52 protein-coding genes and 1 tRNA gene (2 of these 53 cut by a window edge) are annotated in these 57,671 nt (G+C 55.5%); 26 read left to right on the plus strand and 27 right to left on the minus strand.

From position 1 onward, the window contains the following. The 4 genes from ribBA to Q672_RS17910 all read right to left on the minus strand — a co-directional run. Positions 1-197, minus strand: partial view of a bifunctional 3,4-dihydroxy-2-butanone-4-phosphate synthase/GTP cyclohydrolase II gene (gene ribBA / locus Q672_RS17895; RefSeq protein ID WP_022983771.1) — the 5' portion only. 913 nt of this gene lie to the left of the window's left edge; 197 of the gene's 1,110 nt are visible here — the first part of the coding sequence; it begins with the start codon at positions 195-197; its stop codon lies beyond the left edge, outside the window. Between the two features lie 168 nt (positions 198-365). Next, on the minus strand, positions 366-1,031 hold the full coding sequence (locus tag Q672_RS17900) for a riboflavin synthase (protein ID WP_022983772.1): 666 nt from the start codon (positions 1,029-1,031) through the stop codon (positions 366-368). 171 nt (positions 1,032-1,202) lie between these two features. Beyond that, positions 1,203-2,318, minus strand: a complete 1,116-nt coding sequence (gene ribD, locus Q672_RS17905; protein WP_022983773.1) for a bifunctional diaminohydroxyphosphoribosylaminopyrimidine deaminase/5-amino-6-(5-phosphoribosylamino)uracil reductase RibD — start codon at positions 2,316-2,318, stop codon at positions 1,203-1,205. A 9-nt stretch (positions 2,319-2,327) separates the two neighbouring features. After that, positions 2,328-3,296, minus strand: a complete 969-nt coding sequence (locus Q672_RS17910) for a LysR family transcriptional regulator (protein ID WP_022983774.1) — start codon at positions 3,294-3,296, stop codon at positions 2,328-2,330. Between the two features lie 94 nt (positions 3,297-3,390). Between Q672_RS17910 and Q672_RS17915 the strand changes: the two genes are divergently transcribed. Then, positions 3,391-3,597, plus strand: a complete 207-nt coding sequence (locus tag Q672_RS17915; protein ID WP_022983775.1) for a hypothetical protein — start codon at positions 3,391-3,393, stop codon at positions 3,595-3,597. Next, the gene (locus Q672_RS17920) at positions 3,587-4,534 is read left to right on the plus strand and encodes a sodium-dependent bicarbonate transport family permease (RefSeq protein ID WP_022983776.1); all 948 of its coding nucleotides are present in this window, start codon (positions 3,587-3,589) and stop codon (positions 4,532-4,534) included. Before Q672_RS17915 ends, Q672_RS17920 begins: the two co-directional genes overlap by 11 nt. Before the next feature lie 112 nt (positions 4,535-4,646). On the opposite strand, the gene nrdR is transcribed toward Q672_RS17920, so the two are convergent. The 3 genes from nrdR to glyA form a co-directional block, all read right to left on the minus strand. After that, positions 4,647-5,129, minus strand: coding sequence for a transcriptional regulator NrdR (gene nrdR, locus Q672_RS17925; RefSeq protein ID WP_022983777.1), 483 nt, complete (start codon positions 5,127-5,129; stop codon positions 4,647-4,649). Positions 5,130-5,179: 50 nt separating this feature from the next. Further along, positions 5,180-5,536, minus strand: a complete 357-nt coding sequence (locus tag Q672_RS17930; protein ID WP_022983778.1) for a four helix bundle protein — start codon at positions 5,534-5,536, stop codon at positions 5,180-5,182. Positions 5,537-5,598: 62 nt separating this feature from the next. Beyond that, positions 5,599-6,855, minus strand: a complete 1,257-nt coding sequence (gene glyA, locus Q672_RS17935) for a serine hydroxymethyltransferase (protein WP_022983779.1) — start codon at positions 6,853-6,855, stop codon at positions 5,599-5,601. Positions 6,856-7,107: 252 nt separating this feature from the next. Here glyA and ettA point away from each other — a divergent pair, with 252 nt between their 5' ends. From ettA to Q672_RS17975, 8 genes are all read left to right on the plus strand, one after another. Then, positions 7,108-8,775, plus strand: a complete 1,668-nt coding sequence (gene ettA / locus Q672_RS17940) for an energy-dependent translational throttle protein EttA (protein WP_022983780.1) — start codon at positions 7,108-7,110, stop codon at positions 8,773-8,775. Positions 8,776-8,983: 208 nt separating this feature from the next. Then, the gene (locus tag Q672_RS17945; RefSeq protein WP_022983781.1) at positions 8,984-9,340 is read left to right on the plus strand and encodes a PilZ domain-containing protein; all 357 of its coding nucleotides are present in this window, start codon (positions 8,984-8,986) and stop codon (positions 9,338-9,340) included. A 2-nt stretch (positions 9,341-9,342) separates the two neighbouring features. Next, the gene (locus Q672_RS17950) at positions 9,343-9,945 is read left to right on the plus strand and encodes an RNA polymerase sigma factor (protein ID WP_022983782.1); all 603 of its coding nucleotides are present in this window, start codon (positions 9,343-9,345) and stop codon (positions 9,943-9,945) included. Beyond that, positions 9,939-10,169: a zf-HC2 domain-containing protein gene (locus tag Q672_RS17955; RefSeq protein WP_022983783.1), complete on the plus strand. Its 231-nt coding sequence runs from the start codon at positions 9,939-9,941 to the stop codon at positions 10,167-10,169. Before Q672_RS17950 ends, Q672_RS17955 begins: the two co-directional genes overlap by 7 nt. Positions 10,170-10,229: 60 nt before the next feature. Then, positions 10,230-10,631: a hypothetical protein gene (locus Q672_RS17960; RefSeq protein WP_022983784.1), complete on the plus strand. Its 402-nt coding sequence runs from the start codon at positions 10,230-10,232 to the stop codon at positions 10,629-10,631. 166 nt (positions 10,632-10,797) lie between these two features. Further along, entirely contained in the window at positions 10,798-11,838 is a 1,041-nt protein-coding gene (locus Q672_RS17965) for a methyltransferase domain-containing protein (protein ID WP_022983785.1), read from the plus strand. Positions 11,839-11,879: 41 nt separating this feature from the next. Continuing rightward, a complete protein-coding gene (locus Q672_RS17970) occupies positions 11,880-14,024 on the plus strand; it encodes an FAD-dependent oxidoreductase (protein WP_022983786.1) in 2,145 nt (714 codons plus the stop codon). 67 nt (positions 14,025-14,091) lie between these two features. After that, positions 14,092-14,868, plus strand: coding sequence for a DUF547 domain-containing protein (locus Q672_RS17975; protein ID WP_022983787.1), 777 nt, complete (start codon positions 14,092-14,094; stop codon positions 14,866-14,868). A gap of 129 nt (positions 14,869-14,997) precedes the next feature. Here the strand turns inward: Q672_RS17975 and radA are convergent, their stop codons facing one another. The 7 genes from radA to rpsF form a co-directional block, all read right to left on the minus strand. Beyond that, positions 14,998-16,365 carry a DNA repair protein RadA gene (gene radA / locus Q672_RS17980; protein WP_031225735.1) on the minus strand — a complete coding sequence of 456 codons (1,368 nt, stop codon included), beginning with the start codon at positions 16,363-16,365 and terminating at the stop codon, positions 14,998-15,000. A 332-nt stretch (positions 16,366-16,697) separates the two neighbouring features. Next, entirely contained in the window at positions 16,698-17,759 is a 1,062-nt protein-coding gene (gene alr, locus Q672_RS17985; RefSeq protein ID WP_022983789.1) for an alanine racemase, read from the minus strand. Between the two features lie 82 nt (positions 17,760-17,841). Continuing rightward, positions 17,842-19,236 carry a replicative DNA helicase gene (gene dnaB, locus Q672_RS17990; RefSeq protein ID WP_022983790.1) on the minus strand — a complete coding sequence of 465 codons (1,395 nt, stop codon included), beginning with the start codon at positions 19,234-19,236 and terminating at the stop codon, positions 17,842-17,844. A gap of 253 nt (positions 19,237-19,489) precedes the next feature. After that, entirely contained in the window at positions 19,490-19,942 is a 453-nt protein-coding gene (gene rplI, locus Q672_RS17995; RefSeq protein WP_022983791.1) for a 50S ribosomal protein L9, read from the minus strand. A gap of 18 nt (positions 19,943-19,960) precedes the next feature. Beyond that, entirely contained in the window at positions 19,961-20,191 is a 231-nt protein-coding gene (rpsR, locus tag Q672_RS18000; protein WP_022983792.1) for a 30S ribosomal protein S18, read from the minus strand. A gap of 14 nt (positions 20,192-20,205) precedes the next feature. Beyond that, positions 20,206-20,520 (minus strand): primosomal replication protein N, encoded by a 315-nt coding sequence (priB, locus tag Q672_RS18005; RefSeq protein WP_022983793.1) that lies wholly within the window; start codon positions 20,518-20,520, stop codon positions 20,206-20,208. A gap of 2 nt (positions 20,521-20,522) precedes the next feature. Beyond that, positions 20,523-20,864, minus strand: coding sequence for a 30S ribosomal protein S6 (gene rpsF, locus Q672_RS18010; RefSeq protein ID WP_022983794.1), 342 nt, complete (start codon positions 20,862-20,864; stop codon positions 20,523-20,525). A 285-nt stretch (positions 20,865-21,149) separates the two neighbouring features. Between rpsF and Q672_RS18015 the strand changes: the two genes are divergently transcribed. Together Q672_RS18015 and Q672_RS18020 are read left to right on the plus strand one after the other, a co-directional pair. Then, complete coding sequence (locus tag Q672_RS18015) at positions 21,150-21,851, plus strand: hypothetical protein (RefSeq protein WP_022983795.1); 702 nt, start codon at positions 21,150-21,152, stop codon at positions 21,849-21,851. 2 nt (positions 21,852-21,853) lie between these two features. Then, positions 21,854-22,444: a hypothetical protein gene (locus Q672_RS18020; RefSeq protein WP_022983796.1), complete on the plus strand. Its 591-nt coding sequence runs from the start codon at positions 21,854-21,856 to the stop codon at positions 22,442-22,444. A 159-nt stretch (positions 22,445-22,603) separates the two neighbouring features. Here Q672_RS18020 and rlmB read toward each other — a convergent pair whose 3' ends face one another. Both rlmB and rnr read right to left on the minus strand, forming a co-directional pair. Beyond that, positions 22,604-23,374 carry a 23S rRNA (guanosine(2251)-2'-O)-methyltransferase RlmB gene (gene rlmB / locus Q672_RS18025; protein WP_022983797.1) on the minus strand — a complete coding sequence of 257 codons (771 nt, stop codon included), beginning with the start codon at positions 23,372-23,374 and terminating at the stop codon, positions 22,604-22,606. A gap of 133 nt (positions 23,375-23,507) precedes the next feature. After that, positions 23,508-25,940, minus strand: coding sequence for a ribonuclease R (gene rnr, locus Q672_RS18030; RefSeq protein WP_022983798.1), 2,433 nt, complete (start codon positions 25,938-25,940; stop codon positions 23,508-23,510). 126 nt (positions 25,941-26,066) lie between these two features. On the opposite strand from rnr, the gene Q672_RS18035 reads away from it, so the two are divergent. Both Q672_RS18035 and Q672_RS18040 read left to right on the plus strand, forming a co-directional pair. Next, positions 26,067-26,153, plus strand: a tRNA-Leu gene (locus Q672_RS18035). A gap of 182 nt (positions 26,154-26,335) precedes the next feature. Further along, a complete protein-coding gene (locus tag Q672_RS18040) occupies positions 26,336-27,691 on the plus strand; it encodes a tyrosine-type recombinase/integrase (protein ID WP_022983799.1) in 1,356 nt (451 codons plus the stop codon). A gap of 258 nt (positions 27,692-27,949) precedes the next feature. Here Q672_RS18040 and Q672_RS18045 read toward each other — a convergent pair whose 3' ends face one another. From Q672_RS18045 to Q672_RS18055, 3 genes are read right to left on the minus strand one after another with little or no spacing between them, the layout of a single operon-like run. After that, positions 27,950-29,131 carry a lipid-transfer protein gene (locus Q672_RS18045; RefSeq protein ID WP_031225738.1) on the minus strand — a complete coding sequence of 394 codons (1,182 nt, stop codon included), beginning with the start codon at positions 29,129-29,131 and terminating at the stop codon, positions 27,950-27,952. 23 nt (positions 29,132-29,154) lie between these two features. Next, positions 29,155-32,142 (minus strand): peroxisomal multifunctional enzyme type 2, encoded by a 2,988-nt coding sequence (locus Q672_RS33750; RefSeq protein WP_022983801.1) that lies wholly within the window; start codon positions 32,140-32,142, stop codon positions 29,155-29,157. A 54-nt stretch (positions 32,143-32,196) separates the two neighbouring features. Further along, entirely contained in the window at positions 32,197-33,372 is a 1,176-nt protein-coding gene (locus Q672_RS18055) for an acyl-CoA dehydrogenase family protein (RefSeq protein WP_022983802.1), read from the minus strand. A gap of 161 nt (positions 33,373-33,533) precedes the next feature. On the opposite strand from Q672_RS18055, the gene Q672_RS18060 reads away from it, so the two are divergent. Beyond that, on the plus strand, positions 33,534-34,199 hold the full coding sequence (locus Q672_RS18060; RefSeq protein WP_022983803.1) for a TetR/AcrR family transcriptional regulator: 666 nt from the start codon (positions 33,534-33,536) through the stop codon (positions 34,197-34,199). A gap of 186 nt (positions 34,200-34,385) precedes the next feature. Here the strand turns inward: Q672_RS18060 and Q672_RS18065 are convergent, their stop codons facing one another. From Q672_RS18065 to Q672_RS18080, 4 genes are all read right to left on the minus strand, one after another. Beyond that, on the minus strand, positions 34,386-35,618 hold the full coding sequence (locus Q672_RS18065; protein WP_022983804.1) for an NAD(P)/FAD-dependent oxidoreductase: 1,233 nt from the start codon (positions 35,616-35,618) through the stop codon (positions 34,386-34,388). Between the two features lie 97 nt (positions 35,619-35,715). Next, on the minus strand, positions 35,716-37,371 hold the full coding sequence (locus tag Q672_RS18070) for a GMC family oxidoreductase (RefSeq protein WP_022983805.1): 1,656 nt from the start codon (positions 37,369-37,371) through the stop codon (positions 35,716-35,718). Beyond that, positions 37,371-38,783 carry a cytochrome P450 gene (locus Q672_RS18075; RefSeq protein WP_022983806.1) on the minus strand — a complete coding sequence of 471 codons (1,413 nt, stop codon included), beginning with the start codon at positions 38,781-38,783 and terminating at the stop codon, positions 37,371-37,373. The genes Q672_RS18070 and Q672_RS18075 overlap by 1 nt, the downstream gene beginning before the upstream one ends. A gap of 14 nt (positions 38,784-38,797) precedes the next feature. Then, on the minus strand, positions 38,798-39,118 hold the full coding sequence (locus tag Q672_RS18080) for a 2Fe-2S iron-sulfur cluster-binding protein (RefSeq protein WP_022983807.1): 321 nt from the start codon (positions 39,116-39,118) through the stop codon (positions 38,798-38,800). Positions 39,119-39,275: 157 nt separating this feature from the next. On the opposite strand from Q672_RS18080, the gene Q672_RS18085 reads away from it, so the two are divergent. Next, complete coding sequence (locus Q672_RS18085; protein ID WP_022983808.1) at positions 39,276-40,280, plus strand: AraC family transcriptional regulator; 1,005 nt, start codon at positions 39,276-39,278, stop codon at positions 40,278-40,280. Between the two features lie 71 nt (positions 40,281-40,351). Here Q672_RS18085 and Q672_RS18090 read toward each other — a convergent pair whose 3' ends face one another. Continuing rightward, positions 40,352-40,957, minus strand: coding sequence for a TetR/AcrR family transcriptional regulator (locus tag Q672_RS18090; RefSeq protein ID WP_007151233.1), 606 nt, complete (start codon positions 40,955-40,957; stop codon positions 40,352-40,354). 181 nt (positions 40,958-41,138) lie between these two features. Between Q672_RS18090 and Q672_RS18095 the strand changes: the two genes are divergently transcribed. The 10 genes from Q672_RS18095 to Q672_RS18135 all read left to right on the plus strand — a co-directional run bounded on the left by Q672_RS18095 (position 41,139) and on the right by Q672_RS18135 (position 54,793). Continuing rightward, entirely contained in the window at positions 41,139-42,083 is a 945-nt protein-coding gene (locus Q672_RS18095) for a metal-dependent hydrolase (protein WP_008930237.1), read from the plus strand. After that, on the plus strand, positions 42,080-42,907 hold the full coding sequence (locus Q672_RS18100) for an SDR family NAD(P)-dependent oxidoreductase (RefSeq protein ID WP_008930238.1): 828 nt from the start codon (positions 42,080-42,082) through the stop codon (positions 42,905-42,907). Before Q672_RS18095 ends, Q672_RS18100 begins: the two co-directional genes overlap by 4 nt. A gap of 86 nt (positions 42,908-42,993) precedes the next feature. Beyond that, complete coding sequence (locus Q672_RS18105) at positions 42,994-43,905, plus strand: alpha/beta hydrolase (RefSeq protein ID WP_231880744.1); 912 nt, start codon at positions 42,994-42,996, stop codon at positions 43,903-43,905. Next, positions 43,902-45,545, plus strand: coding sequence for a flavin-containing monooxygenase (locus Q672_RS18110; protein WP_022983811.1), 1,644 nt, complete (start codon positions 43,902-43,904; stop codon positions 45,543-45,545). The genes Q672_RS18105 and Q672_RS18110 overlap by 4 nt, the downstream gene beginning before the upstream one ends. 330 nt (positions 45,546-45,875) lie before the next feature. After that, the gene (locus tag Q672_RS18115) at positions 45,876-47,237 is read left to right on the plus strand and encodes an OmpP1/FadL family transporter (protein ID WP_031225744.1); all 1,362 of its coding nucleotides are present in this window, start codon (positions 45,876-45,878) and stop codon (positions 47,235-47,237) included. Between the two features lie 34 nt (positions 47,238-47,271). Continuing rightward, positions 47,272-50,352, plus strand: coding sequence for an Ig-like domain-containing protein (locus tag Q672_RS18120; protein ID WP_022983813.1), 3,081 nt, complete (start codon positions 47,272-47,274; stop codon positions 50,350-50,352). A gap of 269 nt (positions 50,353-50,621) precedes the next feature. Then, complete coding sequence (locus tag Q672_RS0116965) at positions 50,622-51,482, plus strand: alpha/beta fold hydrolase (protein WP_231552686.1); 861 nt, start codon at positions 50,622-50,624, stop codon at positions 51,480-51,482. After that, positions 51,479-52,990, plus strand: coding sequence for a flavin-containing monooxygenase (locus Q672_RS18125; protein ID WP_008930244.1), 1,512 nt, complete (start codon positions 51,479-51,481; stop codon positions 52,988-52,990). The genes Q672_RS0116965 and Q672_RS18125 overlap by 4 nt, the downstream gene beginning before the upstream one ends. Positions 52,991-53,000: 10 nt before the next feature. After that, on the plus strand, positions 53,001-53,867 hold the full coding sequence (locus Q672_RS18130) for an SDR family NAD(P)-dependent oxidoreductase (protein WP_007150445.1): 867 nt from the start codon (positions 53,001-53,003) through the stop codon (positions 53,865-53,867). A gap of 41 nt (positions 53,868-53,908) precedes the next feature. Continuing rightward, on the plus strand, positions 53,909-54,793 hold the full coding sequence (locus Q672_RS18135) for a metal-dependent hydrolase (RefSeq protein ID WP_008930245.1): 885 nt from the start codon (positions 53,909-53,911) through the stop codon (positions 54,791-54,793). Positions 54,794-54,939: 146 nt separating this feature from the next. Here the strand turns inward: Q672_RS18135 and Q672_RS18140 are convergent, their stop codons facing one another. The 3 genes in view from Q672_RS18140 to Q672_RS18150 are tightly spaced (at most 8 nt apart) and all read right to left on the minus strand, a layout consistent with a single transcriptional unit that may run on beyond the window. Continuing rightward, complete coding sequence (locus tag Q672_RS18140) at positions 54,940-56,541, minus strand: GMC family oxidoreductase (protein WP_031225750.1); 1,602 nt, start codon at positions 56,539-56,541, stop codon at positions 54,940-54,942. Next, positions 56,528-57,643, minus strand: a complete 1,116-nt coding sequence (locus tag Q672_RS18145) for an acyl-CoA dehydrogenase family protein (protein ID WP_022983815.1) — start codon at positions 57,641-57,643, stop codon at positions 56,528-56,530. Before Q672_RS18145 ends, Q672_RS18140 begins: the two co-directional genes overlap by 14 nt. A gap of 8 nt (positions 57,644-57,651) precedes the next feature. Then, on the minus strand, positions 57,652-57,671 hold the 3' end of the coding sequence (locus tag Q672_RS18150) for an acyl-CoA dehydrogenase family protein (protein ID WP_022983816.1). It continues 1,141 nt past the right edge of the window; only the last 20 of its 1,161 coding nucleotides appear in the window; its start codon lies beyond the right edge, outside the window; it ends in the stop codon at positions 57,652-57,654.

Consider the following 57,671-nt stretch of genomic DNA (forward strand, 5'->3'; position numbering starts at 1 on the left):
TCACAGCGCTCACGGGACATGGGCATACAGATCAGGCCACGGCCGTACTTGGCCATGAAATTGATGGCCTGGGCATCCACATGCTCCGCCGCCATCACCAGGTCGCCTTCGTTTTCCCGGTCCTCGTCATCCATCAGAATAACCATCTTTCCCTGACGGATATCTTCGATCAGTTCTTCAATCGTGTTGAGCTGCATAACTTCACTCGCTGTTGGAGTTGAAAGTTTAAAGTTCAAAGTTGAAAAGCGAAGATCAGGCACACGCCTGTTGAGCCATGCAATGCCCGCGTCTTACCGGTAATTGCAGTGCTCACCTTTCAGCCTCGCACTGCTCTTAACCGCGGTTTAACTTTCAACTTTTAACTTTCAACTGCCTTTTAAAAACCCGTTTTCCGCCAAAAACGCCATGGAAATTCCTTGGGATGTGGGCTCGGCGGCCTTCTCTCCCAGCAACAGGCGCTCCAGGTAGCGGGCGATTATATCAACTTCCAGGTTCACTGGCGTCCCCACCTTCCACTGGCCGATGGTGGTCACATCCTGGGTGTGCGGGATGATATTCAGGGAAAAAACCGCCCCGGCAACACTGTTCACCGTGAGACTGATGCCATCCACCGTAATGGAGCCCTTGTGAGCGATGTACTTGGCCAGCTCGGCCGGGGCCTCAATATCGATGCGTACGGAGCGTGCATCCTGTTTCATTTCGACGATCTTGCCGAGCCCATCCACATGCCCGCTGACCAGGTGACCACCCAGACGGGTGGTGGGTGTGAGCGCCTTTTCCAGATTGACCTTGCTGCCCACGCTGATCTGCTTCAGGGATGTCAGTGACAGGGTTTCACCAGACACATCCGCCGCGAAGGCCCCACCGGGCAAGGCGGTCGCCGTCAGGCAGACCCCATTCACGGCAATGGAATCGCCCAGCTGTACATCGCTGAAATCCAGCTCGTCGCTTTGAATCAGCAGGGTCACATCGCCCCCCTTGGGGGTCATGGATGCCACCTTGCCCATGGCTTCAATAATGCCGGTAAACATGCAAAAACCTCTTCCTCTCTCCGTAGGAGCGTCGCTCGCGGCGCGATAATTAGGGTGAGAAGCGAAAACCTTCAGACCGTGCCATCTTTTGGTTTTGCCTTTCGAAACTCGTAGCTCGCAACTCGATACTGCTTGATCGCGCCGCCAGCGACGCTCCTACAGCAGGGTTTGTCAGGCCGGAACCAGCGTCAGACGCAGGTCATTCCCTACCATCCGCACATCCTGCCATCTCAGCGCCACCTTTTCGCTCATGCTGGCCAGCTGCGGCAAGCCCAACAACGGGCGGGCCGACGAGCCCAGCAAGGCGGGTGCCATATAGACAATCAGTTCATCAAACAGGCCTTCGCGCACGAACGCGCCTGCCAGCGTGGCGCCACATTCTACCAGCACTTCATTGCATTCGCGCCGGTGCAATTCCCTAAGCAGCTGTTGCAGATCAATTCCCGAGCCGGATGCGGGCAGATGCATCACTTCCGCCCCTGCCGACTCCAGCGCATTCTGGCGCCCTCGATGCTGTTCACCGGCAATCACCAGGCAATGCCCCGGGGCACTGACCACCGGCACATCCGGCGGCGTTTTCAGGGTCCGGTCCAGAATCACGCGCAGGGGCTGGCGCACCCAGTCACTGCCATAATCGGCGCAAGCCCATTGCTCCGCTCTCACCGTGTAGGAGGGACGGTCCGCCAGCACCGTGCCCACCCCAGTAATGACCGCAGAGCTGCGCGCCCGCAATCGCTGCACGTCTTCCCGGGCTGCCGGCCCGGTGATCCACTGCGACTCGCCACTGGCCATGGCCGTACGGCCATCTACGCTGGCGGCAATCTTGATACGATTGAAGGGGCGCTGACGGGTCATGCGCGAGATAAAACCGGGATTGAGCGCTTGTGCCTCGGCCTCCAGCAACCCGGACGCCGTCTCGATGCCGGCATCGGCCAACCGCTGCAGCCCCTGACCCGCCACCCGGGGATTGGGATCTTCCATGGCCGCCACCACCCGTGCCACACCGGCCTCGACCAGCGCATCGGCACAGGGGCCCGTTCGACCGGTGTGGGAGCATGGCTCCAGCGTCACGTAGGCCGTGGCACCGCGAGCCTGTTCACCCGCCGCGGCCAGCGCATGCCGCTCGGCATGAGGCTCACCGGCACGGTAATGACATCCCTCACCGACAACCACCCCATCACGCACCAATACACACCCGACCCGGGGGTTAGGGTCGGTGGTATAAAGAGCGCGGCGAGCCAACTGCAAAGCCCGCGCCATCATCTGACGGTCAAAGTCGGTGAACATGGGAGTATTCTACTGGATCACAGGGCGGGATGTCGCAACAAAGCGATCGCTATCATCAACAAAGTTCGCCAGCACCTCTCTACCCTCTTTTTCCATAAAGTGCTGGAAAGCCTGAGCTATCACAGACAGGCGCTTACCTGCAGGGCGCACAAGATGCCACTGGGTCATGATGGGGAGCCCCTGAACAGGCAAGGGAGCAAGCCCAACCCACCCCCCCAGATTGAGGGTATGCGCTGACAGGATGGAAATCCCCAACCCGGCCATCACCGAGTGCCGGATGGCTTCATTGCTCTCTACGGTCATCTTCACATTCAATGAATACCCATGCTGAATCAGGTATTGCTCAATGGCGTGGCGAGTACCGGAGCCGGACTCGCGCATCAGAAAAGGGACCGAGGCGACATCCTGAAAATGCAGGGACTCCGCCTGTGCTAACGGATGATTCTCAGCCGCAATAGCCACCAACGGATTATCCAGAAATGCAGCCGAATCCAGGGACAATCCCCCGGGGACATGGCTGAACACATAAAAATCGTCCAGCCCCTCTTCCAGTCGATCAATAATCTGCCCTCGATTGCCCACGTGAAAAGAGACGTCGACACCGGGATAACGTTGACAAAAAGGGCCCAGTAGATGGGGGACAAAATATTTGGCTGTGGTAACCACTGACAACCGCAGCGTCCCCGCTTTAAGGCCACGCAGGTCCGCCAAGGTCATATCCAGCAGCGCGAACTCCTCCATCACCCGCCTCGCGGAGGCCACAGCAGCCAGCCCGGCATCCGTAAAACGCAACTTGCGGCCGTGCTGCTCATACAAGGCAACCCCCATGGCATCGGCAAGCTTGTGCAGCTGGGCCGACACGGTCGGCTGGGTAAGATGCAAGGCAGACGCGGCGCCTGTCACGCTGCCCGCCTCGTGAACCGCCAGCAGAATTTCCAACTGTCTCAGCGTTCCCACACGGGCATGAAGCCGGCTCATTCATAGATCCTTATCTATATAAAAGCTAGATAGTATCTATTTTTATCTAACATTCAATCTATTGATAATGGCCCCGCTTACTATTGGAGGCCCCATGTCACAGCTCACCCGCCAACGCCTTTTTATCAGCCTGGTCGCCCTGCTCAACCTCTTCCTTGCCGCCGTACTGGTCCTCAATCACCATGACGGCTTACCGTTGGCCGTCATCGGGATCGTATTGCTGCCTCTCGCCTGGCTGACCGGTCGCCAACCCTCGGTGAGCGCTCTCCCCCTCACGGAGACTGACAACCATGCAGCTTGATGCCGTAGTGCTGTTCTTCGTGGCAGGACTGATCGCCGGAGTATTGAAAGTCAGGATCCCTTTCCCCACCAGCCTCTACCAAAGCCTCACGCTGTTCCTGCTGCTGGCCATTGGATTAAAAGGCGGTGCCGCTCTGGCTGAACACGCCGACGCACGAATCATCGTGCAATCGCTTCTGGTGATCAGTTTTGGGGCCGTCCTGCCGTTGCTGGCGTTCCCGCTGCTGCGACACATTGGCGGGCTCGACCGGACCAACGCTGCGGCTATTGCAGCCCATTACGGCAGTGTCAGCGTCGCCACCTACGCCGTCGCCGTCGCCGTTCTCGATGCCAGCGGCGTCAGCTATGAAGCCTATTTCCCCTTGTTTGTAGTGCTACTGGAGATTCCCGCCATTATCGTCGGCCTGCTGCTGGCCAAAGGGCTGTCTGCAGGCATTGCCAACCGCGAGCTGGCACACGAGACACTGCTCAGCCCTGGCATTGTTGTAATGGTGGGAGGTCTGCTGATCGGCGCTTTTTCGGGGGACACACTCACGAAAGTGTCGCCGTTTTTCATGGAGTTGTTTCAGGGTGTGCTGGCCCTGTTCCTGCTGAAAATGGGACTGATCACGACCGAACAGCTTGGCGCGCTCAAACAGGACGGCCCTTTTCTGGCAGCCTTCGGGGTGTTTATGCCACTGCTGGCCGGCACCCTTGGCGGATTACTCGCACACGGACTGGGACTCTCCGTTGGGGGAATTACCCTGCTGGCCGTGCTGGGCGCCAGCGCATCTTACATTGCCGTCCCTGCAGCAATGCGCGTGGCCCTGCCGCAGGCCAATGCAACCCTCTCCATGGCAGCATCACTCGGCATCACTTTCCCGTTTAATGTTCTGGCCGGTATCCCTTTGTATTTATTGCTTGCACAGTGGCTGCAAGGAAGTGGAATCAGCGGGTGACCCACCCCATGGCAAGGCAAAATACCTGGCCGGAAATCACTGATGCAGGCAACAGAAACGGCGTCAGGGGCACCGTTGCAGCCATGCGGCCCTGTCAGAATGGGCTGAAACCCTATTTTGCCTGATCCTCGTCACGACTGCCGCCCTTGCTGCGCAGACGATCCACCTCAGCTGAGAACTCGGAAATATCCTGAAAGCTGCGGTAAACAGAGGCAAAACGGACATAGGCCACATCGTCCAGCTGTTGCAGCTCTTCCATCACGAATTCACCCAGCTCCCTGGCCGGCAGCTCCCGCTCGCCCGTGGCTCGCAGGCGGTGGCAGACCCGGCTGATCGCCGCTTCCAGATCTTCCATGCTCACCGGCCGCTTCTCCAGCGCCCGCAGCATCCCTGCGCGCAGCTTGGCCTCATCAAACGGCTGGCGAGTGCCGTCGGACTTCACCAACCGGGGCATCACCAACTCAGCGGTCTCGAACGTGGTAAAACGCTCATTACAGCTCAAACACTCCCGCCGCCGACGCACCTGCCCACCATCGGCAACCAGACGGGAATCAATCACCTTGGTGTCCTGGGCTGAGCAGAATGGGCAATACATACAAACCTCAGTGAATAGTTAACAGTGAACAGTTAATAGCGAAACACCCATTATCTTCGACTTTTTGTCGTTTTGATAATGGCTATCAGCAACCGCAACAGCTCGCGACAATCTGCCTGCAAAGAATCACCTGCAAGCTCATTGAAGTAACCCGAGTCCGACAACAGATCAATCCAGTAATCCGTTTCGTTGGCCTCTTTCAAGGCAATGTGCATCTTATGAATAAAATCATCCCGGCTCTCGGCATACTCCGCCTCTCTCACCAGAGCGCCAATGGCCGTTCCGCTGCGCAGCAACTGCTTACTGAGCACATATTCCTTCTTTACCGTTTGCAGATACTGGAAACTTTTTACTACCCGCAACGCAAAAGCGCGGGATTTCTCCCGCGCCACAAACCGGTCCGTCATCCATGACCCCCGTTTTTTCTGCTTTTAGCTGTTAACTTTTCACTGTTAACTGTTCACTAATCTCAGCGCTCGTAAACCGGCAAACGCGCACAAATTTCCTTCACCTTACCCTTAACAGCGTCAATCACAGACTCATCGCCCATATTGTCGAGGATGTCGCAGATCCAGCCGGCCAGCTCTTTGGCGTCAGCTTCGTTGAAGCCGCGACGGGTGATGGACGGGGAGCCGATCCGCAGACCGGAGGTGACGAACGGGGAACGCGGGTCGTTGGGCACGGCGTTCTTGTTCACGGTGATGTTGGCACGACCCAGGGCCGCGTCGGCATCTTTACCGGTGATGTCCTGCTTGATCAGGCTGAGCAGGAACAGGTGGTTCTCGGTGCCGTTGGAGACCACGTCAAAACCCCGCTCGATGAACACGCCGGCCATGGCCTGGGCGTTCTTGACGACCTGCTCCTGGTAGCCCTTGAAGTCAGACTGCATGGCTTCCTTGAAACAGATCGCCTTGGCGGCAATCACGTGCTCCAGCGGGCCACCCTGACCACCCGGGAAAACCGCAGAGTTGATCTTCTTCTGAATCTCTTCGTTGGCCTTGCCCATGATCAGGCCACCACGGGGACCGCCCAGGGTCTTGTGAGTGGTGGTGGTGGTGATATCGGCAATGCCCACCGGGCTCGGGTACACACCCGCAGCGACCAGACCGGCCACGTGGGCCATGTCCACCAGCAGGATCGCGCCCACTTCGTCGGCAATGTCACGGAAACGCTGCCAGTCCACCACTTGCGAGTAGGCAGAGAAACCGGCCACGATCATCTTCGGCTTGTGCTCACGAGCCAGGCTTTCTACCTGCGCGTAGTCGATCAGGCCGGTCTCGTTGTCCAGGCCATACTGGATGGCGTTATAGGTCTTGCCGGAGAAGTTCGGCTTGGCACCGTGGGTCAGGTGACCACCCGCGTCCAGGCTCATGCCCAGCACGGTATCCCCCGCCTGCAGGACGGCCATGTAGACCGCGGCATTGGCCTGAGAACCGGAGTGCGGCTGCACGTTGGCCCAATCGGCCCCGAACAGTTCACAGGCACGGTCGATCGCCAGCTGCTCAACCACATCCACATTCTCGCAACCACCGTAGTAGCGCTTGCCCGGGTAGCCTTCGGCGTACTTGTTGGTCAGTACGGAGCCCTGGGCTTCCATGACCCGCGGGGAGGCATAGTTTTCAGAGGCAATCAGCTCGATGTGCTCTTCCTGACGGACTTCCTCGGCCTTGATGGCGGCCTGGATTTCAGGATCAAACTCGGCGATGGACATGGATTTCGGGAACATGGGCTACCCTACGCAGTCATTGGTGGATTCAGGGGCGCGTATTCTAACCAAAACCGGCCATAAAGACACATGAAGACGCCTCATGGGAACTGGCCGGTCGTCTCATGCTCAACGCGCGGCCAAAACCGCCGCGCAATGGACCCTGCGGCCTTTCACTTGAGGGCGCTTTCCGTTAGCTTAGGCGCCATTCCGCCGGGGTTCGCGGCTGCTGCGCCCATCCCCGCACACTTAACGACATTGCGGTCGGAGTTTATGAGCCAGTACATCTTCACCATGGACAAGGTGGGCAAGGTTGTCCCGCCGAAGAAGCACATCCTCAAAGACATTTCCCTGTCGTTCTTCCCCGGCGCCAAGATCGGCGTACTGGGCCTGAACGGGTCGGGTAAATCCACCCTGCTCAAGATCATGGCCGGGGTGGACAAGGATTTCCTGGGTGAAGCACGGCCGCAGCCGGGCACCAACATCGGTTACCTGCCCCAGGAGCCGGAACTGGACCCGAACAAAAACGTCCGTGAAATCGTGGAAGAGGCCCTGTCCGAGATCCTGGAGGCACAGCAACGCCTGGAAGAGGTGTATGCCGCCTATGCCGAGGAAGACGCGGATTTTGACAAGCTGGCCGCCGAGCAGGCCCGGCTCGAAGCCATCATTGAAACCAGTGACGCCCATAACCTGGAGCGCAAACTGGAGATCGCCGCCGACGCCCTGCGTCTGCCGCCGTGGGACGCCAGCGTCAAGAACCTGTCCGGGGGGGAACGCCGCCGCGTGGCTCTGTGCCGCCTGATCATGAGCGCCCCGGACATGCTGCTGCTGGACGAACCGACCAACCATCTGGATGCCGAATCCGTAGCCTGGCTGGAGCGTTTCCTGCACGAATTCCCCGGCACCGTGGTGGCAGTAACCCACGACCGTTACTTCCTCGATAACTCCTGTGAGTGGATTCTGGAACTGGACCGCGGCGAAGGGATTCCCTGGAAGGGGAACTATTCCTCCTGGCTGGAGCAGAAAGAACAGCGTCTGGAGCAGGAAGCCAAGTCTGAATCCGCCCACCGAAAGACCGTGGAAAAGGAACTGGAGTGGGTGCGCCAGAACCCGAAAGGCCGGCGCGCCAAGAACAAGGCCCGTGTGGCGGCGTTCGAGGAACTGGCCAGTCAGGAATTCCAGAAGCGCAACGAGACCCAGGAACTGTATATCCCGCCCGGCGAGCGTCTCGGTGAGCAGGTCTTTGAGCTGAACGGGGTGGCCAAGGAATTCGACCACAAGCTGCTCTACGAAGACCTGAGCTTCAAGGTGCCACGCGGCGCCATCGTCGGCATCATCGGCCCCAACGGGGCCGGTAAGACCACCCTGTTCCGCATGCTGGCGGGCCAGGAAACCCCGGACAAGGGCGAAATCACCACCGGTGAAACTGTGCAGATGGCCTACGTGGATCAGAGCCGCGAAGACCTGGAAGGCAAGAAGACCGTGTGGGAAGAAGTGTCCGACGGCAACGATATCCTGCGCATCGGCAACTACGAAGTCCCCAGCCGTGCCTACCTGGGCCGCTTCAACTTCAAGGGCGGCGACCAGCAGAAGCGGGTCGGCGACCTGTCCGGTGGTGAGCGCAACCGTCTGCACCTGGCCAAACTGCTCAAGCAGGGCGCCAATGTGCTGCTCCTCGATGAGCCCACCAACGATCTGGACGTGGAAACCCTGCGGGCTCTGGAAGAAGCCCTGCTGGCATTCCCCGGCTGTGCCATTGTCATTTCTCACGATCGCTGGTTCCTGGACCGTGTCGCCACCCACATCCTTTCCTTTGAAGGGGATGCTAAAGTGGAGTGGTTTGAAGGCTCCTACACCGAGTACGAAGAGTTCAAGCGCAAGCAGCTGGGCGATGAAGCCTTGCAGCCCAAGCGCATGAAGTACAAGCGAATTGATGTCTAGCAAGCGGGTTCGCCCTTTCTATGGGGCAGCCGGGAAGCCCCCGGGGAGCCGGAGCGCAGCTGCTGCGCTCTGCCGCCAGGAAAGGGAACGACCATGTTCGTCGCAACAAAACACAATAGCTGCATCTTTCTGGCTGCGCTGAGCCTGCAAGTGGCTTTTCAGCGGCAGGCAAGAAGCCATTGCGGTGATCTGATCAGGACAGTCGCTCATGAATGAAAGGCGCAGAGCCGGACGTGTCGATTTCGACGGAGAGGCGGAGCTGCTGTTTGAGCAGGACCGTCACGATGTTGAGCTCCAGGATATCTCCATTTCCGGGGCTCGAGTGATCTGCACCACCCCTCTCGCTCTCCCTGACGACGCTTCGGTAACGCTGCAGATTGCCTTTGATGACAGCGACCTGACCCTCACTCTGCCTGGCAGGGTGATTCGCCAGGCAGCCATGGAGGTAGGTATCCACTTCGAACGACCCGATGTGGATGTCATGCAGCACTTGCGTCGTCTGGTCGCCCTGCATCAGGGCGAAGACGGCGACGACGATCCGGCTTCGATACTGAGCGAGGACTAGCCTTGGATATTGACGCCCCGAAGTTCGTCGCCCGGCTGCAGCGAGGGGACAACACAGCCTTCGCTCAACTGGTACAACACCAGCATAACTACCTGCTTGCCACAGCACGCAGCATGCTCTCCCATGCCGATGCCGAAGAGGCCGTGCAAGATGCCTGGATTGCCATTCATCGCGCAATTGGCAAATTCGAGGGACGCAGTCAATTAAGAACCTGGTTAACACGCATTGTCATCAATCAGGCTCGCATGATGCTCCGCAAGCAGGGTCGGGAGATTCAGTTCGACCCCACCAGCGAAGAAGACCCTCTGGCGCACCGTTTCAGAGAAGGCGGACACTGGCAGGATGGCCCCAGACAATGGGATCTCGGCGGGCCGGACGCCCTGTTAACCCGTGATGAACTTCGTCACTGCATGGCAAGATGTCTTGAGAGAATGCCGGAAAATCAGCGTCTGGTGCTGGAACTACGGGATCTGCAAGGCATGGATTTCGATGCCATCTGTAACATGCTGGATATCAGTGCATCCAATGTCCGTGTGCTGCTACACCGTGCCCGTGCCAGGCTGTTCGAGCTGGTGGACCATTTCCAGGAGACAGGCGAATGCTGAAGTGCAAAGAGGTCGTTGAAAAAGCAGACGCCCTCGTGGATGGCATGCCATTAAGCTGGCGAGAGCGCCTTGCCATGCGTCTGCATTTGATTATGTGCCACCATTGCCGGCGCTACATCCGGCAGCTAAATGCTTTGGTGACCAGCCTGCCCCATGAGCCCCAGCCCCTGGACGATGAACAGACGAAACGCATCCTGAAGAAGATCGATTCCCCAGGGAATTAGCCGTTTCCAGACACGACCGAGCAGCAGCCGCATTCCCTTTGTTGACTGACAAGGAATTCAATGGAACGCAAACTCGCTATCTCGTTGCTCTCACTCCGTATCGGGGTATTCGTGGTCATGTTCATGTGGACACTTGATAAATTCATCAACCCCGCCCACACCGGGAAAGTGTTCGCCAAGTTTTATGGCCTCGAGGGACTCGGAGGCGAGGCCCTTACAGTGCTGGCCTGCCTGCAACTTGTTATTGTTTTGGCATTTGCGGCGGGAGCGCTGCGCCGGTACAGCTACGGAGCCATACTGCTAATGCATGCGGGCTCCACCTTTTCCTCATGGCGCCAGTACCTTGATCCGTTCGACCACCTGCTGTTCTTTGCCGCCTGGCCCATGCTGGCAGCGTGCCTGGCACTTTACCTGCTGCGTGAACATGACACCTTGCTGAGCCTTGATCAGCAGTTCCGCTAATGCGCGACCAAGTCGCTCCGGCGGCATCACGTCCGCACCATGTTCACGCACCCTTTAGCTTGTCGCGGCCAGACTACTGAGTCATTCTGGAAGCTATCGCTGTAACGTTCATGCATCAGCGGCATCCATTTTGAGAACCCACACACGCGACTCAGGAGCCCTCGCAATGCGCGAAGATGTTCAGGATTACTATGGCAAGCAGCTGCAATCCAGTGCCGACCTGCAAACCAATGCCTGTTGCGATCAGGCGCCCCCCGAACACTTGAAACCCCTGCTTGCCCGTCTGCATGACGAGGTCGTCAGCCGCTACTATGGCTGCGGACTGGTGGCCCCCGAACAACTCCAGGGGATGCGCATTCTGGATCTGGGTTCCGGCTCTGGTCGCGATGTATACCTGCTGTCTGCACTGGTCGGGGAGCAGGGCGAAGTCGTCGGCGTCGACATGACCGACGAACAACTGGAGGTCGCCCGCCGTCACCAGGATTATCATCGTGACGCATTCGGTTACACCAACAGCAATGTGCGCTTTTTAAAAGGCTACATTGAAGCGCTCGACACCCTGGATCTGGAAGACGGCTATTTTGATATCGTCATCTCCAACTGTGTAATCAACCTGAGCACCGACAAGGCAAAAGTGCTCAGGGATGTGAAACGCTTGCTCAAACCGGGCGGCGAGTTTTATTTCTCCGACGTCTATGCTGACCGGCGGGTACCTGTCGCACTGGTAAATGATCCCGTACTCTACGGGGAGTGCCTTTCCGGCGCGCTCTACTGGAATGACTTTATCAATCTTGGCAAACGCTGCGGCTTTGCCGACCCGCGCCTGGTGGAATCACGTCGCCTCACCATTGAAAACCCGGCCATAGAGAGAAAGCTTGGCCGCATTCGCTTTTACTCCGCCACCTACCGCTTGTTTAACATCGACAACCTGGAGCCTGCCTGCGAAGACTACGGCCAGGCGGTGGTCTACAAGGGCACCCTGGAAAACTGCCCGCATGCCTTCATGCTCGACGACCATCACATTATCGAAACCGGCAAAGTTTTCCCGGTCTGCGGCAACACCTGGCTCATGCTGGAACAAAGTCGTTTTGCGGAACACTTCGACTTTATCGGACACTTCGATACGCACTACGGCATCTTTGAAGGCTGCGGATTGAATGTCCCTTTTGAGGACAATGAAGATAGCGGCGCGGCCAGCTGCTGCTGAATCGCCATGCGAGCACGACTTTTACTAACCAAGGACGCCCCATGAACCTCAAAAAAGCGCTGTTAGTTGTCATCATCGCCGCGCTCGTTGCCAGCTACTTTATCTTCGATCTGGGGCAGTTTTTTAGCCTGGAGTATCTGAAAGAGCAGCAAGGCGCCTTTGATGCCCTGTATGCCGACAACCCCGCGCTGGTGCTGGGGGCGTTTTTTGCCGCTTACGTCGCGGTAACGGCTCTGAGCCTGCCCGGCGCCGCCATCATGACCCTCGCCGCCGGCGCCCTGTTCGGTTTTGCCGTTGCGCTGGTGCTGGTGTCATTTGCCTCTTCCATTGGCGCCACCCTGGCCTTTCTGGCCTCCCGTTTTCTGTTCAGGGATACCGTGCAGCAACGCTTCGGCGAGCGCCTGAAAAAAATCAATCAGGGCATCGAAAAGGAAGGCGCCTTTTACCTTTTCACCCTGCGGCTGGTGCCTGCCTTTCCGTTCTTTGTGATCAACCTGGTCATGGGGCTGACCCCCATCAAGACACGCACATTTTACTGGGTCAGCCAGATTGGCATGCTGGCCGGCACCGCTGTGTACGTGAATGCGGGCACCCAGCTTGGGCAAATCGACAGCCTTGGCGGCCTGCTTTCTCCACAACTCTTGGGCGCCTTTGTCCTGCTCGGGATTTTCCCGTGGATCGCCAAGGCCATCATGGCACGGTTGCAAGCCCGCAAGGTTTACGCCGGCTGGCGCAAACCCAAAACCTTTGACCGTAATCTGATCGTCATTGGTGCCGGCTCCGCAGGCCTGGTGAGTGCCTACATTGCCGCCATGGTAAAAGCCAAAGTCACCCTGATCGAGAAACACAAGATGGGCGGCGACTGCCTCAATACGGGCTGCGTTCCCTCCAAGGCACTGATCAAAAGCGCCCGGGTCGCCTACCACGACAAACAGGCAGACCAATACGGTTTTGACAGCATCTCCAGCCAGTTTCACTTCCCTCGTCTGATGAAACGGGTACACAAGGTCATCGAGACGATCGAACCCCACGATTCCGTGGAGCGCTACACCGAACTGGGGGTGGATTGCCGCCAGGGAGAGGCACGCCTTGTCTCCCCATGGGAAGTGGAAATCCGCAACGGCGACCAGGTCGAAACACTCACCGCCCGTAGCATCATTATCGCCACCGGCGCCCGCCCCTTTGTGCCGCCCATCCCCGGCATCGAAAAGATGGACATTCTTACCTCCGATAACCTGTGGCAGCTAGAGGAACAACCCAAACGCCTTCTGGTACTGGGTGGCGGCCCCATCGGTTGCGAACTTGCGCAGACCTTTGCGCGACTGGGCAGCGATGTCACCCAGGTGGAAATGCTGCCTCGACTGATGATCCGTGAGGACGAGGAAGCCAGCCGGATCGTGACCCGCTCTCTGCAGGACAGTGGCGTCACCGTGCTGACCAATCATAAGGCCGTGCGCTTCTGCCACGACAATGGCGAGAAGGTTCTATACGTGGAGCAGGATGGCCAGGAAAGCGCCCTGCCCTTCGATCAGGTGCTGGTGGCCGTTGGCCGCAAAGCCAACACCGACGGACTGGGCCTCGATGCCCTTCAGCTGCCCACCGACACCAATGGGACCCTCCAGACCAACGAGCGACTGCAAAGCCGCTACCCGAATATTTATGCCTGCGGCGATGTGGCTGGCCCTTACCAGTTCACCCATACCGCCTCTCACCAGGCCTGGTATGCCGCGGTGAATGCCCTGTTTGGATTTCTTAAATCGTTCAAGGTGGATTATCGCGTGATCCCCTGGTGCACCTTTACCGACCCGGAAGTGGCTCGTGTGGGCATCAATGAGCAGGAAGCTATCGAGCAAGGGATCGAGCATGAGGTTACCCGCTACGGCATCGATGACCTGGATCGGGCCATCGCCGACAGTGCAGACTTGGGCTATGTGAAAGTGCTGACCGCCAAAGGCAGCGACAAGATTCTCGGGGTTACCATTGTCGGCCAGCACGCCGGCGAGCTGATTGCCGAGTATGTGCTGGCCATGAAACACGGACTGGGCCTGAACAAGATCCTTGGCACCATTCACATCTACCCGACTATGGCCGAGGCCAACAAATTCGCCGCAGGCGAATGGAAAAAAGCCCGCAAGCCGGAAGGCCTGCTACGCTGGGTAGAAAAACTGCACGCCTGGCGCCGGTAATTCACTCGGTGCACCCACAAGCCACAAGGGAAGAACATTGAGAAATTGGATACCAAGGGAGACGACCATGCGCATGATGCTTCAAATCGTCCTGCTGATCGTCAGCGGACCATTATTGGCCTTCGACCACAGCGGCTGGAATACACTGCTTGCCGAGCATGTCGCCCCCCTGCGCGGTGGCGTGGCAACCGCCGTAGACTATGCCGGCATGCGCCGCGATCAGGAGCAACTCGACGCTTACCTGGAGAGTTTGTCAGGGGTTTCCATACGGGGCTTCAAGGATTTCAGCCGTGATGAGAAGCTGGCTTTTCTGATCAATGCCTATAACGCCTACACCATCAAGCTGATCCTGCTTGAAGACACACCGGACTCCATTCGTGATATCGGCAATTTCCTTTCCGGTCCCTGGGACAAGGAGTTCATTTTCCTGCTCGGCAAAGCACGTACTCTTGACGAACTGGAGCACGAAATGATCCGCGGCAACCCGGACTTGTTGGACCCGCGCATTCACTTCGCGGTGAACTGCGCCTCCATCGGCTGCCCTGCCCTGCGCCCGGAGGCTTATACCGCCGACAACCTGGAGGCCCAGCTGGAAGACAGCACCAGAAAATTCCTCAGTGACAAACAACGCAACCGGTTCAACGCCGACAAAAACGCCTTGGAAGTATCGAAAATTTTTGATTGGTACGAAGAAGATTTCGAAAACGCCGCCGGCAGCCTGGCAGAATACCTGCTGCCCTACGCCGATAAACTAGGGGTACCGGAAGAAAAACGGCAGTTGATGAAAAATGATGACATCACCATCCGCCACCTGGACTACAACTGGAAGTTGAACAAACAGTAGCGGGACGCCCTGCGCGCGTTCCTTCGCTCAACACGTTGAGCCTCCTGCAAAACATCCCCCTTTCACCTGCCTCGTGAGGGGTTTCAAGTTTTTAGCTATTAATTATTCACTGTTAACTATTAACTGCTCTTAGAGGTATTCCAGCGCCTGCGCCACATTGCTCACCCCAATCACCTCCACCCCCTCCGGCAAATTCCTGGGCAGGTTCGCTTTTGGCACAATCGCTTTCTTGAAGCCATGTTTCACCGCCTCATGGAGACGCTCCTGCCCCTGGGGTACCGGACGAATCTCACCGGACAGCCCCACCTCACCGAAGACCACCAGTTCCCGCTCCAGTGCCCGGTCGCGGAAGCTGGAGACAATGGCAAGCACCTGCGCCAGGTCCGCTGCGGTTTCCGTCACCTTCACACCGCCCACCACATTCATGAACACATCCTGGTCGCCCACCTGAATGCCGCCATGGCGATGCAGCACCGCCAGCAACATGGCCAGCCGGTTCCCCTCCAGGCCGACACAAACCCGGCGGGGGTTACCAAAGTGGGAAGCATCCACCAGCGCCTGCAACTCAACCAGCAGCGGACGCGTACCCTCCCAGACCACCGTCACCAGTGATCCCGAAGCAATCTCGTCGGCACGGTTAAGGAAAATTGCCGAGGGGTTTTTCACTTCTTTCAGGCCTTCGCCCGTCATGGCAAAGACACCCAGTTCATTCACCGCCCCAAAGCGGTTTTTCAAGCCCCGCAGCGTCCGGAAACGGGAATCCGTAGATCCTTCCAGCATCAGCGAACAATCGATCATGTGTTCCAGCACCTTGGGGCCAGCCAGGGTTCCGTCCTTGGTCACATGCCCCACCAGCAACAACACCGTGCCCGTCTGCTTGGCGAAACGCGTCAACGCAGCGGCACATTCCCGGACCTGAGCCACACTGCCGGGGGCAGATTGCAGCGCTGAGAGATACATAACCTGGATGGAATCCACCACCAGAATCCGCGGCTGCTCCTTGCGGGCCAGCTCAAGGATTTGCTCCACATCGGTTTCCGCCGCCAGTCGCAACTTGTCCTTGGGTAATTTCAGACGATCCGCGCGCATGGCCACCTGGGAGAGCGATTCCTCACCAGTGATGTAAAGGGACTTCTGGGTGTCCGCCAGCTTGCACAGGGTCTGCAACAACAGGGTGGATTTTCCCGCGCCCGGGTGCCCCCCGATCAGAATGGCCGACCCCGGTACCAGACCACCGCCCAGCACCCGATCCAGCTCCCCCATACCGGAACCAATGCGCGGCGTTTCCTCCAGCACAATGTCGTTGAGGTTTTGCACCTCTGAGAGCTGACCGCTAAAACCACCACGGCTACCCGCCCCTTTTGACGCAGGAGTAGCCGGGTCGTGAACGAATTCCTGCAAGGTATTCCAGGCACCGCAGGAGGGGCACTGCCCCTGCCATTTCGGCGTATCTCCACCACATTCCGTGCAGACAAAAGCGACTTTTTTCTTGGCCATGGGAACCCAGTTGAAAGTTCAAAGTGTAAAGTTGAAGCGCAGGCCAGGACCTTGCCGCACTGGCAAGCCATGCCCACGATTCATGATTAGGGTTGAGCAATGCGTTCAAAGTAAAAAAACCGCCGCCTTTTGTGTACAAGGTCACGGCGCGGCTCAGACGCTCATCATTTGGCATCAAAACACCGCTCGCGCTTTTCAACTTTAAACTTTGAACTTTCAACTCAACCCGTGTCAAAACAGCGGGCCCACCTCTCCGGGAGAGGTGTCTACAAGGCCACGGCAGTCGTACCTCTTGAGGTGCGAACAAACCGTTTCGCGTTGCGGCCTTCGGATTAAACGACAATACGTGCCGGACGTGCGGTGATCTGACAGAACAATTCATAGCTGATGGTGCCACAGGCCTTCGCCACCGCATCCACCGCTACCGCATCGCCCCACAGTTCCACTTCATCGCCCACCTGTGCATCAATCCCGTTCAGGTCGATGGTCAGCATATCCATGGAGACACGACCGACCAGTATCGTGGGCTGCCCGTTGACCGCCACCGGGGTGCCACTGGGAGCATGACGGGGATAGCCATCCCCGTAGCCGACCGCCACCACGCCGACACGCCCCGCACGGGCCGCGGTCCAGGTTGCCCCGTAACCCACGGACTCGCCGGGCTGAATCTCGTTGATCGCAATCAGGCGGGCACTGAAGCGGTGACTGACCTGCAAGTCCAGCTCGCTGGCACTTTGCCAGTCAAACGGCGAGGATCCGTACAACATGATTCCGGGGCGAACCCGTTGCCCACGGGCATGGGGGTAGCGAATCAGCGCCGCGGAATTGGCCGTGGACAGTGGCAATTGCAGACGCTGTGCCACCTCTGCGGCCAACAGAAGCTGCTTTTCAGAAACGCTATCCGTGGCGTCATCAGCACAGGCGAAGTGGCTCATGATACCCAGCGGCTTCATGCCCGCTGCCGCCAACTGCTCTGCCGCCTGCAGCGCCCATTCCGGGCGCAGGCCCAACCGGTTCATCCCCGTATTGAGCTTCAACCAGATGCGGGTAGGTGCCGGCTTTGCCAGCAGCAACTGAACCTGCCAGAGCGAGTGGACCACCACCTCCAGCGAACGCCGCCGCGCGTGTTCCAGTTCATCCGCATCAAAGAAGCCTTCCGCCACCAAGATCGGCCCGGCGATGCCGCTATCCCGCAACGCCACGGCCTCTTCCATCACGGCAACGCCAAAGCCCTCTACCGCCGGCGCCATGGCCTGCGCTGCCGTAAGCAGCCCGTGCCCATAACCATTGGCCTTGACCATGGCAAAGAGCTCAGCGTCACCGGCAAGTCTCCGGGCACGGCCGGCGTTGTGCGCCAATGCGGCTGTGCGAATCTCCACCCGGGTGCCCCGCATTACACACGGCTCCCGTGCAAACCCGTATCAAGGCTTGCCCTACACTGACCCGCTAACTTGCCGTTTGAATCGTGCAACGCAATCACTCATCCATTGCAGACAGCTGGGCGTAATACTCTGGCGCCAGATCATCAAAGCGCGAGTACTGCCCCAAAAATGCCAGGCGCACGGTACCGATAGGACCATTCCGCTGCTTGCCGATGATCACTTCTGCCACGCCCTTCTCGTTGGTTTCCTTGTTGTACACCTCATCGCGATAGAGAAAGGTGATCAAATCCGCGTCCTGCTCGATGGCCCCGGATTCACGAAGATCCGACATCACCGGGCGCTTGTTGGGGCGCTGTTCAAGGGAACGGTTCAACTGGGACAGGGCCAGCACCGGGCAGTTCAGTTCTTTGGCCAGCCCTTTCAGCGAGCGGGAAATCTCCGAAATTTCGTTGACCCGGTTATCCACCCCCGGCACCTGCATCAGCTGCAGGTAATCGACCATGATTGCTCCCAGCTCGCCGCCACACTCGCGAGCCACCCGACGTGCGCGGGCCCGCATTTCCAGGGGGCTCAGCGCCGGGGTGTCATCGATAAAGAACTTTTGCTCACTGAGCATGTGGATCGCCGAGGTTACCCGTGGCCAGTCGTCTTTTTCCAGCTGCCCGGAGCGCACGGCGGTCTGGTTGATTCGCCCCAGCGAGGCCAGCATCCGCATGACAATGGATTCTGCGGGCATTTCCATGGAGAACACCAGCACCGGCTTGCCGGCCTTGATCGCCACGTTTTCACACAGATTCATGGCAAAGGTGGTTTTACCCATGGAAGGACGGCCGGCGATAACCACCATATCCGCGGGCTGCAAACCACCGGTCATCTTGTCCAGCTCGTCAAAGCCCGTGGTCACACCGGTGATCGCGCTCTTGTTCTTGTACAGCTCATCAATACGATCCACGGTCTTCTTCAGAACCGACTTGATGTCCTGGGGGCCAGAGCCTTTTTTCTGCTGCTCGGCAATCTCGAAAATGGCGGACTCGGCCTTGTCGAGAATTTCCAGCGACTTGCGACCTTCCGTATTGAAAGCACTTTCCGCCACATCATGAGACACATTGATCAGCTGACGAAGGATGCTGCGCTCGCGCACAATTTCCGCGTAGGCGGTGATGTTCGCAGCACTGGGAGTATTGCGCGCCAGCTCGGACAGGTAGGTCATGCCGCCAATGTCGTCCAGCTGCCCCAACTGGGTCAGCGCCTGGGATACCGTCACCAGGTCACAAGGGTTTTCTTCCTCTACCAGTTGCGCGATGACCTCGAAGATCTGGCGATGGGCCTTGCGATAGAAGTCCCGTGCTCCGACTCGTTCAGCCACATCATCCCAGGCGCTGTTATTGAGCAACAGGCCTCCCAGGATCGCCTGTTCGGCCTCTACCGAATTCGGTGGCACCTTCAGGCTTTCAGGCAGATGTTTATCCAGCGATACGGGTTCGTTCATGGGGAATACCAGCACTCAGGGGACTGTGAGTTGAAAGTTGAAGTTTAAAGTTGAAACCCGATCAAGGCACGCAGCAAACGTGAAAGCTGGAGGATCGCGACATACGGCACCCAGCCCTCGCGACCAACTCAGGGCGGAGCTGCTCTTTTGGACTTTCAACTTTCAACGGCTCTTAAACGAAAAAGGGCATTGCCCTCGCGGACAATGCCCTGATTCTGTCACCGTACCCAGTAATGGGCAAACCGGTTATCCGTTACTCAGCAGGCACCACAGCCAGCTTGATGGTAACGGTAACGTCGGCATGCAGCACCAGGTCGATTTCGAACTCACCGGTGTTGCGCAGTGCACCGTGAGGCAGCTTCACTTCCGCCTTTTCCACTTCCACACCAGTAGAAGCGGTGATCGCTTCAGCGATATCACGGGTACCGACAGAGCCGAACAGCTTGCCTTCATCACCAGCCTTGGCGGCAATGCTGACGGCAGCTTCATTCAGCTTCTCGCCACGCTCCTGAGCGGCAGCCAGCTGCTCGGCAGCATGCTTTTCCAGCTCGGCGCGACGGGTTTCCACTTCAGCCAGGTTAGCTTTAGTGGCAGGCAGAGCCTTGCCCTGAGGGATCAGGAAGTTACGGCCGTAGCCGGAACGTACGTCAACCACAGCACCCAGGTCGCCCAGGTTCTTGATAGTTTCCAGCAGGATCACTTGCATGATAGTAGTCCCCTCGGCTTAGCTGTCGTGGCTGTCAGTGTACGGCAGCAGCGCCAGGTAGCGGGCCTGCTTGATGGCAGAGGCCAGCTGACGCTGATAGCGTGCCTTGGTGCCGGTGATACGGCTGGGCACGATTTTGCCAGTTTCGGTGATGTAGGCTTTCAGGGTGTCGAGATCTTTGTAATCGATGTACTCAACACCTTCCGCGGTAAAGCGGCAGAACTTGCGGCGGCGATAAAAACGGGCCATTGGATATCTCCTGTTTAATCCTGATTGAGAGGTTCCAGCGTCTGGGCAATCAGCTGCAGTCGGTCCCGGGCGTCTCCCTTGTAACCAGCGCGGCTAAGGCATCCGGTTACCTTGATTCGCTGACCCTCTTTCAGGCCCTGGGCCTGTCGGGTCATCCCGCCCGCCAGAATCACGGCGATACGGGCCTGGACTTCGCGGGGGTGGCCGTCTTCCAGCTGTCGGGAGCGATGCTCCAGCCACAGCCGTTGGCGGGGTACCCCTGCCGGTGTCAGTGCCACCTTTTCAAGGCTGGCGACGATACCGGTGAGTTCGCAGCAATTGATTTCCAAAATTAGCTGGCAGCCCCCTCCTTCTCATCGTTCTTCGCCAGCGGCGACGGCTCGGTAATAGCGTTGTCGCGACGAATCACGAGGTGACGGATTACGGCATCGTTAAAGCGGAAAGTGTTTTCCAGCTCGGCCAGGGTTTCGCCGTCACATTCGATGTTCAACATCACATAGTGGGCTTTGTGGATCTTGTTGATGGAGTAGGCCAGCTGACGGCGACCCCAATCTTCAACACGGTGGATAGTGCCTTTGCCATCGGTCACGATCGCGCTGTAACGCTCGATCATGGCGGGCACCTGCTCGCTCTGGTCCGGGTGAACCAGGAACACAACTTCGTAATGACGCATGTTAGCTCCTTACGGTTGAGACACCTCACGGTGTCAGATCAGCTTCCCCCGGGCCTGTCGGCACCGCGGTGAAGCAAGGAGGCCTGCCCCCGGAAACCACCGGAATGCAGGAAGCGCGCGATTCTATCCCATTCGCCCCGGATAACTCAAGCCGTGTGGATTGCCAACGGTGCACAGTCCACGTATCCTCAATGAAAACAAAAACGCTACAAACGCTTACAAAAAGCGTCGTTTACCCTAAGCCTCTGATCTACAGAGGAAAACAACAACAATCGGGATACGACCATGCACTACAGAGCCCTGGCCTTTGGTCTGTGCAGCCTTAGCTTGCTGAATCCTGTTCACGCACAGGACGCCCTGCCCCCCTGCGGCAGCCCCGTGGCCGTGCCGGAAAAACCGATTCTGGAGGATTATCCGGACTATACGGACTTCCTGCTCCAGATCATGAAATACAAGCAGGCCAGCCGGGATCGGGCCAGCCACCGCAAGGTCTGCCCCACGGACTACGTGGCGCAGCACTCCGCCAGCACAGACCCCACCGTCATCGAGGGGCCCGAAACGCTCGACAGTGCGTTGGAACGAACCCCGCGCATACCGGAAATTGACTACCAGGCACATCGCACCTGGCACGACCGCTCCACATCAAGAAGCTTTGTCTTGTCTCCCTTGACTGCCCCCATCCTGTCTTCTGAGCGCCTTCGCACACTGCTGGGCAACGCCGGCACCGACGAACCTCTGATTTTGCCCATGACCGTCGTCGGTATGCAGCTCGAGGGCCTGAACGATGGCGGCAATGCACAGCTGATCGAAGAACAAACCGCTTACCAGCAGCTGCCTTATGAGGAACGGCAAGCCGAACAGGCCTCCTACCAGCCCGTGAAGCGGGCTCAACTGGACGACCTTTACACTGACGGCAATCTGACCATCTACCTGAACAGCTCGGATGACATTTACTTTATTGAGGCGACAGCTGAGGGAGATTTTTAGTCATGCAAGGGGTCCGTCAGTGCTGCCTGGCAGTCCTGATCTTTTTGGCTATCGCCCCCCCGGCAGCGCTAGCGGCTCCCGGGCTGAGCGAGGCCCAGCAAGAGGCGCTGGATAATGCATCCGGTCCGCGCCCGGACATCCATTCGTATCAGCGCCAAGACCAATTTGTAACTGATCTCCTTGCCTGGCAAGCACGACGAGAGCAACTGAAAAAACGCCTGGAGAAAGGTGAAAGCCTCTCCGGTTCCGCTGCTGAGAACGAGCATGACTGGCATCACGTAACAGGCCCGGAAGACCTCGACACCGCCATCAGTAACGCCAAAGGCTATCAGCAACCCAGGTACCGAGAGCTCCGTCGCTTTGATCGCACTACCCACATCAGCTTCCCGCTGGACCCGCTTGAACAGGAGCAGCTCGCGGACAAGGCCCTGTCGGCGGAAAATTTGCCTCAACCCACACTGGAGGAGGATATCCCCGAATCCATTCTTCAGGACAATGCTCGCTTGCAGCGGGAGATGGCCGCGAGCAAAAGCGGGCAACCTCTTCCAACCATGACGCGACAGCAGTTTGTGGGGCACTCGGAACTACGGTGAGGCAGTGAACAGTTAACAGTGAATAGTGAACAGCGTCGCGATCTTGGGGTTTTGACTGTTTAAACGTATGAGGCCGCGCCCAATGGTTGGGCGCGGCCTCATACGTTTAAAACCGCACAGCCGCTGCTCGCGCAACTGTTCACTATTCACTGTTAACTGTTAACTGCCCCCGCCCTTCTTCTGCGCACAAACAGCAAACAACACCACCCCTGTCGCCACGGAAACATTCAGGCTTTGCACCTCGCCCGCCATGGGAATTTCCAGTAGCTGGTCACACTTGTCTTTAGTCAGCCGTTTCAAGCCAGCCCCCTCTGCGCCCATGACCACCGCCAGGGCATCCGGGGCCTGGAAATCGAACAGGGAGGTGCTTCGTGATTCCAGCGCTGTGCCGACGACCTGGACCCCGCGCTCCTTGAGCTGGTCCAGCAAGGTCGCCAGGTTACCCACCTCATAATAAGCCAGACTCTCAGCGGCCCCCACGGCGGTACGGCACGCCACCGGCGTTAGACCCGCTGCACCACGACGGGGAACAATCACCGCCTGCACCCCCGCAGCATCAGCACTGCGCAGGCAGGCGCCGAGGTTATGGGGGTCGGTGACATTTTCCAGCACCAGCAAAAACGGATTGGCCGGTTTGCCGTCCAGCCACTTCAGCAGCGCATTTTCATCTGCGGGACGACGCGGACGGGCACGCGCCACAATCCCCTGATGCTGGGGACCGGCATGCTTCTCCAGCACCTCACGGCGGGCCCGCTGGACCGCAATCCCGACATCCCTGGCGGCCCGAATCATGGCCTCCAGCCGCGGCTCCTCGCGCTCGGCGCGGGAGTCCTGGACAAACAATTCCAGCACCGCCTCGGGGCGATGGCGCAACAGCGCCTCCACTGCGTGGAAGCCGGAATACATCAGGGGTTTCTGGGCTTTACTCATTGGGACGCCTGCACGCTACACGCACCACGCTACACGCGGTGGGAAAAGAGAAATGTGGGAGCTTGCCTGCAAGCGATTCGCGCCAGCGACGCGTGGCAAATCGCTTGCAGGCAAGCTCCTGCAGAATGAAGACCTAGCTCTTCTTGCTGCGCCGGGCCGCCTTTTTACCACGGGGCGGGCCCTTGCGCTTGGCCTTCGGCTTGGGGATATCGCCCTTGGCAAGCTTTTCCCGCTCGGAGAGCCCCTTCTTGCCGCTGCTCTGGCCGGCGGCGCCCTTACCGGACGCCTTGCTGCCGCCCTTGGGGCGCCCCTTGCGGGACGGCGTCGACGACTCCAGCTGCAGGTCGATCTTGCGGTCTTCGGTATGCACTGCCGCGACCCGCACGGTGACAGAGTCGCCCAGACTGAAGCGACGCCCGCTGCTTTCGCCATTCAGGCTCATGTTCACTTCGTCAAAGTGGTAGTAATCGCTGTCCAGGTTGGCCACATGCACCAGCCCGTCAATATGCAGCTCGTTAAGCTGAACAAACAGGCCAAAGCTGGCCACGCCGCTGATTACCCCCTCGAAGACTTCACCGATGCGCGACTCCATAAACTGGCACTTGAGCCAGGAAATCACGTCACGGGTGGCTTCATCCGCACGGCGTTCGGTCATGGAGCATTGTTCGCCGATCACCACCATGTCTTCCTGACTATAGGGCAGGATTTTCTGACGCGGAATCTCCGGCAGGCTACCTGGATTGTCCACATGGGCGGGCAGCCCCTCGGAGCGAATCAGATAACGGATTGCCCGGTGCACCAGCAGATCCGGGTAGCGCCGGATCGGCGAGGTAAAGTGGGTATAGGCCTTGTAGGCCAACCCGAAGTGGCCCTTGTTCTCTGCTTCGTATTTGGCCTGGGTCATGGAGCGCAGCATCATGGTCTGGATCACGTTGCGATCCGGGCGCTCCAGAATCTGTTCGCGCAGCTGCTGGAACACCGCCGGTTTCGGCGCCCCTTCGGACCAGGCAATGCTCAGCCCCAGCCCCCCGAGGAACTGCTGCAACTTGCTCAGGCGCTCTTCCTTGGGCGGCTCATGGTTACGGTACAGGGCCGGCACTCTGGCTTTTTCCAACAGCTTGGCGGCACAGATATTGGCGGCCAACATGGCCTCCTCAATCATGATATGTGCCACATTGCGCACCACCGGCACCATGCCTTCAATCTTGTGGTTTTCGTCGTAGATGATGCGGGTTTCTTCACTGTCGAAGTCGATGGCTCCCCGCTCTTCGCGACGGCGGCGCAGGGCCAGGAACATCTCGTGATAGGCCCATAGCATGTCCAGGGACTCATCGTCCAGACTGGCCACTGTTTCCTGAGCCAACTCGGACTCCGGGTCCTCGATCATCGCGCCCACCTTGGTGTAGGTGAGACGGTGACGCGAACGCATTACGCCCTCACGGAACACAAAACCGGACAGCCGGCCATTGGCCGAGATGGTCATGTCGCAATACAGACAGAGTCGGTCCACATGGGGATTCAGGGAGCACAGCCCGTTGGACAGCGCCTCCGGCAACATCGGAATCACCCGATTGGGGAAGTACACCGAGTTACCGCGCTTGGCCGCTTCGTTATCCAGCGCCGAGCCCGGATACACGTAATGGCTCACATCGGCGATGGCCACAATCAGGCGCCAACCGCCACGGGGACGACGCTCCACATACACCGCGTCATCGAAGTCGCGGGCATCCTCGCCATCAATGGTCACCAGCGGCAGGTCACGCAGATCCACCCGGTTGGCCTTGGCCTTGTGGGGGACGCTATCGCCAAACGCATTGGCTTGCTCTTCTACCCCGTCCGGCCATACATGGGGAATCTCGAAACGGCGCAGGGCCACTTCGATTTCCATGCCCGCCTGGTCCGGGGTCGCAATGATTTCTTCCAGCCGAACCAGTACATGGTGATCACGACTGGGGTACTGGGTAATGGTGGCACGGACATGGTCACCCGGGTTGGGCTTGATGCCGTTCTTGTCCTCGACCAGCACTTCCTTGGTGATGCGGCGGTTTTCCGGCTCCACAAAGCTGATGCCGGCTTCCCGGTAATAGCGGCCGACCACTTCGGTGGTGGCGCGCTCGGTAATTTCGACGATGCGGGCTTCTTTCTTGCCGAAACGATTGACCCCGGCATCACTGACCAGCACCCGATCGCCGTCCATGACCTTTTCCATCTGGCGGGGGCCGAGGAACAGGTCACTCTGGGATTTGTCATCGGGAATCAGGAAGCCAAAGCCATCCTTGTGGCCCTGGATCTTGCCTGCAATCAGGTCCATGCGGGACACCACACCAACCTTGCCGTTGCGGTTCTGTACCAGTTGAGCATCGCGCAGCATGGCGCGAATACGGCGGTCGAGACCGACCTCACCGTCCTCGCCCACCTCCAGCAGCGCAGCGATGTCTTCGAAGGCCAGGGGCTTACCCTGGTCATTGAGTACGTCCAGGATCAGCTCACGGCTGGGCACCGGGTTTTCGTACTTTTCCGCCTCTCTTTCGGCGTGGGGGTCGCGGTAACGCTTTTTTGGGGGCATTGAGGATTTTTTCGAAAAGGGATTTGACATTCGTCCATCATATACTAGAATGCACGCGCTTTCGCGATGAACCGAACATGAAACGGTAAAAACTTTACCGGACTCATATACGGCTCAGCACGAAACGCCGAGGTGGTGAAATTGGTAGACACGCTAGCTTCAGGTGCTAGTGGGGGCAACCCCGTGGAGGTTCAAGTCCTCTCCTCGGCACCAAACATGACTCTTACGGAGTCCGACAAAGCCCTGTAACCGTCTGGTTCAGGGCTTTTTTCGTTTATACTCGCTCTAATCCCATCCGATGGAATCCAACCAGATACCAGCATTTCTGTTGGTACTTATGTTGGCACTGCCCTGCTGGCCTCTTTCAGATACCAACAACGCCCAAGGAACAGGAAATGAGCAAGAATGCGATGGAAAAGCTGTCGGCCCTTGAGATCAAAAAGGCCAAACCGAAAGACAAAACCTACAAGCTTGCTGACGGTGGCGGGCTCTACTTACAGATCTCTCCTGATGGAGGAATGTACTGGCGCTATCAGTACCGCTTCCTAGGTAAGCAGAAATCCTTGGCACTTGGGGTGTATCCCGAAATCTCCCTCAAGGCCGCCCGAAAAGCTCACAAAGACGCGCGGCTCAAACTTGCCGACAACATTGACCCTAGCGAAGCTCGCCGCCAGGAGAAACTGGCTCGCACCGAAGCCCAGGCCAACAGTTTCGAGGCTGTTGCCCAGGAATGGCTGGTGCGCCAGCAGGTAGCCCCCGAAACAGACAAGAAAAATCGCTGGCTCATGGAAACCTTCGCCTTTCCTTATATAGGACACAGGCCTATTGCCGACATATCCCCCCGAGAACTGCTGGATGTCCTCCGCCGAGTCGAGTCAACCGGCAAGCTGGAAACAGCTCAACGCCTGAAGACAAAGTGCGGCCAGGTCTTCCGCCATGCAATCATTGAGGGAAAAGCCGAAATCGATCCCACGGCAAGCTTGCGAGGAGCGCTCAAGTCACCCAAGGTAAAACACCGCGCCGCCATCACCGACCCTTCCCGGTTGGGAAAGCTGCTACGGGACATGCAAGCGTCCACAGCAGGCCCAGTGGTGAAAACCGCCCTGCTTCTGACCCCCATCTTATTCCAGCGCCCAGGCGAAATCCGGCAAATGGAATGGTCCGAGATCAACTGGGAAGAGCAGCGCTGGGAGATCCCTGCCGACAAGATGAAAATGCGCCATCCCCACATAGTACCACTACCGCAGCAAGCCATGGCGTTACTACAGGATATCCACCTGTTTACCGGACGCGGCAAATACGTTTTTCCGTCGCAACGAGGGGCAAGCCGCTGTCTATCCGAGAATGGCGTCCGAGTGGCCCTTCGGGATATGGGCTACGGCAACGATGACGTAACCCCCCATGGCTTCCGAGCAACAGCCCGGACAATCTTGGACGAAGTACTGGGCTATAGGATTGAGTGGATCGAGCACCAACTGGCTCATGCCGTCAAAGACCCCAATGGTACCGCCTATAATAGAACCAGCTTCCTGAGTCAGCGCACCAAAATGATGCAGGAGTGGGCCAACTACCTAGACGCCCTTCGAGATGGGAAACAATTTGAACGGGCGGGAACAACCCCAGAAACTCAATACAGCCTTAGCTGCGAATCGACTGAAAAAGAGAATGGCAATCTAAAGAAGGATGGCAAGAAAAGCTTTACAGCTTTATTTAGCAATTATGCATCCCAGGAAAAACCCACATCTGATTAGTCGCCACTCCGATCTTTACCAAACACTCGTAGCTCGAAATCACCGGGTGCAAGTAACAACACAGACTTTCAGCCGAAAAATCGCAAAAAAATGGAACCCTAACCCTTCGTGGGCGGCAGCATAACGCAGGCCTGCAAAGCAAGTCATTGAGCATAGTCCCCAGGCATCCAAAAGCGTCCTAGCCCGTCTAAGATACCGCCCTATTTGGTCAACATCCCGATCAGAAGCGCAGCCAGCCCATCCCTTGCATGTAACGGCTCAATCGTTGCGGTACAGGGTCACTACACAGGCCCCCCCCAGACCAAGGTTGTGCTGCAAGGCTACCCGAGCTCCCTCGACCTGTCGCTTTTCTGCTTGGCCACGCAACTGCCACACCAGTTCGGCACATTGCGCCAGACCTGTAGCCCCCAGCGGGTGCCCCTTGGACAGCAAGCCACCGGACGGATTGGTCACGAACTTGCCTCCATAAGTGTTGTCGCCATCCCAGATAAATTTCTCCGCGCCGCCTTCCCGGCACAGACCCAGACCTTCATAGGTGAGCAGCTCATTGGCGGTAAAGCAGTCGTGCAACTCGACCACATTGATGTCTTGCGGGCCGATACCGGCCTGCTCGTACACGCTGTCGGCGGCGGAACGGGTCATGTCGTAACCGACCATCTTGATCATGGATTTTTCATCAAAGCTGCTGGCGAAATCCGTGGTCATCGCCTGGGCGGCGATATACACCGGGTTAGCAATGCCATGCTTCTTGGCGAACTCGTCCGAACACAGAATCGCGGCGCCGGCACCACAGGTGGGCGGGCAGCATTGGAAACGGGTGAGCGGATCAAACACCTCGTCTGACGCCATGATCTCTTCCAGCGACAGCACCTGATTGAACAGTGCGTAAGGATTGTTGGCGGCATGCTGACGCGCCTTCTCGGCAATCTTGCCGAAGGTTTCCCGTTTGGTGCCGTACTTCCAGCGGTATTCACGCCCTGCGCCACCGAACATCTGTGCCGCCGGCGGCGCCTGATTGAAGCCCTGCGTATCCATCATCACCTGCGCATGCTGGCTCATGGGGTTCTCGCGATCATTGAACTTAGCACCAAGCGCGCCGCGCTCCATTTTTTCAAAACCCAGGGCGATGACACATTCAGCCAAACCGCCTTCGATGGCCTGGCGCGCCAGGAACAGGGCCGACGAACCGGTGGAACAATTGTTGTTCACATTGACCACGGGAATGCCGGTCAAGCCCAGTTCATACACGGCACGCTGACCACAGGTGGAATCGCCGTAGACATAACCACAGAACGCCTGCTCAACATCGCTGTACTGGATGCCGGCATCCTTCATTGCGGCGAGGCCAGCCGCTTTTGCCATCACATGGTAATCATCGCTGGCACCGGGCTTGGCAAACTTGGTCATCCCGACACCGATCACATTCACTCTTCGTTTCATTCTCTGTTCTCCGAATTATGGCGTTACAGGATTTGTTCAAGTTTGCGCACCAGCGCCAGGTCACCGTCGACGCGCATGTCGCCCTTCTGGTACAAGGTGCTCAAGGCCACCTTGCCGGCAATCAGGTCGGCAAGCTTGCTGTCGTCCAGCGTGATCACCGCCGCCGCGTCCTTCTCGCCGCTGACGATGCCGGGCGACGAGGCGGATAGATCGATAAACCAGGCACTGTCTGGGCTCCGCACCTTGATCTGCAACACACCACCCTGTCCACCAATGGCCGACAGTTTTTCCGCCAGCTCCGGCAGCACTTTCTCCGCCTGCGGTGCTTTCTGCTTTTTCGGTTGTGCGGTAGCGGTATCCGGCTGGCCGGAGGCCAATCGCTTGTCGCGTGCCTGCTCCACCAGCTTAGGGTCCATGTCCTGCAACACGGTGAGCTTGTTGGAGGCCATCACGTTACCTCCGATCTTCAGATCGCCACCAAAAAACAGTTTCTGTACCGCAGCCAGATCACCGCCAAACAGGGTCGGGGCATGTTTGCTGTCCAACTCCAGCGTCACATCCGCCTTGTCCAGCTGGCCCGCCCCGGCGGTACCCGGTGCGTTTTTCAGATCAATATAGAAATCCTGATCCGGGTTGCTGAACGCAAACTGGAAGCTGGTAGCGGCCTTCTCGATCAGATCCGGGTTGTCAGCGATGAAGTGGCCGATGGCACTGAACACATCCGCCATGGTCGGCTCCTGCGATTCGACCGGTACTGCGACAGCTTGTGAACCACCACCGTCAGCCACGCGCTTGTCACGCGCCTGCTCGGCCAGTTTCGGGTCCATGTCCTGCAACACGGTGAGCTTGTTGGAGGCCATCACGTTGCCGGAAATTTTCAGCTCGCCACCGAAGAACAGTTTCTGCACCGCCGCAAGATCGCCACCAAACACGGTCGCCAGATGCTCGCTGTCCAGCGCCAGAGTCACGTCCGGTTTGTCGATCGTGCCAGGCCCTGCCGCGCCTGGTGCATTTTTCAGATCAATAAAGAACTGCTGATCCGGATTGCTGAACTCGAACTGGAAGCTGGTACCGGTCTGATCAACCAGTTCCGGTTTCTGCTTGATGTAGGTCGCCACCGCCGCGAACACATCGTCAGGCGTCACCGCCTGCTCCACCTGCGGCGCAGACACTTCCTCGGCGGACACCTGTTCCGGCACCGGCGCTTCTGCCGGAATCTCCGAGAACAACTCGATGGCGGCATTCTTCAGCACCACCTCGTTACGCTCTTTCACCCAGGTTTCGAAGATGATGCGGTTATCGGATTCCTTCCACATGCGCGTTTCCAGGGTTTCACCCGGAAATACCGTCTTGGCAAAGCGCACCTTGATGCTCTTGAAATAACGGCCATCGTTATTGCTGAACGCCTTGATGACATGGCGTCCGGCATAACCGAAGGTACACAGCCCATGCAGGATCGGCTTGTCATAACCGAACGCCCTGGCAAACGCCGGGTCGGCGTGCAGCGGATTCCAGTCACCGCACAGGCGATACAGCAGCGTCTGGTTGGCGTCGGTTTTCTCTTCGATCACCGCATCCGGTTCACGTGCGGGCGGCACATTGATCTCGCCGGAATCGCCCCGCTCACCGCCCCAGCCGCCGGCGTCTTTCACGAACGAGGTCATCTCGTTATAGGCCACCTCGTTACCGTTTTCGTCGGTGGAGGTAATAGCAAAGGTAACTACCGCATTCGGATCCTTGTCCAATGCCTTCTTGAATTTGAAGGTGTGCTTCAGCTTGGCGTGCGGCGGCAGCGGCCGTTTGATTTCGGTGTATTGCTCGCCATGCAGCAACCGGTCGAAGCCAAAGTTCATCCCTGGCAGAGCCAGCGCGCCTTCTTTTGCTGCCTTTAGCATCGCGCCGATCTGTGGCATGACGCCATAGGTGGGCAACGCCTGGAAATTGCCACCCAGCTCGTAGACGAACTTCAGTTCATCCTTGTCGAGCGGATCACGTGCGGCGCCCACACTTAGGGCATACAACGACAGGTCATTTTCATCATAGGACGATTCCAGCTCGAGGCTTTCCTTGCTGGCCACATCCAGATCGATGAATTCGTTGCCGCCCAGTGACGGGTTGTTGATGTTGTCGAGAATCGGCGAGAAGGATTCGTTGACATTGGATGGATGCTCCGCATCGGTGAAGTCGGTGATCTTGCCCCAACGACGCGCTACATCATCAACACTGAAGGCCTTGCCAAGGGGGAAGCTATTGCCCTGGCTACGTTCCCAGCGCAACTTGCTGATGAAGCCGGCACCCACTTCGAAGATACCCTTGGTTTCTTCGCACTTTTCATGGCACAACCAGGCCACCAGCGGACTGACCGCTTCTGGCTTGAGGTTTTCCAGCAAATTCGGCGGCATGATGGTTTCAGTCAGCCGCGAGGCCGCAATCGGCGCAATGGTATTCACATGAATGTTTTTGCTGCGACCTTCCTCCGCCAGACAGTTGGCCAGCCCGGCCAGACCCAACTTGGCAGCACAGTAGTTGGCCTGACCAAAGTTACCGTAGAGGCCGGCTGCCGAGGTCGTCATGATGATGCGGCCATAGCCCTTCTCACGCATGATCGGCCAAGCCGCATGGGTGACGCTCATGGAACCTTCCAGATGGACTTTCAACACCAAGTCCCAGTCCTGCTTCGACATCTTGGCAAAACTGACGTCACGCAGGATGCCGGCATTGTTGACCACGATGTCCACAGTGCCGAAGCTATCCAACGCGGTTTGTACTATCGACTCGCCGTTTTCCACCGAGTCATAGTTGGCAACCGCCTCCCCTCCCATGGCCCGGATCTCATCCACCACCTTGTCTGCGGCAGACGACGACTTGCCATCACCGTGGGCGCTGCCACCCAGGTCGTTAACCACCACCTTGCAGCCACGCGCGGCCAGGGTCAGGGCATGCTGCCGGCCCAGCCCGCCCCCGGCACCGGTGACAATGGCTACACGATCATCAAAACGAAGTTCTGCCATGATACTTTCCTCTTTTCAATACAGGGCACACATGCCGTGCAGGGTCGAGAATCCTCAGATAGAGCGTGAAATAAGTTCTTTCATGATTTCGTTGGTGCCGCCGTAGATGCGGTTGGCACGGGTGTCGATGTAGGCTCGGGCGATCGGATACTCGAGCATGTAGCCATAGCCACCATGCAGTTGCACACAGCGGTCAACCACCTTGCTGAGCAAATCGGATACCCAGTACTTGGCCGCACAGGCAGCCTCGGGCGACAGGGAATTCTTCACCACCAGCTCCATACAGCGATCAACATAAACCCGTGCAATCTGGATTTCAGAACGCATCTCGGCCAATTCAAAGCGGGTGTTCTGGAATGCCGCCACCGGCTTGCCAAACGCCTGGCGCTGTTTCACATATTCCACGGTGGTTGCCAGCGCATGCTCGGCAGCCGACGAACAGATGATGGCGATCATCATCCGCTCCCAGGCCAGCTCCTTCATCAAGGCAATGAAACCCATGCCCTCGGCACCCAGCAGGTTTTCCTTGGGCACCTTGACGTTGTCGAAGAACAACTCGCAGGTGTCCTGCCCGCGCATGCCGACTTTCTTCAGCGGCTTGCCCTTGGAGAAGCCCTCGCGATCCGCCTCAATAATCATCAGGGACACACTTTGTGCACCCAGCTCAGCCGGCCCGGTACGCACCGCCACCACCGCCATGTCACAGAGGTAACCGTTGGTGATAAAGATTTTCGAGCCATTTACCACGTAGTGATCGCCCTCAAGGGTGGCCGTGGTCTTGATACGTTGAAGATCGGAACCGGTACCCGGCTCGGTCATGGCCACGGCAGTGACCGCTTCACCGGTGGCCATTTTGGGCAGCCACTGGCTTTTCTGTTCATGGGAACCAAAGTTGTTGATGTAGTTGGCAACAATGTCCGAGTGCAGGGCAAAGCCGCTGGCCGAATCCCCCACCCTCGCCTGCTCCTCCATCAGTATCATCGAATAGAGACGGTCAACGCCGCAGCCGCCGTACTCTTCAGGCATCGTTGGACACAGCAGCCCCAGCTCCCCCGCCTTATTCCACAGTTCACGATCAATATGTTGCTGCTCCTCCCACTTCTCGTGGTAAGGGGAGATTTCAGTCTCGAAGAAACGCCTTGCTGTGGCGCGGAACGCCTCATGGTCTTCATTGAAGAGAGTACGGGGGATCATCGGCGATACAGCCGCCGGTACATGCACATCACTCATTACAGGCTTCCAACGTTGATTCAGGAACAATGGCAAGACTTTATAACTTACAATACGTACGTTCAACTTGTTTATTGGCGAGCTACGCTACAATCCATTTATCATTTAGAATCAGGCCTCTGCATCCCAGTGACCATGCTCAGTAATAGACAGAGAACGCGATGAATGCTCAACGACGCACCCAGGAACAACGTAGCGACGCCATGCGGGAACGCATCATTCAGGCAGTGCTCACCTGTCTAGAGAAGGATGGATTCGCTGGCACCACCGTCAGTCGCATTATCAACATCGCTGGCGTATCTAGGGGCGCCCCACTACACCATTTCTCTAGTAAAGCAGACATGATCGCTGCGGCAGCTGAGCATTTAATTCGCCAGCACTATATTCAGCTGGGTAAAGCCATCGCCAAACTCCATGGATCTGAAGATCGACTAGAAGCCCTTATCTTTGGTGCATGGAAGAATGTTTTCGATCAGCCGGAATTTATCCCGTTGATGCAACTATTGACAGCCAGCCAACATGACCCTGAGCTTGCATCCATTTTGCAACGTGTCTGGACTTCCAATTACTTCATCGTCGGTAACGCGGCTGACCATTATCTGGAGGCCATTAGTGAAGACACCGATGTGCGCTCGATGATGATGTTGACGCAATGGCTGTTGCGCGGCATGGCGCAGGATTTGCACATCGTTGCCGACAAAACGCTCTTTGACCGCTATCTCAAAGTCTGGTGCAACATGCTCGCCGTTCATCTGCGAGCCCGTGCAGATGTAAACGACCCACCGCCTTACCCGCCCAAGTGGGAACTACCGCTGAGCGATGCTTGACCGCCCCACTTGGGCTTGCGGCATCTCTACACATAGCTACGTTGTCGTTAACACCCAACGAATAAAGCTGTATATCGACCATGTCCACGCCACTTGATTGCTCAGATCGACCTTCGGTACCGGATACGGTTTCCGTTGACACAAGTCGTCATCGAGACTATTGGAGATAGCAATTCTTGCAGTGCTTCAGATTAAAGACTTCAGTTCGATATTCGGATTAGACAATACTTCAGCGCTGACACTCTTGCGCAGTTTAACCAACTGTTTACCCACCATGAATGCAACTGGAAAATTGACTGCATCAACAGCAATAACATGACCAAGACATAGATAGAAAACTGCGAATTCCTTGTCAAGGATACTGCCACGCAGTACACGCTGGTCATGATTTTGGGACAATCCTACCATCTGCAAACGAACATCATACTGGTTCGACCAGAACCAGGGAGGGCTATCGTAGGGCTTTTCTTCACTCATAAGTGTAGCTGCCGCCGTACGAGCTTGCTCAACAGCGTTAGCGACTGATTCAAGACGCTGCCTTTTGTCGAAGAACAGATTATGATGGCGGGTACAATCTCCTATCGCCAGAATGTCTGGGTCATCGGTGCGGGTAAATTCATCGACGACAACGCCATCATCGCAAAGCAGGCCAGCATTTTCAGCCAAGGCCGTTTCTGGTATGACACCAATCGAAACGAGAACGATGTCCGCTGACACCTTACCCCCATCGGCCAAGGTCACACCATTCACGCACCCTTGATCATCTGATTCAAAACCAATTACGGCCGCCCCCAGACGAACATCGACTCCTGCACTCGTGTGTTTGGCGTAGAGAAATTCAGATATCTCTGGCCCAGTAACACGCTGCATTAAGCGCTCGGCAGCTTCCAAGACAGTAACTTTAACACCTTGCTTAGTCGCACTGGCAGCCACTTCAAGTCCGATATACCCGCCCCCCACGATAACCAGGCGTTTGCCGGGTACTAGCTCACGACGCAGGGCATCTGTGTCCTCGATACCATGCAAATAATGAATACCTTTCAAGTCTGAACCCCGCACGTTAAGACGGCGGACATGTGAGCCAGTGGCCAAGACCAGTTGGTCGTACTTTAAAGTGCTTTGATCTGACAAAATGAGGCTTTTGTCGTCTCTGTTAATCTTTTCTACGCGCACGCCGAGCTGTAATTCCTGCCCCGCTTTCTCGTAGATTGAAGGCGGTTTAAGGTATAAAGACGCCTTATCAACCTCCCCCGCGAGATAATTCTTGGACAAGGGCGGTCGCTGATAGGGAGGGTGCAGCTCTTCGCTAACCATAACCACTTTGTGAGGGTATTTTTTTTGCAGCAAGGCGGTCAAAAGTGTTCCTGCTGCGTGTCCACCACCAATAATGACGGTGACCTCTTTATTTTTGTTAATCATAACCTGTCTCTTTCTATGCGTACTGAAACCGAGTTACCCACAAAAAATTCATGAATAACTATAACTTGCAACATCATCCGAGCTAAACACATGATGCCTAAAATCCAGCCACCGCGGCGTCCTCAAGTATCATATCTGCCCCTTTCTCTCCAATCATGGTCGCCGGCTGATTGGTATTCCCGCCAACCAGGGTTGGCATGATAGACGCATCAACTACCCGCAACGACTGCAAGCCACGCACACGGAGACGAGGGTCGACCACTGCCATATGATCAATCCCCATCTTACAAGTGCCGACCGGGTGGTATGCGGACTCACCATTACGGCGCACCCACTCGGTGAGACTCGCGTCATCCTGTATTTCCAGCCCTGGTGAAATTTCTACATCCTGATGAATATAAAGTGCACGCTGGGACAAAATATTACGAACAAGCCGAACACCACGAATGAGTTGTTCGACATCGGCAGGGTCAGCCATGTAATTGGGGTCAATCAATGGTGCAGCGAGCGGATCAGCACTGTGTAAACCAATGCGGCCCCGGGACAAGGGCCTGAGCCCATAGATCATTACAATGTAGCCATAGCCACTCATTGCAATTTTCATGTCACGGCCGTGATCAGCGTACAGCATTGGCCCAAAGTGCAATTGCAGATCAGGTATCGGTTGCTCTGCTTGGGAGCAGATGAATCCGCCTGCCTCAGCGCCATTGCTAGACAGCACACCTCGACGACCGCTCAGGTATTGCATTAAGGCCCGCCCCCCGTTCAACCAATAGCTAGGATGCATCGATATTCCCTGTCGGCTTCGCGATCTGACCCGTACAAAAACGTCAACATGATCTTGAAGATTACGCCCCACCCCCTCCAGCGAATGACGCAGCTCAATGCCATGTCGAGCAAGCTCCTCGCGGGGGCCGACACCTGACAGCATAAGAAGTTGTGGCGAGTTGAATGCACCGCCGCATAGGATAACCTCCCGCTTGGCATGAGCTCTAACCAAACTTTTTGCGTGGCGATACTCGACACCAATAGCGCGAGCCCCATCAAACAGCACGCGGGTAACATGTGCATCGCTGCGAATGGTCAAGTTAGATCGACCCTCAGCAGGCTCAAGATAAGCACGCGCATTACTGCAACGGGAACCATCCTTCTGATAGGTGTAGTAATAGCCGACGCCTTCCTGATCAGCGCCGTTGAAGTCCCGATTGCGTCGATACCCCGCCTGTACTGATGCCTCGACAAACGCCGTACTCAACGGGTTTGTATAACGCCGCTCCGCCACATTGAGAGGCCCATCCTGACCGTGGAAGCCTGCGGTACCCGGCACCATCTCAGGCTCGTAATGTTCTGACTTACGAAAATACGGCAACACCTCGGCGTATGACCAACCGTTACACCCCTGCCGTGCCCACTCGTCGTAGTCCCTGGCGTGACCACGGATATAGACTTGGGCGTTAATCCCACTCGAACCGCCAAGCATCTTGCCCCGCGGCTGGAACAACGAGCGACCATACATGTGGCGCTGTGGTTCAGTATAGAACTGCCAGTTGAAACGGCGACTGAACATCAACTGCAAAAATCCAAGAGGCGTGTTGACGAAAGGGTTGCGGCGACTCTTGGGCCCGGCTTCGAGTAGCAACACCGTATAGAGGCCACTCTCAGACAAACGATTGGCTACCGCGCACCCTGCTGAGCCAGCGCCAACAACGATATAATCGAATTGTTCAGTCGCCAGACTGGTCAAACCATTCATTAATTTTTTGCCGTCAGTTTGACCATCAACTTCGAATAACCGCGCACGAAGTTCGACTGTACACGCTCCGGCTCATCGACCACTTCGATATTTTCGAATCGCTTGAGCAGTTCTTCCCACAAAATCCGTAATTGCAATTCAGCCAGGCGGTTACCCATACAACGGTGAATACCGTAACCAAAAGAAATATGGTTGCGTGCATCCTTGCGATCAATAATAAGTTGATCGGGGTTTTCAAACTTGCGTTCATCCCGATTTCCTGAGGCATACCACATTAAAACCCGGTCCCCTTTCTTGATGGTCTGACCACGAAGTTCAACGTCCTGGGTCGCAACCCTGCGCATGTTGGCCAACGGGGTTTGCCAACGAATGATTTCCGACACCATGTTCGGAATCAGATCCGGTTTCGCCTTCAGCTTGGCGAACTCCTCGGGGAATTGATTCAAGGCCAACACACCACCGCTCATGGAATTCCGCGTGGTGTCATTACCTCCAACAATCAATAGAGCAAGATTACCGATAAACTCCATCGGCCTATTGATCAGGTCTTTTGTGTCGTCGTTGCCCTGTAGCATACTGATCAAATCAAAACCCGGCTCTTCACCAGCCACACGTCGAGCCTCTTTGTCGCGCCACAATCTTGAGAAAGCTCTAGCCATGTCTGCTGCATCATCGAACATGACATCCTCATCCGTGAACTCTCCACCGGTGGCAGATGCTGCACCAGACAGACGATCAGACCAATCAACAAGCTTGTGACGCTCCTCATAAGGGAAATCAAGTAGCGTTGCCAACATGCGACCTGTAAGCTCTTTTGATACTGCAGGAACCCAGTTGAATGGTTTATCTAGCGGCAGACTATCGAGCACTTCTGCAGCTCGAGAACGGATCAGCCCCTCCATTTCCTTAAGATTTTTCGGCGCTACTACGCCCTGCACCGCCCGGCGTTGTACATCATGCTTGGGCGGATCCATAGCAATGAACATTTCAACCGATAAGCCTTCAGGTGGATCACCAAGAATAATTTGTGGCTCGGATGAGAAAAGTTCGTGATTTTTATCCACGAACAATATGTCCTCATAGCGCGTTATGGACCAGAAAGGACCGAATGGACTTTTCTTCTGGTAGTGCACCGGGGCCTCATCACGCAATCGCTTAAAATACGCGCGCCACTGATCTTGCCGGTACAAAAAGGGGTTACTGGTGTCAATATCTTCAATTGCCAAGCTATTGACATCAGGAACAGGCGTTTCAACGAAATTTACTTGTGGTCGCCGAGACCCAACCGTTTTTTTCTTGGCTTTCATCAACATCTTCAGTGCCTTGATTTGCAAATGCATCGGCAGCACTTTGGAGGAAGCGTTGATCATCTTGGTCTGAATAGCATTGGTTGAGCTTGTTTTTGTTGACATAGCTTTCTCCTTGCTTACATCTGGAACTCGGGAAGTTGGACGGTCATACCGTCCATTGCTTTAGTCGTTTGCACCTGACACCCCAGGCGTGAAGTTCTCGCACGCTCCGGAGTCATTGACAGCATCTGTTCTTCTGCATCACCAACCTTACCGGTCTTTTCGAACCACTCATCTGACACAATCATGTGACAGGTTCCACAAGCGCACTCCCCACCACAATCACCATCAATACCAGGAACGGCATTATCAACGGCGATTTGCATAAGAGTAGCCCCCTCATCAAATTGCGTAACATGCTCGGTGCTGTCATGTTCAATGAAAATAATTTTTCCCACAGTGTGTCTCCTGCCAGTTATATCTACCCTGAAGACTGGCTATATGCAGGAACACCGACGAGGACTTTTCTTGACATAACAGGGACATTAAAAGACAGTTGGCACATTCCGAGGAATCGCTGATGGCGATAACGTCGCACAAACAGGGTTTGAAAAAGTGGATGCTGATATCCCGTCGAATTACTCACGCCTTATCGCTCGCGAACTTGGCCTGAGTGCACGAGAACTCCCCAAGCTCTTGCGCAACACGGGTGTAGATGTTGCGCAGTTGCTCAAAGACGAAAGTCTGTTCACTGCGGCCCAGCAGATTCAGGTTTTCCGCAATGCTTTAGATTTGTCCTGCAAACCGGAGTTCGGCTTACTGCTAGGCCGACGCCTCACCCCTGCAACCCACGGGGCAATGGGATTTGTTGCAAACAGCAGCCCAGATCTTTATACAGCATTGCATGCTGTCCACACTTTCCTGCCAACTCGGGCAAGCTTTATTCATGTTCACTTACAACAAAAAGAGGAATTTCTGGAATGCGTTGTAAACTTCCAAGTTTCGATGGATACGGATGTGGAACGCTGCTTGGCCGATGCCGTAATCAAAGCTTTTTTTGAAATTGGTGAATTCATCGTAGGCCGCCCCTTATATGAATCGGAGGTTCACTTCACCCATCCAGCCCCAGCCTACAAAGATATGTACAGGGACTACTTGCCTGGCAGGGTTTACTTTAACTGTGACAAATTCAAACTAAAGCTGGCAATGGCGTTGTGCCGTAAACCAAACGCATCAGCCAATCATGAAAGTTACCGTCTAGCGTTACAGCAATGCGAATCCATGCTTGCGCGGCTTCAGACTCGTGAGCAGGATTATCGGACCCAGGTTGAGAAAATGATGTTGTCTCGCCCTCCAGGGACGCTTAGTGAAGAAGAAGCAGCAGCCACGCTATTCATAAGCAAGCGGACACTTGCTCGCAAACTGAGAAGCGAAAACAGCAGTTTCAGGAAAATTCGCGACGAGGTGCTATCCAGGCAGGCCGCAAGCTATTTGCGTGACAGCAATCTGTCTGTTGAAGCCATTGCCTCATTGCTGAATTATCACGACTCAGCAAGCTTCAGGCGGGCTTTCAAGCGCTGGTTCGGCCGAACGCCTGACCAGTACAGACAGAATATTTGAGGGAACTTTTAACCTATGCCCACATTTCAATACAATCGTAGGGATATAAACACCAAATAAAATAGAATTGTCTAGCGTTTGAGCACACCATCCTTAATTACCGTCCACACAAAATCTCCGACATCCTTCACCGTATATCGCCCCCCCTCATTGAACCACGTTGCTACCCAGTTCAACGCGCCCAGCCCGATAAGACGCAAAAGATCACGATCCACATCAGCACGAATCAGGCCCTGAGAGGACAAAGATTGCAACATGGCAGACCAAAGAAGCTCGTATTTGTCTCGTAGATCAATCATTTCCTGGCGGGACTCACCATGCAAGGAGCGCCATTCAAAAAGGAGGACATAGACCATATCCGACCCACCAACCAGCAACTCAAGGTGAGCATTGATCCCCTGACGCAACTGCTCAAGCGGCTCACTTTCCCCCCGAATGGCCTCAGACAAGGCCGTAGACGCTTGCTCAAGCGCAAGGCGCATCAAGTCGACCAGAATGCTTTCCTTGGAGGGGTAACGGTAATGCAAGCTGCCAGGCAGCATGCCACAAGCCTCGGCGATTTCTTTAACGGTGGTTTTATCGAACCCCTTTTGACGAAATAGACGAGCTGCAGCACCGAGCACAAACACTCGATCCGCCTCCGCCACCGGCGTTACCTGATTTTTCTTTCTTCCCACAAGGCACTCCCATGCTGTAAGCCTTTGATTCTAGCATTCCTTTTAAAGTCGGCCCAGCCTTCCTGGCCGATGGCACTATTCGATCTATACAGATAAAAACACGCTGTCTACCTTATAATCTTGAATTTGGTTGGTCATACAAATAAAGTCCAATGAATGCACTTTACTTGGGAGCGATCCAATGGCTCTGGCAAACCGCAAGATTGGTTACGACGAGGTTGTAACCCGTGACATTCACTTTCCCATGAACATCGAAAACGTGGCCCGCCACTGGTTTCGCAACGACCCGTGGTCCACTCACTGGATGAATGCCATTCTCGCCGCCGTCCCCGACGGTGAACGCTGGGTGATGAATTCTGCAAGACGGCAGCTTGGCAAGCTTGACGATCCAGAAGTGCTGAACGCAGCTAAAGAATTCATTCGTCAGGAGCGCATTCATGCTCGTGAGCACGATGAAATGAACGCCATCGGCGTGCAACACGGGGTTCCCATCGACAAGGTTGAAGGCGTGTTCAAGCTGATCCGTAAGCAACTCCAACACCGCCTCAGTGACGATATGCAGAGCTCCATCGCAGCGGCGTTTGAACATTTCACGGCCATTATTTCCTCGGTACTGCTTGAGCACCCGGAGCTGTTTGACGAAACCCACCCGGATTTGCGTGCCATGCTCTACTGGCACTTTGTCGAAGAAACCGAGCACAAGAGCGTCAGTTATGACGTCTTCGTCGATGCCAGTGGTGGTGGCTACCGCAGTTACCGACTGCGTATCAGTGGCATGCTACTGGCCATTGCCCTGGGCTTCCCCATTATGATCGGCAACCAGACCTATCTGCTCTACAAGGATCGTCAAATTCTGAATTTGTGGTCCGCCGCCAAAATGACCAAAGTCCTGTTCTGGCGTCCCGGCATTCTTTCCAAGGTACTCGCTGGCGTGCCCCCCTATTTCTCCCCCACTTTCCACCCGTGGGATGACGATAACCGTGATGTAATCCGGATCTGGAAACGCGCCTACGAAAGAACTGGCGACCCTCATAAGGCCTATCAAGCGCTCAGAGACCACCGAGCCAACAATGTACACGGTACATTCGAAACGCCACAACCTGAACCCGCATGGGGGCAGGCATGAAAAAGAAACCCTTGCACCCGTCAACTCAGGCGGCAGCTGTCATCACCGGGGCGGGTAGCGGCATCGGTCGTAGCTTTGCTTACGAAGTTGCCCGTCGAGGCGGTTCGGTACTGTGTGTCGATATCAATGAAGAGCGCGCCGAACAGGTGGCGATCAGCCTGCGAGCACTCGGTACTCACGCGGTAGCCCTGGGGTGTGATGTCGGCGATGAAAAACAGATGGCATACCTGGCGGAAAATGCCGAGCCTTTGCTCGGCAGGCCGGTAACCCTGGTAATCAACAACGCCGGCGTCGGCCTCGGTGGCCCAATCGGCGAGGTGTCACTTGAAGATTGGCACTGGTGCATGAACGTCAATCTATGGGGAGTTATTCACGGCTGCCATTATTTTGCCCCTCAGCTTCGCGATCTGGGCTATGGAGGCATCATCAATGTGGCCTCTGCTGCCGCATTCGGGTCCGCCCCGGAAATGGCCGCCTACAACGTCACCAAGGCGGGGGTGCTGGCCCTGTCCGAAACGCTGTCTTCTGAACTGACCGGTACCGGCGTAAAAATCACGGCCCTGTGCCCAACCGTGGTCCCGACCAATATCGTCGAGAATGGGCGCCTGCCTGAACGTCGCCGTGACTTTGCCCGTTCAGCGATGACCCGCTATGCCCTCACCAACGCCGACCAGGTGGCCCGACAGACCCTCAGTGCCCTTGATCGAGGTGAGCTTTACATGCTGCCACAAATTGACGGCCGGCTTGCCTGGCGGTTGAAACGCCTGACGCCACGACTATACGCCCGCGCGATTGGCGAAGCTTACAGAATGCTGGCTGATTAAACCGCATTAGTGGAAACGAAACACGCAAGGAATTCAATATGGCCTCCATTCCTACAACAATTTTGAAGCTACTTTTTCGCGCCGGCATGAAGCGTGATATACGCGACCCGGACAAACTGGTAAGACATCTTCGCAGGGTGATGAACGCGCCTTTGGCCCCCTCTCTGCTGCCACGCGGAGTGCGACTCAAGCGAGGCAAGGTTGCAGGAATAGCTGGCCACTGGCTAGGCACCGCAGACCCACAAATCACCATACTCTACCTGCATGGTGGCGCCTTCATCGGCGGGCGGCTTGATACCTATCACCACTTTTGTGGCCGTTTGGCTCACGCCCTGAATGCGCGGGTCTTTCTTCCGGATTACCGACTAGCCCCTGAGCACCCCTTCCCGGCAGCAACGGATGACGCCTTTAATGTGTATCGTGAACTGATCGCAGACCCTCGCCCTGTGGTCATTGCGGGAGACTCTGCGGGAGGCAACCTGACGTTAGTCACATTGCTGCGTGCCCGTGATCAGCTGCTGAAAATGCCGGCTTGCGCCCTCGCCATTTCGCCGGCATCGGATGCGCGAGGCACCCTGATGTCCAGACAGGCGAATAGCGACAGCGATACCATGCTTTCCCATGGCATGATTGAGGTGGCAACGGATATCTATCTGGCCGGCGCGGACCCCGCTCACCCGTATGCCTCACCAATCACCGCGGATTTCACCGGCTTGCCCCCTCTACTTTTCACTGTCAGTAGCGAAGAGTGTCTGCGCGACGATACCCATGCAGCAGCACAATGCGCGCGAGATGCGGGGGTGCCCGTGCAGGTTCTGGAGCGCGATGATATGCCGCACGTGTGGCCCGTATTCACCTTTTTGCTACCAGAGGCAAAGCAGGACTTCCCTACCATCGTCCGAATTCTGGAAAAGTATCTGACCAGCAATAACGTCGGCAAAGCCCCATCCCAAACGGTCAATGCTAGCGATAGCGCCATAGTTGAGGTTGCATCATGAATATGGCTGCTGTTGCAATCCATAACCCTCGTCCCAGCGTTACTCCTGATCATGAAGTCATTATCATCGGCGCGGGAATTTCTGGAATTGGTGCGGCAATCCAGCTGCGTGCCGATGGCATCAAAGATATCTTGATCCTTGAGCGAAGCAAGGATGTGGGAGGAACCTGGCGCGACAACCGTTATCCGGGAATCGCTGTCGACATTACCTCGTTTACCTATTCATTTTCCTTCGAACAAAACGCAAATTGGTCTCGCGTTTTTGCGCCGGGAAACGAGCTTTACCAGTATACAAGACAGGTAACAAGCAAGTATGGCATCTACCCACTGATTCGCTTTGGTGTCGAAGTCGCTAGCGCCCGTTTTGATCTCGACAGCCATGTCTGGTTGATCGATCTTACGGATGGCAGGCGACTTAGTGCACGCCATATTGTCTCGGCCTGTGGCGGTTTGATATCACCCAAGATGCCAGATATTGAAGGGCTTGATACGTTCCAGGGCAATGTCATTCACACTGCACGCTGGCCAGATGACCTTGATCTTAGTGACAAGCGAGTAGCGGTAATAGGCACTGGCGCCACTGCAGTGCAACTGATTCCGAAAATTGCCGGCAAGGCCCGCCAATTGGATGTCTACCAGCGCACCCCCATCTGGGTACTGAAAAAACCCGATCATAGCCTGCCCGGCTGGCTCAAGACTCTGTTCCGAACCGTACCGGGCCTGCAACGCACCCTTCGGGGCGCCACCGATACCGCCAGTGAAACCCTGATGGTGCTTTCAGCAATTTATTATCGCCAGGCCCCCTGGCTGGTCCGCATGTGCGAAAAGGCGGGCATAAACAACTTGCGCGAACAACTGCCCAACCGCAAAGACCTGTGGGAGAAACTGACACCGAAATACGGCTTCGGCTGTAAAAGACCAACCTTCTCCAACGACTATTTCCGCACCTTCGGCCGGGACAACGTCGAGCTGGTGACGACGCCGATCAAACGCATCACCTCCCGTGGCATCACCACCGAAGACGGCCGCTCACGACGCATAGATACCTTGATCCTCGCCACCGGTTACAAAACCTTCGAGAAAGGAAATATTCCCTCGTTCGACGTCATCGGCAGCAACAACATCAATTTGGGCGATTTCTGGCATGACTACCGTTACCAGGCCTATGAAGGGTTGACCATTCCGGGCTACCCGAACTTTTACATCATGCTCGGTCCCTATGCCCTTATCGGCACCTCTTACTTCAAGATGGTCGAAGGGAATGCCATCCACCTCTCTCGCTGTATTCGCGAAGCCAACCGACGTGGAGCCAGCCAAGTGGAAATACGTCAGTCCGTCCATGACGCGTATTTCCGCAATATCCAGAAACGCCAGCAAAACACCGTGTTCCTTAACCACAACTGCGCGCTGTCGAACAGTTATTACTTCGACCATCATGGTGACGCGCCAATGCTGCGGCCCTCTACCTCTCTGGAAATGCTGTGGCGAGCCAAGCATTTACCGATGGATCACTACCGGTTCAGTGTACTGGGCGGGCACACTCCCAGCAGACGCGACGACGGGAGACAAGCCTGCGAGCCACATCCCCAGCCGCCAGAGAAGGGCATTCCGGCAAAACAAACAGATAACCATTCTCAGTGATTGTGCCAGAGAAAGTGTGGAGCCTGCTTGTACATATCACGCCAACAGAGCTCTCCAGATCCAGTTCACCATGCCCTGGAGTGCTGCCCGGGAGGCGTTACACCATTCGATACCCATGCCTGGTCAGCACAGAACACTGCATCTCGTCATAGACAACGGCTGGGTATCACGCATTAGTGCGGATATTACCGGAGCAACAAAGCGCAACGTCATTACAGTCATGGACACAAACAGCTAAGCCTGAAATATAATTGGTTGGCTGACCAAACTAATAAAGAATCAGAACAACTCACCATCTATAACCAGAACAGCCCCCTTTAGGAGCCTGAAATGTCTGCAAAAAAAACAAAACGGTTACCTCTCCTTTTCTTCACGTGCACTACAGCATTGCTCTCACCCGGCTTGGCCATTGGCGGTGCTGGCGACGGAGCGAGCACTTATGGGCTAGGCCCGATGAATGCCGGCACTGCCTTGGCATTCAGTCCTTTTGCATCCAACAGCTGGTCGGTGTACTACAACCCGGCCGCCATGGCCCGCTCCCCGGAGGGCGAACTGGGAGTCATTGTGCAGTATGGCGACCAGGAATTACGTGCCAAATCACTGGGAGGAACAGACCCTTTGGAGCGAGAGAATGATATCCTCTCTGACACCAGTTCCGAACTATTATTAATCGGCTTCAAAAGCCGCGTCGCCGGCATTTCCAGCATCGACAAGCCCATTTACTTTGGCCTGAACGTGGGTGTAGACCAATACACATCCAACCTATTGCCCTATCAGGCCAATACCAGCCAGAAAGGGCAGTTTCTACGCTATGAATCTCAGCCACTTTATCTCGCCTTTGGTGGCGCTATCAGCAACGTCCTGAGGGGCGTTGACGTCGGCGCATCAGCACGTCTTACCCTCCAGGCCAAAGCCAACCTGGAAGCAGTTTCAGACCTTGGCGGCAACACAGACTCTGAAAAACTTTCCCTGGAAGCCTCTCCATCCCTATCACCGGCACTAGGTATCAATATCCGCTCTGGAGAAATGTTCTGCGGTACAAGCGAGTGCATGCCTTTTGGAATGGATAAGATGGAGCTGGCTCTTTTCTGGCGGGGGGAAAGTAGCTATGAGGTATCCGTGGATGCCAATGTGGTTGTGCCGGGAGTTATCCCTGAACCAGGCCTGAGCCTAGCGCTTAGTACAATTGATACCTATCAACCTGAAGTTCTCGGCGCAGCCATTTTGCTTCCCGTTGGCAAATTCGAATTGACGGCAGGCATTGAGCAGCACAATTGGTCTGCGCTTGAAAGCGAGTTTGCCGGCGATACTATTCGCGATCAGGCTAATCTAGCGTTTGACGACATCACCATTCCCCGAATTGGCGTTAGCTATCAGTGGTCGGAGTCCATGAAACTCTTTGCCGGCGCAGCCCTGGAGGACTCACCTTTAAAATCCAGCCGATCCCAGGATGTTAACTATCTTGACACCGATAAAAAGGTTTTCGGTCTGGGTGCCAGCTACCGTCTGGCCAGCGCGCCAATAATAGATATGCCATTAGAACTCGCCTTCGCTTACCAGTATCAAATGCTGGATGAAGCTGATTTCGAATTGACCTCCATCAACTCTTCCACCGATCCAGCCCCTTATGAAACGGTAAGGGCTGATGGTGAAATAAACGTATTTTCTTCCTCCCTGTCGCTAAAGTTTTAACAACAGGCATGCGATTAATACCAGGAGAAGAGCAATGAATAATAACCCCATCACAATCCACCAGTTTCTGATTAGTCTGGCGGTCGCCATAGCAGCCCTTCTGACCGGGTGCGGTGGCGATCAGGGCGATGTAAGCAATCCCTGGAGCACACCAGAGACATTAATTTTTTCTTACCCTTATCCTGGCCAGACCGAGGTTCCAGCTACCGCGCCAGTAATCCTGCGATTTTCCTCTGCACTTGAGCAAGAGGTTATTGATGACATTGACTCACGCCTACAGCTGGTCAGTGATACTGATGGGAATACCGTCATGGTTGACTATCAGGTGGTAGACAATGGCAGAGGCCTGGCCCTGTATCCTCAATCGCGGCTGGCTCCGGCGGAAGCGTACCATCTGGTTGTCAACGATGATGGCCTTGGAGCCATTGATGATAACTCCGTGGCCCGCGTTCGGTTTCGGACTGCAGGCAATCAGGCCGGCGCATCGCAAACCATGGGAAGCGGCTCTTTCACCCTGCTTTCAGCCACTCCTCTAGACCAACCGTCATTGCTAGAGCCGATTGATGATGCCAGCCATCCCAACGACATGAGCACCTTCAGGATGTCGTTTAACCAAACGGTTGATCCGACCAGCACAGCATATGGCGAAACCGGATCGGTTCAACTTCGTGACAACCTCGGCAAGTTGGTTCCCGCATCGCTATTTTTGCAGGGTCGTTACCTGACACTGGATCCTGACCAGGATCTGAAACCTGTGGAACACACACTAACGATTGCTGGGCTGCGGGCCCAGACTACCGGTGAACAGTTGCCGGAGTACAATCGGACTTTTGTTCCGGAAGCCACTCTTCCCCGTGCTACATCCGTTCTAAAAGTTGGCAGTCTTGGAGCTGAACAACCTGGACTAGTGTCAACTTTAACCGGCAACCCGATCAATCAGGTGCCAGTACAATCCTTTGTGTTGGGAGATGAATCATTTACCGGGTTGAGCGGGGATTTAGCAGCAGATCTGGCTTTTGCGCCCGATTTTCCTGGTGCTGTACCACTGCGAGTACCCGCCGGCTCCATACTGCGCGGCACCCCCGTGGACGTCAATATACTGGGCGAAATACCGTCCGGGCTGGAAACCGGTGAAATCACCATCACGATACTCAGCGACGCTAATGGGTATCTGATCCCGAATCCATTCAGTGATTCCCCATCGGCTCCCCGCTATGCCCTGCTTAATATGGACGCAGCAATGACTGCAGCAGGTCAAGAACCCAATGCGGCTCTCAGCCAGAACCTGCTTAATGTGCAGGTAGCGGGTTTAGCCGTTGTAAAGGATGGTGTACTAGTACTGGATGCGGTCAGTGTGGTTGAACTTGAAGTACTGGGCCTGGAGACGGCATCCGGTCTGCTCTCATTCCGCATGGAGGCCTATCAAAACCAGCGCCAAGCGCCTGCCCCAAGCCAAGACACTCGACCCTTGCAGCTTCAGTCTTGGGCACCGGGAGAAACGTTCCAACCCAATGCAAGGCCTGGTGACCCCGTTATCCTGAACTTCAACAAACCATTAGACCCAGCTTCGGTGTTCCTTGACGGTGCCGTACAGGTTTCTGTTGATGATGTAGTAAAGACGTACCCAATACGTCACGATGGAGCCACGATCATCATCGCAGGAGATATCCTTCAACACGGAAAAGACGTCGAGCTCACCCTCACCAGCCTGCTCCGAGATACGCAGGGAAACCCGCTCAACCAGGACCAGACACTCAACATCCGCCTACCGGACTTCGTGCTTCCCAATGGCAGCACCAATGAGCTACGTGCACCACTTGTCGCTGCTGTTTTTCCCGGTTACCCCTGTGCGTTAACCGATGTCGATCTTACCGGCGAAAGAGAGACTTGGCGCAATGGCCGATGTGTAGGAGGTAAAAATAGCGACCCGCTCTATCCTGTACCGAATATGTTCAAGGATTTTAGTATTCGAGTCATCTTTAGCCGCAGTATCGACGGCGACACGGTTAATGATCAGACTTTTGTTGTTGAACACTTCGATACCAACAATAACGCATGGGACCCCATCAATGGTCGTCTCAAGGTGCTTGCCCAGCGAATAGAGTTTCTCCCGAACAACCCGTGGCAGATTGGCGAGCTTTATCGCTACACCCTGCACTCCGAGCAAAACTCGCCTGTTTGTGGCACCAATGCCATATGTTCAACCGATGGTGCACCGCTACAAACACGTCAAATCTCTCAGTCCAGTTCCTCAGCCCCAGAGCTTAGAGAAGGAGGTCCAGACCTAACCAATCACTTCGTTGTAACAGGGGAAGAAGACCGGATCACCCGTGTGTCGTTACGCTCTCTGCCGGTTGCGGATGTTAACGCTAATCTTAGTATCGATGACAATGAGCAAGGTGCGGTACCCGATGGTAACGGCGGTGCCATTGCCGATGCCAACTACCTACAGCTTAGGCTAAAAAACAAATCGGGAGTAATAACCCATGCCAACATTGGCTGTGGTATAGGCGACGATTGCCCGGAAAAGAAATTTGCCTTTGTCGGGTCAGGCGCCTTGCAAGCCGGGGTAAGCCAGTATGAGCCGGATGTCACCATCAACCGACGCCTCATCGACAGCGACCCAATGACATCAAATGAAGTCACCGGCGCCGTCATTGCCAAAGTCTTCCCTACCGTTCTCTCAACGACCAGTGTCTTTCTGGAAGCTCGCGCACTGGGATTAATCACAATACCGCTGGACACCGGTCCTCTGGTACTTCGATTGGGATACGAAAACAATCAACCCATTACGGGCTATATCACCGAAACCCCGGATGGCCCCTGGTTCAGTACTACGTTTGATCTCATGGTGGATGCACCAGAGTTAGAACCACGGCTAATTATAGAACTCGGGCATGACATCCGCAGCAAAGTAATTACCGGAGTCACCCTCGAAGGCCCCCTGCGCTTTGTCGATGATGGTCGTCTGATTCTCAAAGTCCGTAACCCCGACCCTCTCATCATACCGGCCAACATTGATCTCTTGGGAATCGGCTTGGCGGGTGTTGAGCTGGAAGTCCCCCCCCTCGGCGTAGATCTGACCTTTACCTTTTTGCCGGTAAAAGATTTTTAATATATTCCCCTTGTGCTAACGCACTTTCATGCCCCCTTTATGGGGGCTTTTTTCTGTCCTCACCGTATGCCACACCGCTGAATGATCATCAATATCGTCAAATAGGACTTTTCTTTGTGTAGAAGAAACGCTAATATTTGGTTGTTTGGCCAAATAAATAAATGCCTATAATGATGCATCCTCACGACAGCCTCGCAAGCCTTGCCTACAGCGATTCAAAGCACTCACCGGAATCTGGCAGGGATATACAGTTCCCGGGAAACGGCGGGTTGGTTCTTAGTGCAACCCAGTTCGGGGACCCGAAGTCACCGCAGGTGCTTTTGCTGCATGGCGGCGGACAGACCCGTCATGCCTGGGCGCACACGGCAACAGCTCTGGCCAGATCAGGTTACTGCGCTACCTGCATTGATGCCCGCGGTCATGGTCAAAGCCAGTGGTGCCCTGAAGGGGATTACAGCGGCACCGCGCTGGTATCAGACCTCCGCGCCATCATCCAATCACTTCCCACATCACCTTATATCGTGGGAGCGTCAATGGGCGGACTGACGGCCATGCTTACCCTTGGGGAGGAGCCCCCCTTGCCCTGTCGAGGTCTGGTACTGGTGGATGTGGCCCCACGGCTTGAGACCAAAGGCGTTCGCCGGGTGATTGAGTTCATGCGCCGCCACCCTGACGGTTTCGACTCTCTGGATCAGGTTCAGGATGCCGTGGCTGCCTATAACCCAACACGAAAAGCACCATCAAGCTCACAGGGCTTGCGAAAAAACCTCCGCCAGGACGCTAATGGCCGTCTCCATTGGCACTGGGATCCTGCGTTTCTTGATCATGCGGTAATCCCTGAAGCAAATGAAGGCATGTTCGGCCGAGCGCGACTCAATCTTGCAGCAAGCAAACTCAAATTACCGATATTACTCATCCGCGGCCATCACAGTGATGTACTCAGCGAAGCAGGAGCCCAGGAATTATTAGCCCTCGTGCCACATGCCAAGTACCGAGTAATCCATCAAGCAGGTCATATGGTAGCGGGTGACCGCAACAGTATTTTTACCGGAGCAGTGCTGGACTTTCTTCAGCACCTTGACCCGCAAGGAAATCACATACGCTCCACCGATCGGAGACTTACACCATGAAACATAAACACCTCGACGTGCTGATCATTGGCGCGGGCCTTTCCGGCGTCGGTGCGGCTTGTCACCTAAGCCGCAAGTGCCCAGATCTACGCTATGGCATCCTTGAGCGACGCAAGCGCGTTGGTGGCACCTGGGATTTATTTCGCTATCCCGGCATCCGTTCGGACTCCGATATGTTCACACTCGGCTATAACTTTCGGCCTTGGACAGACACCAAGATGCTTGCCGATGGCCCCTCTATTCGCAATTACATCGAAGAAACCGCTGAGCATCATCAGGTCCACAAGAAAATTCATTTTGGCCTGAAAGTCACTGCCGAGGACTGGAGCAGCGAATTCAATCGCTGGACGGTTACCGCGTTGAACGAGGAAACCGGTGAAGAAGAAGTTTTCACCGCTGGGTTTGTCCTCAACTGTACCGGTTATTATAACTATGACGCCGGCTACACACCGAAAATTCCTGGAATCAATCGCTTTGGCGGCGACGTAATTCACCCGCAGCACTGGCCAGATAACTACGACTATACGGGTAAGCGAGTTGTCGTGATCGGCAGCGGCGCCACCGCCGTAACACTGGTGCCCGCGATGACCGACCGCGCTGCGCATGTCACCATGTTACAGCGCTCCCCTACTTATGTTGCCTCCGTCCCTGAGCAAGATCTCATCTCGAAAAACCTGCGCCGAGTACTGCCAGAAATGCTTGTTTACCGCATGGCGCGCACACGCAATATCCTGCTGCAGAGAACCGTATTTAACCTATCGATTCGTAAGCCCAAAGCGATCCGCAGATTACTGCTGGCCGCTGCTCGCAAACAACTGGGGCCGGATATCGACATGAAGCATTTTCAACCTCACTACAACCCATGGGAGGAACGAATGTGCGCAGTTCCCAAGGGGGATCTGTTCAAGGTGCTTCGTGAAGGCAAGGCTTCCGTGGTGACGGATCATATAAAAAATGTCACCAAAACCGGTATAAAACTGGAATCTGGGGATTGGATACCTGCCGATATTATCGTCACAGCTACCGGTCTGGATTTGCAAATGTTGGGCGGCGCAGAGCTACGTGTTGATGGTACGCACGTCAATCTCTCAAACACCATGATGTACAAAGGCTTAATGCTTGAAAAAGTGCCTAATATGGCACTGGTCTTTGGCTATACCAACGCGTCCTGGACCCTCAAGGCAGATATTGCCTCCGAATTTGTTTGTCGGCTTCTCAAGCATATGCGCAAGACAGGCGCAGAAAAGGTGACCCCTATCGACGAGGAAGGGTGTGGCTCTGATGTCAACTTTCTCAACCTTCGATCTGGCTACATTCAACGTGCTGATGACCGCCTGCCACGCCAAGGCAACAAAGATCCTTGGCAAAACCTCAACGATTATCTTCACGACCTGCCGGCGCTTCGTTATGGAAAAATGAATGATGGCCACCTTAAATTCGAAACGACAAACCTACATAAAACGAAACGCAATCTCGTCCAAAAACTTCTGAGCAACACATCAATATAGAGGCGCAACGATGAAATCATTTTCAGGAAAAGTCGCGGCGATCACTGGCGCCGGGTCGGGCATCGGGCAAGCCACGGCGATTGCTCTAGCAAAAGAAGGTTGCCACTTAGCGATCTCTGATATCAGCGAAGAAAGCCTAGAGAAGACGGTCGAATTACTGGCAGGCTACGCCGTCAACATCAGCACTCATGTTGTTGATGTCAGCAACAAAAATGCGGTTTATCAATACGCGGAAGATACCGTATCAACACACGGAAAAGTAAATCTCATCATGAACAATGCCGGTGTGGGACTGGGTGAGACCGTCGAGAACATGAGCTATGAAAACTTTGAATGGCTGATGAATATCAATTTCTGGGGTGTCGTATACGGTACAAAGGCATTTCTTCCCCATCTCCAGAAAATAGGTGAAGGCCATATCGTCAATATCTCCAGCGTTTTCGGCATTATCGGTGTTCCAACCCAGTCAGCCTACAACGCCGCAAAATTTGCTGTTCGCGGATTTACAGAATCATTACGTGAAGAGCTGGATATCGCGGGCGGCCTTGTCAGCGCGACTTGCGTTCATCCAGGTGGAGTAAAGACTAACATCGCGCGTAATAGTCGCATGGGAGACATGGGCAGCATGAACATGGGCGACAAAGAAGAGATTGCCAGCATGTTCGAAAAAATTGCCATGACCACACCCGAAGCTGCCGCTAGAACCATCCTGAAAGGCGTGCGGAAAAACCGGCGAAGAGTTTTGGTAGGCGGTGACGCGGTCATGCTGGACACCACACAGAGACTGATACCCACAGGCTACCAACGCTTGCTTGAAATTATGTTTAAAAAACAGCAAAGCAGCAAAAATAAAAAAACGCATCAGGGCATGGCCTGACATTTTTCTCTTTAACTATCACATTATTGATTGGAGGCGATATGCGCTCGTCTAATACGGTAAAAAGCATTAAGAAACTCAGCGGCGCGCTGGTGGGCATTCCACCGCGTCATATCAATTTTCAATTTCCGGATTCCATTCCAAAGTATTTTTATGCTGGAAATGCCACAGCAACGACTTTCTTTGCCATGCTCTCCGGTTTTTTCCCACCTGGTGAACGCTATTTCATGGAGTCCGTTAGACACTTTCGTGGTCAGGTTAAGGACGAATCTCTACGGGCGGCCATATCGGGCTTCATGGGGCAAGAGGCCATTCACGGACGAGAGCACGACAGGCTGAACCAGATTCTCGCCGAGTACGGCTATGACATGCAGTCGCCAGATCGGTTTGTCAAAATTGGCTTGGCCATACTAGAGAAGTTGCCGCCGAGCACTCGGCTAGCCGCCACCACGTTTATGGAGCACTTTACTGCGCTTCTCGCCGAGCAGCTACTTGAAGACGAGAATTTTGTACGCCAGGCAGACCCTGAAATGATCAAAATATGGCAGTGGCATGCGCTCGAAGAGCTGGAACACAAATCTGTTGCCTACGACGTATATGAGCTTATTGGTAACAGCCGTACAGAGCGCGTGGCTGCAGCCCTCGCCTCGATGGTCGTCTTGCTGCCGATGCTGGGCATCACCTGGAGCTGGATGCTTGTCAAAGACGGCCAGCTCGGCAACATCAGCGATAATGTTAAAGGTCTGAATATTTTGCTAGGTCGTAACGGGTTTGTATCGCAAATCCTTTCGCGCCTTCCTGAGTTCATTCAGCCGGATTTCCACCCTGATCAACATGACACCAAAGGGCTGGAAAAACTGTGGCGTGAGAAGTTGTTCGCTGAAGGTGGCCAACTGCATGAGCTGTATAGCAATCCGGCGGCATAATAATGCTCAAGGGGGTTTAGGGAACCTCTGAATAGTTGACGACTCTGTCACCACCGTTTGCCAAAAGACACACAAAAAAATGCCGGAATTGCTTCCATGCAACTCCGGCATTACACCTTTTATCATAGCTTTTCTCTAGCCGATCTTTATTGCGCATCCTCTAGAATAAATTGTGCCGCTCGCTCGCCAATCATCATACATGGCGCGTTCGTATTACCACTGATCAACAGTGGCATGATCGAGGCATCGGCGACACGCAACCCCTTCACACCGTTTACCTGCAGACGGACATCCACCACCGCTTTTTCATCACTACCCATTCGGCAAGTGCCGACGGGATGGTAGATTGTTTCAGCGCGCTGGCGAATATCCGCGTCAATCTGGTCATCACTCTCCACGCTGGAAGCCGGTTCGTCATCACCGCCAAAAGCAGAGCTGAAAGAATGACTGTGAAACACTTTTCTGGCTAGTTTCACGCCTTCACGGAGCACAAGAATATCGTCAGGATGAGAAAGATAGTTTGGGTCTATCAAAGGCGCAGCAAATGGATCGCTATTGGCCAATCGAATCTGTCCTCGACTCTTAGGCCTGAGTTGGCACACATGAATCGTACAACCAAACCCAGGCGTCAACTGACGTCCATGATCTCGAAGATAAGCCGGTAAAAAGTGTAGCTGAGCATCCGGACGATCCGGCTCGCTGAGCAGGCTGACAAAAGCCCCTGCTTCCGCCGCGTTACTGGCAAGAAAGCCGCGCCGATGACGAAAATACTGGTAGAAGGCACTAATCAGCCGAGGTATAAAAAATAGTGACATGCCGATTGATTGACGGCTTTTGTCCTTGATCATGACGGTCATATCAAGGTGATCCTGAAGGTTCTCCCCAACTTCCGGCGAGTCTTGCAAACAAGTGATGCCGATTTTCGATAGGTGCTCTCGCTCTCCAATACCCGACAACATCAGCAACTGAGGGGTATTGATCGCCCCACCGGACAGGATGACTTCTTTGTTCGTACCAATGACCGATTGAGCACCATCACTATCACAAATTTCGACGCCAATCGCCCTGCCGCAATCCAGTAACACCTTGGTTACCTGCACATCCGTCATGATGTGCAGGTTATCGCGGCCACGTGCAGGATCCAGGAAAGCACGCGCGGCACTCCATCGGCGCCCTTCTTTTTGTGTTACCTGAAACCGGCCAAAGCCTTTCTGTTCCGGCCCATTAAAATCATCGTTTCGGGTATAACCCAGCTCTTCACCGGACTTAATAAACAGCGGGGTTAACGGGTTAACATCCCTGACTTGGGTAACATTCAGCGGCCCACCCACACCATGCCAATTGTCAGCGGAGTATTGTTCATTGTTTTCATGTGCATTGAATACCGGCTGCACATCTTTCCACGCCCACCCTGTTGCGCCTTGCGCTGCCCAGTCATCATAGTCTTGTTGTTGGCCTCGAATGTAGACCATGGCATTGATTGAGCTGCTGCCCCCCAGTGTTTTTCCTCGCGGCCAGTAGAGGCGTCTTTTATTAAGATGACTCTGTGGCGCGGTGTCGTAGCCCCAGTTTCGCTTTCCTTGTTTAATCAGACCGATGAGTCCAAACGGAATATTAATAAACCCGCTATTATCGTGGGGGCCGGCCTCAATAAGACAAACGGAATACTTGCCGCACTCGCTTAACCGGTTGGCAAGAACACAGCCCGAAGAGCCCGCCCCCACGACGATAAAATCAAACGACTTCATTTTGCTTCTCCCCCGCCTGAATAAACCGTGACATGTGGTGCTCTCGGTCGCCATGACTCAATGATGCATGTGTCACCAGACGGAAGTAATGGCCAATGTTCAGCTCTTCCGTAACACCAACGCCACCATGGATCTGGATACCTTTCTGAGTGATACCAACGGCCCGGTTTGCGTAGTAAGCCTTTGCCGCCGCTGTCGCGCGCCCGCGCTCACAGACGTTTGCGCTCTCTCCTTTTACTGACACCATCAAGAGCATGGATTCCAGCTGCTGGAGATCAATAAACGCATCAACAAGGTAGTGCTGGATTACCTGAAAACTGCCAATCGTTGTACCAAACTGTTTACGCGTTCGAGCGTATTCCAGAGTGGCCTGATACACCTCTCGGCAGGCGCCGTACATACGTGCGCAGTCCAATGCGCACAGATAATCGAACCAGGCAGAAACCGCTTGCTTTGCCGCATCACCACGACACAAAACCATATCGTCTGTGATGAGCACATCATCAAGCGTCAAACTGGCAGCACGGCTTCCATCGAGCAGTCGATATCTTTCAACGTCACAGGCGTCGAAAGGTAGCGCGACAATGACCAACTCATCACCAGACATAGCGGAGACGAGCACGGCGTCTGCAACGCCACCATCAGACACAACGTGCTTCTGCCCGGAAAGTCGTTCTCCGTTTAGCCTCAAGGAAGGGTTCAGCACGTGATAACCGGCATGCCGGTCATAAAGACCGCAAGCCACACGTGCCTCACCAGCAATAATGCGATCAAGCAACGCCAAGGATGTTGGCGTATTGGCGAACTCCAATAACTTGCCGGGGGAAACAATTAAATCGACAAAAGGGTCAAGACAAAGCGCGGCTCCTAACTCCTGAACAATGGCGCAAACGTCAAGCAATGAGCCGCCATACCCTCCAGCAGATTCAGCAAACGGAAGGCCAAACCAACCCAAATCATTCATGGCCTGCCAGCGATTCGCTTCAAGGTGATTACTCTCATTCAACTGTGCAATGTAGCTGTCAAATGAATAGTTGTCTTTAAGATAACGGCGTGCGGTATCCGCAATCATGGTGGTATTTTCGGGTAACTTGAAATCCATTTTTCACCTCACAATCCGAGCAACATCT

The sequence above is a fragment of the Alcanivorax sp. P2S70 genome (assembly GCF_000475295.1).
Taxonomy (GTDB): Bacteria; Pseudomonadota; Gammaproteobacteria; order Pseudomonadales; family Alcanivoracaceae; genus Alcanivorax; species Alcanivorax profundi.

Excerpts from the sequence above, each read along its gene's own strand:
- Q672_RS18140 (WP_031225750.1), bottom strand. The coding sequence starts at position 56,541 with ATGAAGTCGTTTGATTTTATCGTCGTGGGGGCGGGCTCTTCGGGCTGT.
- Q672_RS18065 (WP_022983804.1), bottom strand. The coding sequence starts at position 35,618 with ATGATTAACAAAAATAAAGAGGTCACCGTCATTATTGGTGGTGGACAC.
- radA (WP_031225735.1), bottom strand. The coding sequence starts at position 16,365 with ATGGCCAAGAAAAAAGTCGCTTTTGTCTGCACGGAATGTGGTGGAGAT.
- Q672_RS17930 (WP_022983778.1), bottom strand. The coding sequence starts at position 5,536 with ATGACGGACCGGTTTGTGGCGCGGGAGAAATCCCGCGCTTTTGCGTTG.
- nrdR (WP_022983777.1), bottom strand. The coding sequence starts at position 5,129 with ATGTATTGCCCATTCTGCTCAGCCCAGGACACCAAGGTGATTGATTCC.
- Q672_RS17915 (WP_022983775.1), top strand. The coding sequence starts at position 3,391 with ATGTCACAGCTCACCCGCCAACGCCTTTTTATCAGCCTGGTCGCCCTG.
- rnr (WP_022983798.1), bottom strand. The coding sequence starts at position 25,940 with ATGCCCCCAAAAAAGCGTTACCGCGACCCCCACGCCGAAAGAGAGGCG.
- rlmB (WP_022983797.1), bottom strand. The coding sequence starts at position 23,374 with ATGAGTAAAGCCCAGAAACCCCTGATGTATTCCGGCTTCCACGCAGTG.
- Q672_RS18120 (WP_022983813.1), top strand. The coding sequence starts at position 47,272 with ATGAATAATAACCCCATCACAATCCACCAGTTTCTGATTAGTCTGGCG.
- rpsR (WP_022983792.1), bottom strand. The coding sequence starts at position 20,191 with ATGGCCCGTTTTTATCGCCGCCGCAAGTTCTGCCGCTTTACCGCGGAA.
- Q672_RS18105 (WP_231880744.1), top strand. The coding sequence starts at position 42,994 with ATGAAGCGTGATATACGCGACCCGGACAAACTGGTAAGACATCTTCGC.
- Q672_RS18130 (WP_007150445.1), top strand. The coding sequence starts at position 53,001 with ATGAAATCATTTTCAGGAAAAGTCGCGGCGATCACTGGCGCCGGGTCG.
- glyA (WP_022983779.1), bottom strand. The coding sequence starts at position 6,855 with ATGTTCCCGAAATCCATGTCCATCGCCGAGTTTGATCCTGAAATCCAG.
- Q672_RS17900 (WP_022983772.1), bottom strand. The coding sequence starts at position 1,031 with ATGTTTACCGGCATTATTGAAGCCATGGGCAAGGTGGCATCCATGACC.
- Q672_RS17965 (WP_022983785.1), top strand. The coding sequence starts at position 10,798 with ATGCGCGAAGATGTTCAGGATTACTATGGCAAGCAGCTGCAATCCAGT.
- Q672_RS17920 (WP_022983776.1), top strand. The coding sequence starts at position 3,587 with ATGCAGCTTGATGCCGTAGTGCTGTTCTTCGTGGCAGGACTGATCGCC.
- Q672_RS18145 (WP_022983815.1), bottom strand. The coding sequence starts at position 57,643 with ATGGATTTCAAGTTACCCGAAAATACCACCATGATTGCGGATACCGCA.
- Q672_RS18095 (WP_008930237.1), top strand. The coding sequence starts at position 41,139 with ATGGCTCTGGCAAACCGCAAGATTGGTTACGACGAGGTTGTAACCCGT.
- Q672_RS17945 (WP_022983781.1), top strand. The coding sequence starts at position 8,984 with ATGAATGAAAGGCGCAGAGCCGGACGTGTCGATTTCGACGGAGAGGCG.
- Q672_RS17910 (WP_022983774.1), bottom strand. The coding sequence starts at position 3,296 with ATGAGCCGGCTTCATGCCCGTGTGGGAACGCTGAGACAGTTGGAAATT.
- Q672_RS18110 (WP_022983811.1), top strand. The coding sequence starts at position 43,902 with ATGAATATGGCTGCTGTTGCAATCCATAACCCTCGTCCCAGCGTTACT.
- Q672_RS18125 (WP_008930244.1), top strand. The coding sequence starts at position 51,479 with ATGAAACATAAACACCTCGACGTGCTGATCATTGGCGCGGGCCTTTCC.
- alr (WP_022983789.1), bottom strand. The coding sequence starts at position 17,759 with ATGCGGGGCACCCGGGTGGAGATTCGCACAGCCGCATTGGCGCACAAC.
- Q672_RS17975 (WP_022983787.1), top strand. The coding sequence starts at position 14,092 with ATGCGCATGATGCTTCAAATCGTCCTGCTGATCGTCAGCGGACCATTA.
- Q672_RS18075 (WP_022983806.1), bottom strand. The coding sequence starts at position 38,783 with ATGTCAACAAAAACAAGCTCAACCAATGCTATTCAGACCAAGATGATC.
- Q672_RS18040 (WP_022983799.1), top strand. The coding sequence starts at position 26,336 with ATGAGCAAGAATGCGATGGAAAAGCTGTCGGCCCTTGAGATCAAAAAG.
- rpsF (WP_022983794.1), bottom strand. The coding sequence starts at position 20,864 with ATGCGTCATTACGAAGTTGTGTTCCTGGTTCACCCGGACCAGAGCGAG.
- Q672_RS17970 (WP_022983786.1), top strand. The coding sequence starts at position 11,880 with ATGAACCTCAAAAAAGCGCTGTTAGTTGTCATCATCGCCGCGCTCGTT.
- Q672_RS18060 (WP_022983803.1), top strand. The coding sequence starts at position 33,534 with ATGAATGCTCAACGACGCACCCAGGAACAACGTAGCGACGCCATGCGG.
- Q672_RS18045 (WP_031225738.1), bottom strand. The coding sequence starts at position 29,131 with ATGAAACGAAGAGTGAATGTGATCGGTGTCGGGATGACCAAGTTTGCC.
- Q672_RS17955 (WP_022983783.1), top strand. The coding sequence starts at position 9,939 with ATGCTGAAGTGCAAAGAGGTCGTTGAAAAAGCAGACGCCCTCGTGGAT.
- Q672_RS18015 (WP_022983795.1), top strand. The coding sequence starts at position 21,150 with ATGCACTACAGAGCCCTGGCCTTTGGTCTGTGCAGCCTTAGCTTGCTG.
- dnaB (WP_022983790.1), bottom strand. The coding sequence starts at position 19,236 with ATGAACGAACCCGTATCGCTGGATAAACATCTGCCTGAAAGCCTGAAG.
- Q672_RS18100 (WP_008930238.1), top strand. The coding sequence starts at position 42,080 with ATGAAAAAGAAACCCTTGCACCCGTCAACTCAGGCGGCAGCTGTCATC.
- Q672_RS18070 (WP_022983805.1), bottom strand. The coding sequence starts at position 37,371 with ATGAATGGTTTGACCAGTCTGGCGACTGAACAATTCGATTATATCGTT.
- Q672_RS18115 (WP_031225744.1), top strand. The coding sequence starts at position 45,876 with ATGTCTGCAAAAAAAACAAAACGGTTACCTCTCCTTTTCTTCACGTGC.
- Q672_RS18135 (WP_008930245.1), top strand. The coding sequence starts at position 53,909 with ATGCGCTCGTCTAATACGGTAAAAAGCATTAAGAAACTCAGCGGCGCG.
- rplI (WP_022983791.1), bottom strand. The coding sequence starts at position 19,942 with ATGCAAGTGATCCTGCTGGAAACTATCAAGAACCTGGGCGACCTGGGT.
- Q672_RS18020 (WP_022983796.1), top strand. The coding sequence starts at position 21,854 with ATGCAAGGGGTCCGTCAGTGCTGCCTGGCAGTCCTGATCTTTTTGGCT.
- ettA (WP_022983780.1), top strand. The coding sequence starts at position 7,108 with ATGAGCCAGTACATCTTCACCATGGACAAGGTGGGCAAGGTTGTCCCG.
- ribD (WP_022983773.1), bottom strand. The coding sequence starts at position 2,318 with ATGTTCACCGACTTTGACCGTCAGATGATGGCGCGGGCTTTGCAGTTG.
- Q672_RS18055 (WP_022983802.1), bottom strand. The coding sequence starts at position 33,372 with ATGAGTGATGTGCATGTACCGGCGGCTGTATCGCCGATGATCCCCCGT.
- Q672_RS33750 (WP_022983801.1), bottom strand. The coding sequence starts at position 32,142 with ATGGCAGAACTTCGTTTTGATGATCGTGTAGCCATTGTCACCGGTGCC.
- Q672_RS17960 (WP_022983784.1), top strand. The coding sequence starts at position 10,230 with ATGGAACGCAAACTCGCTATCTCGTTGCTCTCACTCCGTATCGGGGTA.